The organism is Flavicella sediminum (genome assembly GCF_006381105.1).
Taxonomy (GTDB): Bacteria; Bacteroidota; Bacteroidia; order Flavobacteriales; family Flavobacteriaceae; genus Flavicella; species Flavicella sediminum.
Genome location: NZ_VDET01000018.1, coordinates 1 through 57671 on the forward strand (window position 1 = coordinate 1; position 57671 = coordinate 57671).

59 protein-coding genes and 1 riboswitch (1 of these 60 running past the window's edge) are annotated in these 57671 nt (G+C 33.1%); of the genes, 39 read left to right on the forward strand and 20 right to left on the reverse strand.

Annotated features, from left to right (window positions below):
• Positions 1-143: 143 nt before the first annotated feature.
• The 4 genes from FGM02_RS14715 to FGM02_RS14725 all read right to left on the reverse strand — a co-directional run bounded on the left by FGM02_RS14715 (position 144) and on the right by FGM02_RS14725 (position 2529).
• A complete protein-coding gene (locus FGM02_RS14715) occupies positions 144-329 on the reverse strand; it encodes a hypothetical protein (RefSeq protein ID WP_139959260.1) in 186 nt (61 codons plus the stop codon).
• Positions 330-413: 84 nt separating this feature from the next.
• Positions 414-584, reverse strand: coding sequence for a hypothetical protein (locus FGM02_RS18220; RefSeq protein WP_208021524.1), 171 nt, complete (start codon positions 582-584; stop codon positions 414-416).
• A 25-nt stretch (positions 585-609) separates the two neighbouring features.
• On the reverse strand, positions 610-1626 hold the full coding sequence (gene hemH / locus FGM02_RS14720) for a ferrochelatase (RefSeq protein ID WP_139959261.1): 1017 nt from the start codon (positions 1624-1626) through the stop codon (positions 610-612).
• On the reverse strand, positions 1627-2529 hold the full coding sequence (locus FGM02_RS14725; protein WP_139959262.1) for a helix-turn-helix domain-containing protein: 903 nt from the start codon (positions 2527-2529) through the stop codon (positions 1627-1629).
• Between the two features lie 315 nt (positions 2530-2844).
• Between FGM02_RS14725 and hemA the strand changes: the two genes are divergently transcribed.
• The 9 genes from hemA to hemF all read left to right on the forward strand — a co-directional run bounded on the left by hemA (position 2845) and on the right by hemF (position 10868).
• Positions 2845-4095, forward strand: coding sequence for a glutamyl-tRNA reductase (gene hemA, locus FGM02_RS14730; RefSeq protein ID WP_139959263.1), 1251 nt, complete (start codon positions 2845-2847; stop codon positions 4093-4095).
• Between the two features lie 13 nt (positions 4096-4108).
• On the forward strand, positions 4109-5029 hold the full coding sequence (gene hemC, locus FGM02_RS14735; protein ID WP_139959264.1) for a hydroxymethylbilane synthase: 921 nt from the start codon (positions 4109-4111) through the stop codon (positions 5027-5029).
• Positions 5030-5032: 3 nt separating this feature from the next.
• Positions 5033-5713 carry a uroporphyrinogen-III synthase gene (locus FGM02_RS14740; protein ID WP_139959265.1) on the forward strand — a complete coding sequence of 227 codons (681 nt, stop codon included), beginning with the start codon at positions 5033-5035 and terminating at the stop codon, positions 5711-5713.
• The gene (gene hemB, locus FGM02_RS14745) at positions 5706-6671 is read left to right on the forward strand and encodes a porphobilinogen synthase (protein WP_139959266.1); all 966 of its coding nucleotides are present in this window, start codon (positions 5706-5708) and stop codon (positions 6669-6671) included. Before FGM02_RS14740 ends, hemB begins: the two co-directional genes overlap by 8 nt.
• A 110-nt stretch (positions 6672-6781) precedes the next feature.
• Positions 6782-7072, forward strand: coding sequence for a GIY-YIG nuclease family protein (locus FGM02_RS14750; RefSeq protein ID WP_139959267.1), 291 nt, complete (start codon positions 6782-6784; stop codon positions 7070-7072).
• 39 nt (positions 7073-7111) lie between these two features.
• A complete protein-coding gene (hemL, locus tag FGM02_RS14755; protein WP_139959268.1) occupies positions 7112-8404 on the forward strand; it encodes a glutamate-1-semialdehyde 2,1-aminomutase in 1293 nt (430 codons plus the stop codon).
• A gap of 41 nt (positions 8405-8445) precedes the next feature.
• Positions 8446-8802: a four helix bundle protein gene (locus FGM02_RS14760; RefSeq protein WP_139959269.1), complete on the forward strand. Its 357-nt coding sequence runs from the start codon at positions 8446-8448 to the stop codon at positions 8800-8802.
• Between the two features lie 38 nt (positions 8803-8840).
• Complete coding sequence (hemE, locus tag FGM02_RS14765; RefSeq protein WP_139959270.1) at positions 8841-9866, forward strand: uroporphyrinogen decarboxylase; 1026 nt, start codon at positions 8841-8843, stop codon at positions 9864-9866.
• A gap of 99 nt (positions 9867-9965) precedes the next feature.
• Entirely contained in the window at positions 9966-10868 is a 903-nt protein-coding gene (gene hemF / locus FGM02_RS14770; RefSeq protein ID WP_139959271.1) for an oxygen-dependent coproporphyrinogen oxidase, read from the forward strand.
• 51 nt (positions 10869-10919) lie between these two features.
• On the opposite strand, the gene FGM02_RS14775 is transcribed toward hemF, so the two are convergent.
• The gene (locus FGM02_RS14775) at positions 10920-11321 is read right to left on the reverse strand and encodes a lipocalin family protein (protein WP_139959272.1); all 402 of its coding nucleotides are present in this window, start codon (positions 11319-11321) and stop codon (positions 10920-10922) included.
• Between the two features lie 292 nt (positions 11322-11613).
• On the opposite strand from FGM02_RS14775, the gene FGM02_RS14780 reads away from it, so the two are divergent.
• The gene (locus FGM02_RS14780) at positions 11614-12333 is read left to right on the forward strand and encodes a DNA-binding protein (RefSeq protein ID WP_139959273.1); all 720 of its coding nucleotides are present in this window, start codon (positions 11614-11616) and stop codon (positions 12331-12333) included.
• 58 nt (positions 12334-12391) lie between these two features.
• Here the strand turns inward: FGM02_RS14780 and FGM02_RS14785 are convergent, their stop codons facing one another.
• The 4 genes from FGM02_RS14785 to FGM02_RS14800 are packed head-to-tail and all read right to left on the reverse strand — an operon-like array spanning position 12392 to position 16438.
• Entirely contained in the window at positions 12392-13810 is a 1419-nt protein-coding gene (locus tag FGM02_RS14785; RefSeq protein WP_139959274.1) for an SDR family oxidoreductase, read from the reverse strand.
• Positions 13811-13844: 34 nt separating this feature from the next.
• On the reverse strand, positions 13845-14462 hold the full coding sequence (locus tag FGM02_RS14790) for a flavin reductase family protein (RefSeq protein ID WP_139959275.1): 618 nt from the start codon (positions 14460-14462) through the stop codon (positions 13845-13847).
• Positions 14459-15772, reverse strand: a complete 1314-nt coding sequence (locus FGM02_RS14795) for an ABC1 kinase family protein (protein WP_139959276.1) — start codon at positions 15770-15772, stop codon at positions 14459-14461. The genes FGM02_RS14790 and FGM02_RS14795 overlap by 4 nt, the downstream gene beginning before the upstream one ends.
• A 6-nt stretch (positions 15773-15778) precedes the next feature.
• On the reverse strand, positions 15779-16438 hold the full coding sequence (locus tag FGM02_RS14800; protein ID WP_139959277.1) for a TetR family transcriptional regulator C-terminal domain-containing protein: 660 nt from the start codon (positions 16436-16438) through the stop codon (positions 15779-15781).
• Between the two features lie 119 nt (positions 16439-16557).
• On the opposite strand from FGM02_RS14800, the gene FGM02_RS14805 reads away from it, so the two are divergent.
• From FGM02_RS14805 to FGM02_RS14840, 8 genes are all read left to right on the forward strand, one after another.
• Complete coding sequence (locus tag FGM02_RS14805; RefSeq protein WP_139959278.1) at positions 16558-17241, forward strand: SDR family oxidoreductase; 684 nt, start codon at positions 16558-16560, stop codon at positions 17239-17241.
• Positions 17242-17243: 2 nt separating this feature from the next.
• On the forward strand, positions 17244-17414 hold the full coding sequence (locus tag FGM02_RS14810; RefSeq protein WP_139959279.1) for a Lacal_2735 family protein: 171 nt from the start codon (positions 17244-17246) through the stop codon (positions 17412-17414).
• 6 nt (positions 17415-17420) lie between these two features.
• Positions 17421-17819 (forward strand): DUF2452 domain-containing protein, encoded by a 399-nt coding sequence (locus tag FGM02_RS14815; protein ID WP_139959280.1) that lies wholly within the window; start codon positions 17421-17423, stop codon positions 17817-17819.
• A 1-nt stretch (position 17820) separates the two neighbouring features.
• A complete protein-coding gene (locus FGM02_RS14820) occupies positions 17821-18282 on the forward strand; it encodes a TspO/MBR family protein (RefSeq protein ID WP_139959281.1) in 462 nt (153 codons plus the stop codon).
• A 123-nt stretch (positions 18283-18405) separates the two neighbouring features.
• On the forward strand, positions 18406-19713 hold the full coding sequence (locus FGM02_RS14825) for a dihydrolipoamide acetyltransferase family protein (protein WP_139959282.1): 1308 nt from the start codon (positions 18406-18408) through the stop codon (positions 19711-19713).
• 95 nt (positions 19714-19808) lie between these two features.
• Entirely contained in the window at positions 19809-20423 is a 615-nt protein-coding gene (gene msrA, locus FGM02_RS14830; RefSeq protein WP_139959283.1) for a peptide-methionine (S)-S-oxide reductase MsrA, read from the forward strand.
• A 22-nt stretch (positions 20424-20445) separates the two neighbouring features.
• Complete coding sequence (locus FGM02_RS14835) at positions 20446-21285, forward strand: AraC family transcriptional regulator (RefSeq protein ID WP_139959284.1); 840 nt, start codon at positions 20446-20448, stop codon at positions 21283-21285.
• Positions 21286-21416: 131 nt separating this feature from the next.
• Positions 21417-21791, forward strand: coding sequence for a cupredoxin domain-containing protein (locus FGM02_RS14840; protein ID WP_139959285.1), 375 nt, complete (start codon positions 21417-21419; stop codon positions 21789-21791).
• A 233-nt stretch (positions 21792-22024) separates the two neighbouring features.
• Here the strand turns inward: FGM02_RS14840 and pyrF are convergent, their stop codons facing one another.
• Complete coding sequence (pyrF, locus tag FGM02_RS14845; protein WP_139959286.1) at positions 22025-22846, reverse strand: orotidine-5'-phosphate decarboxylase; 822 nt, start codon at positions 22844-22846, stop codon at positions 22025-22027.
• Positions 22847-23053: 207 nt separating this feature from the next.
• Here pyrF and FGM02_RS14850 point away from each other — a divergent pair, with 207 nt between their 5' ends.
• The 14 genes from FGM02_RS14850 (at position 23054) to FGM02_RS14915 (ending at position 35410) form a co-directional block, all read left to right on the forward strand.
• Entirely contained in the window at positions 23054-24130 is a 1077-nt protein-coding gene (locus FGM02_RS14850; protein ID WP_139959417.1) for an ABC transporter permease, read from the forward strand.
• 157 nt (positions 24131-24287) lie between these two features.
• Positions 24288-24794: a TlpA family protein disulfide reductase gene (locus FGM02_RS14855; protein WP_243739418.1), complete on the forward strand. Its 507-nt coding sequence runs from the start codon at positions 24288-24290 to the stop codon at positions 24792-24794.
• A gap of 10 nt (positions 24795-24804) precedes the next feature.
• The gene (tpiA, locus tag FGM02_RS14860; protein WP_139959287.1) at positions 24805-25566 is read left to right on the forward strand and encodes a triose-phosphate isomerase; all 762 of its coding nucleotides are present in this window, start codon (positions 24805-24807) and stop codon (positions 25564-25566) included.
• A gap of 129 nt (positions 25567-25695) precedes the next feature.
• On the forward strand, positions 25696-26535 hold the full coding sequence (prmA, locus tag FGM02_RS14865) for a 50S ribosomal protein L11 methyltransferase (protein WP_139959288.1): 840 nt from the start codon (positions 25696-25698) through the stop codon (positions 26533-26535).
• A gap of 39 nt (positions 26536-26574) precedes the next feature.
• Positions 26575-26850 carry an ATP-dependent Clp protease adaptor ClpS gene (locus FGM02_RS14870; protein ID WP_139959289.1) on the forward strand — a complete coding sequence of 92 codons (276 nt, stop codon included), beginning with the start codon at positions 26575-26577 and terminating at the stop codon, positions 26848-26850.
• Positions 26851-26874: 24 nt separating this feature from the next.
• On the forward strand, positions 26875-27399 hold the full coding sequence (locus tag FGM02_RS14875; protein WP_139959290.1) for a DUF6913 domain-containing protein: 525 nt from the start codon (positions 26875-26877) through the stop codon (positions 27397-27399).
• Positions 27399-28283 (forward strand): 4-hydroxy-tetrahydrodipicolinate synthase, encoded by an 885-nt coding sequence (dapA, locus tag FGM02_RS14880; RefSeq protein ID WP_139959291.1) that lies wholly within the window; start codon positions 27399-27401, stop codon positions 28281-28283. Before FGM02_RS14875 ends, dapA begins: the two co-directional genes overlap by 1 nt.
• Before the next feature lie 135 nt (positions 28284-28418).
• Positions 28419-29210, forward strand: coding sequence for an outer membrane protein assembly factor BamD (locus FGM02_RS14885; RefSeq protein WP_243739419.1), 792 nt, complete (start codon positions 28419-28421; stop codon positions 29208-29210).
• Between the two features lie 13 nt (positions 29211-29223).
• The gene (locus tag FGM02_RS14890; protein ID WP_139959293.1) at positions 29224-29544 is read left to right on the forward strand and encodes a DNA-directed RNA polymerase subunit omega; all 321 of its coding nucleotides are present in this window, start codon (positions 29224-29226) and stop codon (positions 29542-29544) included.
• A gap of 12 nt (positions 29545-29556) precedes the next feature.
• Entirely contained in the window at positions 29557-30768 is a 1212-nt protein-coding gene (gene coaBC / locus FGM02_RS14895) for a bifunctional phosphopantothenoylcysteine decarboxylase/phosphopantothenate--cysteine ligase CoaBC (RefSeq protein ID WP_139959294.1), read from the forward strand.
• The gene (gene porD / locus FGM02_RS14900) at positions 30761-31651 is read left to right on the forward strand and encodes a type IX secretion system protein PorD (protein WP_139959295.1); all 891 of its coding nucleotides are present in this window, start codon (positions 30761-30763) and stop codon (positions 31649-31651) included. Before coaBC ends, porD begins: the two co-directional genes overlap by 8 nt.
• 54 nt (positions 31652-31705) lie before the next feature.
• Positions 31706-33361, forward strand: a complete 1656-nt coding sequence (recN, locus tag FGM02_RS14905) for a DNA repair protein RecN (RefSeq protein ID WP_139959296.1) — start codon at positions 31706-31708, stop codon at positions 33359-33361.
• A 145-nt stretch (positions 33362-33506) separates the two neighbouring features.
• Positions 33507-34322, forward strand: coding sequence for an enoyl-ACP reductase FabI (locus FGM02_RS14910; RefSeq protein ID WP_139959297.1), 816 nt, complete (start codon positions 33507-33509; stop codon positions 34320-34322).
• Between the two features lie 122 nt (positions 34323-34444).
• A complete protein-coding gene (locus tag FGM02_RS14915; protein WP_208021525.1) occupies positions 34445-35410 on the forward strand; it encodes a glycosyltransferase in 966 nt (321 codons plus the stop codon).
• A 40-nt stretch (positions 35411-35450) separates the two neighbouring features.
• On the opposite strand, the gene FGM02_RS14920 is transcribed toward FGM02_RS14915, so the two are convergent.
• From FGM02_RS14920 to metK, 5 genes are all read right to left on the reverse strand, one after another.
• A complete protein-coding gene (locus FGM02_RS14920; RefSeq protein ID WP_139959298.1) occupies positions 35451-36065 on the reverse strand; it encodes a fumarylacetoacetate hydrolase family protein in 615 nt (204 codons plus the stop codon).
• Positions 36066-36133: 68 nt separating this feature from the next.
• Complete coding sequence (locus FGM02_RS14925) at positions 36134-36457, reverse strand: hypothetical protein (RefSeq protein ID WP_139959299.1); 324 nt, start codon at positions 36455-36457, stop codon at positions 36134-36136.
• Positions 36458-36594: 137 nt separating this feature from the next.
• Positions 36595-36912 carry an FtsB family cell division protein gene (locus tag FGM02_RS14930; RefSeq protein WP_139959300.1) on the reverse strand — a complete coding sequence of 106 codons (318 nt, stop codon included), beginning with the start codon at positions 36910-36912 and terminating at the stop codon, positions 36595-36597.
• The gene (udk, locus tag FGM02_RS14935) at positions 36909-37514 is read right to left on the reverse strand and encodes a uridine kinase (RefSeq protein ID WP_139959301.1); all 606 of its coding nucleotides are present in this window, start codon (positions 37512-37514) and stop codon (positions 36909-36911) included. The genes FGM02_RS14930 and udk overlap by 4 nt, the downstream gene beginning before the upstream one ends.
• Before the next feature lie 91 nt (positions 37515-37605).
• Complete coding sequence (gene metK, locus FGM02_RS14940; protein ID WP_139959302.1) at positions 37606-38862, reverse strand: methionine adenosyltransferase; 1257 nt, start codon at positions 38860-38862, stop codon at positions 37606-37608.
• Between the two features lie 376 nt (positions 38863-39238).
• On the opposite strand from metK, the gene FGM02_RS14945 reads away from it, so the two are divergent.
• The 7 genes from FGM02_RS14945 (at position 39239) to FGM02_RS14975 (ending at position 50163) form a co-directional block, all read left to right on the forward strand.
• Complete coding sequence (locus tag FGM02_RS14945) at positions 39239-40513, forward strand: O-acetylhomoserine aminocarboxypropyltransferase/cysteine synthase family protein (RefSeq protein ID WP_139959303.1); 1275 nt, start codon at positions 39239-39241, stop codon at positions 40511-40513.
• Positions 40514-40655: 142 nt separating this feature from the next.
• Positions 40656-40769: riboswitch (SAM riboswitch) on the forward strand.
• 102 nt (positions 40770-40871) lie between these two features.
• Positions 40872-41846: an alpha/beta fold hydrolase gene (locus tag FGM02_RS14950; protein ID WP_139959304.1), complete on the forward strand. Its 975-nt coding sequence runs from the start codon at positions 40872-40874 to the stop codon at positions 41844-41846.
• A gap of 38 nt (positions 41847-41884) precedes the next feature.
• Positions 41885-44305 carry a bifunctional aspartate kinase/homoserine dehydrogenase I gene (gene thrA / locus FGM02_RS14955; protein WP_139959305.1) on the forward strand — a complete coding sequence of 807 codons (2421 nt, stop codon included), beginning with the start codon at positions 41885-41887 and terminating at the stop codon, positions 44303-44305.
• Positions 44306-44378: 73 nt separating this feature from the next.
• A complete protein-coding gene (locus tag FGM02_RS14960) occupies positions 44379-45551 on the forward strand; it encodes a trans-sulfuration enzyme family protein (RefSeq protein WP_139959306.1) in 1173 nt (390 codons plus the stop codon).
• An 89-nt stretch (positions 45552-45640) separates the two neighbouring features.
• Entirely contained in the window at positions 45641-47071 is a 1431-nt protein-coding gene (gene nhaC, locus FGM02_RS14965; protein ID WP_139959307.1) for a Na+/H+ antiporter NhaC, read from the forward strand.
• 26 nt (positions 47072-47097) lie between these two features.
• Positions 47098-48645, forward strand: coding sequence for a hypothetical protein (locus FGM02_RS14970; RefSeq protein WP_139959308.1), 1548 nt, complete (start codon positions 47098-47100; stop codon positions 48643-48645).
• 138 nt (positions 48646-48783) lie between these two features.
• Positions 48784-50163, forward strand: a complete 1380-nt coding sequence (locus tag FGM02_RS14975; protein ID WP_139959309.1) for a trypsin-like peptidase domain-containing protein — start codon at positions 48784-48786, stop codon at positions 50161-50163.
• A 152-nt stretch (positions 50164-50315) separates the two neighbouring features.
• Here the strand turns inward: FGM02_RS14975 and ttcA are convergent, their stop codons facing one another.
• From ttcA to FGM02_RS15000, 5 genes are all read right to left on the reverse strand, one after another.
• Positions 50316-51110, reverse strand: coding sequence for a tRNA 2-thiocytidine(32) synthetase TtcA (ttcA, locus tag FGM02_RS14980; RefSeq protein ID WP_139959310.1), 795 nt, complete (start codon positions 51108-51110; stop codon positions 50316-50318).
• A gap of 534 nt (positions 51111-51644) precedes the next feature.
• Positions 51645-55298, reverse strand: a complete 3654-nt coding sequence (locus FGM02_RS14985; protein WP_139959311.1) for an AAA family ATPase — start codon at positions 55296-55298, stop codon at positions 51645-51647.
• 12 nt (positions 55299-55310) lie between these two features.
• On the reverse strand, positions 55311-56513 hold the full coding sequence (sbcD, locus tag FGM02_RS14990) for an exonuclease subunit SbcD (protein ID WP_139959312.1): 1203 nt from the start codon (positions 56511-56513) through the stop codon (positions 55311-55313).
• 255 nt (positions 56514-56768) lie between these two features.
• The gene (locus FGM02_RS14995; protein WP_139959313.1) at positions 56769-57443 is read right to left on the reverse strand and encodes a hypothetical protein; all 675 of its coding nucleotides are present in this window, start codon (positions 57441-57443) and stop codon (positions 56769-56771) included.
• 217 nt (positions 57444-57660) lie between these two features.
• Positions 57661-57671 carry the 3' portion of an agmatinase family protein gene (locus FGM02_RS15000; protein WP_139959314.1) on the reverse strand. It continues 994 nt past the right edge of the window, so 11 of the gene's 1005 nt are visible here — the last part of the coding sequence; its start codon lies off the right edge, out of view — the gene reads right to left on this strand; its stop codon occupies positions 57661-57663.

The window sequence follows — 57671 nt, forward strand, 5'->3', positions numbered from 1 at the left end:
ACCAAAATTTATGCCTGAAATTAAAAAAACCCAGAATTGGCACCGAAACCAAAGTTATTTGCTCAAATTTCAGATGTTTCTGAAAAAGAAAACGCCTCATCTATAGAGATGAAGCGTTTTTATATTGTTTGTGCTACTATGTATTAGCTCTCTTGTTTGTTGTTTAATTCAGTGTTGTTAACCAACATAATTTGAGGTTCTTTTTGATCGTGGATGTTTAAAATTTTTAACGATTTTGACAAGCCGCAATTACTAGATCTCATAGAGCCGCAAGATATTGTACTTGCAGAAACAGCTACCATAATAATAAGCACTAATTTGAAATTCATTTTCTAACTTTTTTGATGTTACAAAAATAGTTAGAGTTAAAACCTTTAAGGTTAACTCAATGTTAACAAAAAGTTTCTTAATGATTATGATTCAGAAATAGCTGTTTTGTCTTTAAAAATTGACGTCGTGTTCGCTATTTCCTGTTGCACATTTTCTTTTTTGTTTGCTAGGCCACAGTCGCTACTTCTTCTTAAGGAGCCACATGAGAAACATGCAAATGAGATGACTAAAATAAGTATGTAGTTGAATTTCATAAATGAGGAGTTTCTTTTAAATTTGTTAGTTTTTCCAGTCTTCAATCCAGTTGCACATGACATCTACCCAGTCTTCGTTTTCGTTTAAACAAGGAATATGTTTGTAGGTTTTACCTCCTCCTTCTTTAAATTGCTCTTCGCCTTCCATGGCAATTTCTTCAAGGGTTTCTAGGCAGTCAGAAACAAAGGCAGGTGTAATTACGGCCATATGTTTTTTACCTTCTTCCTGAGGCAGTCTTTCGAATTCAAAATCGGTATAAGGTTTTAGCCAAGGGTCTCTTCCTAGTCTTGATTGAAAAGAGTTGCTATAGCTACCTTCTTTTAGGTTTAGTAATTTTGCAATTTCTTTGGTGGTTTCAAAACACTGATGTCTGTAACAAGTTGCATGTGCTTTAGAAGCAGTTTCACAACAAGATCCGTCTAATTTACAATGCGATTTTGTGGTGTCAGATTTTAAAATGTGACGTTCTGGAATTCCATGGTAAGAAAATAAAATATGATCGTAGTCAAATCCTTTCAAATGGTTTTGAATGTTTGTCGACATTACCTTGATGTAATCTGGTTGATTGTAAAAAGCAGGTAAAACTTCCGTTTTCATGGTAGGAAAGAATTTTTGTTCTACTTCTTTGGCTTTTTCCACCACTGTTTCAAACGAAGACATAGCATAGTGTGGGTATAGAGGTACTAAAAGTACTTCCGTTACTCCTTTTGCATGTAGTTTTTCGTAGCCTTCTTTGATGTTTCCCGATCCGTAGCGCATACCTAACTCAACAGGAATAGTTGCTTTGGCTTGAACTTTTTTATGAAATTTCTCAGAAATAACAATCAATGGAGATCCGTCTTCCCACCAAATTTTTTGATAGGCTTTTGCAGATTCTTTAGGTCTTGTGTTTAAAATAATTCCTTTGACAAGAATATTTCTCATGATGATGTTGGTGTCAATAACACGTTCATCCATTAAAAATTCTTTTAAATATTTTTTTACGTCTTTTGGTGATGGGCTATCAGGCGAGCCCAAATTCACTAGTAATACACCTTTCATTTAGTTATGGTCTTGTTTTGTAAATTGTTTTGGAGTAATTCCGAATTTCTTTTTAAATGCAGCAATAAAATGACTAGAATTGCTGTAGCCTATTTGCAATGCAACTTCAGATACATTCAATTTATTTTCTTCTAATAATTTTTTTGAATGCTCTAATTTATAATTCAATAAAAATGTGAATACAGGTGCTCCGTAGAATTCCTTGAATCCCATTTTTAGTTTTTTTATGTTTAAACCAACTGTTTTAGAAAGTTCTTCTAAACTTGGAGGGTTTGCCATGTTTTCAATAATAATATCCTTGGCTTTTTTTATCTGAGCAACAGTTTCTTCATTGGCCATAAACGGACAATGGTCTGATTCTGTTTCTTCAGAGGTATTGAAATACAAGCTCAGCAACTCGTAAATCTTCCCTTTTATATATAAGGACTGCAATGCTCCGTGTAGTTTTTTTGCTACAATTTGATTGAGAACAATTTTTAAGGAAGGAGCAATTACTTTTTCTTCAATAACAGGTCTGCCGCCTTTTATATTTTCAAAATTGAAAAAATAATCACCTTCACTAGCAAATAAAGAATGAAAAAAAGAAACAGGAATTAATAAGCCTAACATTTTGCTAGCAGCGGGTAGCTCAAAAAGAACATTCATCGTATCGTCTTTGAAATAAATCAGACCAGAATCTTCAGGAGACAAATAAATAGCACAATGCTCCATGTTAAAAGCAACTTTTATTTTGTCTTGCAAACTGAAATACAACTGAATATAATTACCGTTTAAAGTGTATTTAGTATATTCTGTTTCGTCGGAATTATTTTCTAAGTACAATAAGGAAAATTTTTCCTTTTCGTTGAAAAACTCAATGGAACTTTTATCGATGTTTTTGTATTTCAGCGTATCAAATTTCATTCGTGATATTTTATCATCAACACAAAAGTACAATAAAAATACCGATTATTAGTAGGGGTTTTAGGCAAGCTATATTTATGATTTATATCATGTTTTAATTGAATAAGAGATTTTAATATCTGTATCTTCGCTGTTTTTCAAGGGGTTAAGTTTGTTTGTAATGAGTCTAAATAGCTTGTGTTTTCCCAATGACGATATTTATAGTCCTTTTAACGTTGTTTTTATTGAAATGAAGGTGGTACTTTTGGCGTTGTTTACAAAATAAAAGATTTATTTTCTTTTATTTGAAATAAGAAAGAATCGAAATTTATTTGGATGAGTTTAGAAATTAAGAATAGAAAATTATACAATGTTGGCTTAAGTTATAAAAAAGCAGATGCTACAACTAGAGGAGCTTTCAGTATAACTAAAGAAAATCAAAAACTCTTGCTTAAAGATGCCAAAAATTTCGGTATTGATGGTGTGTTTGTACTTTCTACATGTAACAGAACGGAAATCATGGGCTTTGCTTACCATCCTTTTGAATTGATTTCCTTGTTGTGTAAATATTCTAGTGGAGAAATAGAAGACTTTGTCAGTGTGTCTAATGTTTATAAAGATAAAGACGCGATTCGCCATTTATTTAAAACAGCAACAGGATTAGATAGTCAAATTTTGGGCGATTATGAAATTGTTGGTCAGTTAAAAGAATCTTTTAAATTGGCACAAAAGCATAAAACCTTAAATGCCTATTTAGAGCGATTGATAAATTTGGTGCTACAAGCAAGTAAAAAGGTCAAAAACTCTACAAAATTAAGTTCAGGAACGACTTCAGTTTCATATGCAGCGGTGCAGTATGTAGTTGATAAAGTAGAAGATTATAGCAATAAAAATATTTTGGTGTACGGTTTAGGAGATATAGGGAAAAATACCTGTAAAAACTTAATTGAATATGCACAAAACAAAAATGTTACTTTAATAAATAGAACAGAAAGTAAAGCCAAGGAGTTTGTAAAAGAGCATCCTTTGGTAAAAGTAAGTTCATTAGATAAGTTGACAGAAGAAATTAGCAAAGCTGATATTTTAATTGTTTCTACGGGAGCAAATGTGCCTACGGTGACTTTAGATCATATTACGACAAAAAAGGAATTACTAATTTTGGATTTGTCTATGCCTGAAAATGTAGACCGAGCGGTTTTAGCTTTGGAAAGTGTATCCTTAGTAAATATTGATGAATTGTCTAAAATTACAGACAAAACTATTGAAGAACGACAAAAAGAAGTGCCAAAGGCAGAAGCCATTATTATGTCGCACAAAGCAGAATTTATTGAATGGTTAGATCATCGAAAATTCACACCGGCGGTCAATGCTTTGAAAGAATCTTTAATGACGATTCAAAATGATGAAATTGATTTTCAAAGTAAAAAGATAAAAGACTTTAATGCCGAGCAAGCAGAAGTGATTACTTCACGAATGATTCAAAAAATAACAACACAATTTGTAAAACATTTAAAAGCGGAAGATACTTCTGTAGATCAGAGTATTGAAGTGATTTCTAAAATGTTTGACATTGAAATTAACGAATAAAGGAACCTATTAAATGAGTAAAATTATTAGAATTGGAACTAGAAATAGTGAATTGGCGCTATGGCAAGCACATTTAGTTCAAAAATCACTGATTGATTTAGGTTACCAAACAGAAATTATTGAACTTTCCTCTATAGGTGATGAGGTATTAGATATTCCATTGCACCAAATAGGAAGTATGGGGGTGTTTACAAAAACCTTGGATGTGGCTATGTTACGTGGTCAAATAGACATTGCCGTACATTCATTAAAGGATGTGCCTACACAATTGCCCGAAACCATCGTACAGGCTGCTGTGTTAAAAAGAGCCGATGTACATGATGTTGTTGTGTACAAAGGAACAAAAGAAGAATTGGTTGCGGACGGAGCTACAATTGCTACAGGTAGTTTAAGAAGAAGGGCTCAATGGTTGCAAAAATATCCAACGCATCATTTAACAGATTTACGAGGGAATGTAAATACACGTTTGCAAAAGTTACAAGATAATAAATGGAACGGCGCAATTTTCGCAAAAGCAGGATTGGAACGTATCAGTTTGTTGCCAGAGAATCACTTAGTATTGGATTGGATGATTCCAGCACCTGCACAAGGAGCCATTATGATTACGGCTTTAGAAACTGACAAAGAAGTTTTAGATGCTTGTGCCAACTTACACCATGAAGAAACTGCTTTGTGTGTAAGAATTGAAAGAGATTTTATGAGAACCTTAGAAGGCGGTTGTACGGCTCCTATTGGTGGTTATGCTGAAATTAATGGCGATAGCGTTTCTTTTAAAGGATTGCTAAGTGCTATTGACGGTAAAGAACAAAAAGGAGTATTTAAGATCGCCAATTTAAATGAGGCTAAACGCTTAGGTGTTGATAGTGCGAAAGAAATTTTAGCCAACGGAGGGAAAGCTTTAATGGACGAAATAAAAAAAGTAGTTAAAAAATAGTCCATGAAAATTTTAGTAACTAAAAAACTAAATACCGAACAACGAAATCTATTAACCGATTTCGAGCTGGAAGAGGTTTCTATGATTGATATTTCTTTTGGAGAAAACTTTAAAGTTGAAGAAAAGGTTGAAATCGCTGTTTTTACGAGTGCCAATAGTGTTCGTTCTGTCTTTTCAGTACATAAAAATAATATTGCTCATTTTGATACTATTTATTGTGTAGGGCAAAAAACAAAATACTTATTAGAAGAGATTGGTTTGCAGGTTGCCTTAGTAGCAAATAATGCCATGGAATTGGCAGATGCACTAGCAGATCGGTTTTCTAAAGATGAAAATTCGTTGAAAGAAATTAGTTGGTTTTGTGGAAATCTTAGAAATAATGATTTGCCCGAAATAATGGCAGAGAATGGTGTTTTGGTAACCGAATATTTGGTATACGAAACAAAATATGTTCCTGTAAAACTAGAGACTATTTTTGATGCCATTTTATTTTTTAGTCCTTCTGGAGTTAGGAGTTATTTAAAAGAAAACAAATCAAATTCAAAACCTGTTATTTGCATTGGTGCTACTACAGCCATTGAGGCAATTCAGAATTTTGACAATGTATATATAGCGGATGACACAAGTGTTGAGTCCGTTTTAGAAAAAGTAAAAGAAGTACTAAATTCTGAAGAAAATGAATAGAACTAGACGTTTAAGAAAAACAGAAGGAATTAGAAGATTGGTTCAGGAAAACAAACTGACCATTGATGATTTGATATATCCTTTGTTTATTGAAGAAGGTGAAAATATTGAAAAAGAAATTGTTTCAATGCCGGGTATCAAACGTTTTTCTTTGGATAGAATTCATAAAGAATTAGATGAGGTGGTGGCCTTAAATCTACCTGCTGTTTTGTTATTCGGAATTCCTGCTGAAAAGGATGATGAAGGAACAGAGACATGGAATGATAATGGAATTATGCAACAAGCCATTCGTTATATCAAAAAGAATTATCCAAGTTTGTATGTCATTACAGACGTGTGTTTTTGTGAATATACAAGTCATGGACATTGTGGGATTATTCATGAAAATGATGTGGACAATGATGCTACTTTAGTGAATTTGGCAAAGCAAGTTATTTCTCATGCAAAAGCTGGGGTTGATATGGTAGCGCCATCAGGAATGATGGATGGAACGATTGCTGCTATTAGAGAAGCCTTAGATAATACAGGTTTTGCAAATTTGCCTATTATGGGGTATTCTGTAAAATATGCCTCGGCATTTTACGGACCGTTTAGAGATGCAGCAGATTCTGCCCCCACTTTTGGTGATCGAAGAACCTACCAAATGGATCCTGCTAATAGAGACGAAGGTTTGCGTGAAGCAACTTTTGATGATGAAGAAGGAGCCGATATTTTAATGGTGAAGCCAGCATTGTCTTATTTAGATATTATTCGCGATTTAAAGGATAAGTATGACAGACCAATTGCTTGTTACAATGTAAGTGGAGAATATGCCATGGTAAAGGCAGCAGCAGAAAAAGGTTGGATTGATGGAGAACGCGTGATGATGGAATCTTTATTGTCTATGAAAAGAGCAGGAGCAGATATTATCATTACCTATTTTGCTAAGGAAGTAGCTAAAGTGTTATTGAAACGTTGAATAGTTTAACTGTTTAAGATGTATTCAAATCAATTATATAAATTCAATTACACAATTTAGCAATAAAGAATAGTCAACGTCATTCCTGCGAAGGCAGGAATCTCAATAGTATGAAACAGTTTTATGTTTACATTTTAGCTAGTAAAAAAGAAGGTGTTTTATATATTGGTGTAACGAATGACTTAGAAAGAAGAGTTTTAGAGCATAAAACTAAAATAAATAAAGGATTTACTTCAAAATACAATATTGATAAATTAATGTATTTCGAGATTTTTAGTTCTATTGAAGCTGCTATTTTAAGAGAAAAGCAAATGAAAAAATGGAAACGAGAATGGAAGGTAAATCGGATTGTAGAAAATAATCCCAGTTGGGAAGATTTATCAAAAGAGTGGTTTAACTAAAAGATTCCTGCCTACGCAGGAATGACAACAATAGAGAATATGAAATTCAAACAGTCAGAAAAATTATACAAAAGAGGATTGACTAATTTAGTAGGTGCTGTAAATTCACCTGTGAGAGCGTTTGCTTCTGTAGGAGGTAATCCGTTGTTTATTGATAAAGCAAAGGGAAGTCAGATCAAAGATGTAGACGGAAATAAATATGTGGATTTGGTGCTTTCTTATGGACCAATGATTTTGGGACATAGAAACAAGAGAGTTGAAAAAGCAATTTCTAAAGCCTTAAAAAAAGGCTATTCTTTTGGCGCTTCCTCTGTTGGAGAAATCAAGTTGGCGAAGATTGTTTGTGATGCTTTTCCAGGAATGGATAAAGTTCGTTTTGTAAGTTCAGGAACTGAAGCTGTAATTAGTGCTATTCGCTTGGCAAGAGCCCATACTGGTTTTAGTAAAATAATAAAATTTTCTGGATGTTACCACGGACATATGGATGCTATGTTGGTAGCGGCAGGTTCTGGTTTGGCGACTTTAAGTATTCCAGGAAGTGCAGGTGTACCTGATGAAGCTGTTAAAAATACGTTGATTGCTGAGTATAATAATATCGAATCTGTAAAAAAACATTTAGAAGAAAATAGCGATGTAGCTGCTGTAATTTTAGAACCGGTTTCTGGAAATATGGGGGTTGTAAAACCTAGCGATGCTTTTATAAAAGAACTAAGAAAAATTACCAAAGAAAAAGGAGTTCTGCTTATTTGTGATGAGGTAATGACTGGTTTCCGATCTAAATTTGGAGGCGCTCAAGAGGTGTTAGGAATTGAAGCAGATATTACTTGTTTAGGAAAAGTAATTGGAGGAGGTTTTCCTGTTGGCGCTTATGGTGCTAGAAATGAAATCATGCAAAATGTATCTCCATTAGGAGCAATGTATCAAGCCGGAACTTTGTCAGGGAATCCTATTGCTATGGCAGCAGGTATAGCGACGTTAACGGAATTGAAGCGTCAAAATCCATATGATCAATTCAATGCTATTGCTGAAAAGATGGAAAACATCCTATTAAATGCAGCAAAGAAGCACAATGTGGATTTGGTAGTGAATCGTTTTGGTTCTATGATCAATCCATTTTTTACAAAAGAAAGTGTTTCTAATTTTGAAGAAGCACAAAAATCAGATACAGAAAAATTTGCAAAATTCTTTTGGGCAATGATTGAAAATGGAATTTTCTTACCACCGTCTCAATTTGAAGCTTGGTTTTTATCTTCAGCTTTATCAGATAAAGATTTGGAAAGATTTGAAAATGCTGTGGATAAGGCGATGGGAAAAGTAGCTCTTAGCCTTTAGTTGTTGGCTTTTGAAACCTAAACTATTGAACAATTCAATGGATGAGAAATTTTAGAAAATTAGATATTTGGAGGTCGGGAATTGAGCTAGTAAAAGCAATTTATGTTCTTGCTGAAAAATTACCAATCCAGGAAAAATATGGACTGAGAAGTCAAATTACTAGAGCGGCTGTTTCGATTCCTTCAAATATAGCCGAAGGTTCAAGTCGAAATAGTGAAATTGAATTTAAAAGATTTTTAGAAATAGCATTAGGTTCTCTTTTTGAATTAGAAACGCAAATCGTAATTATTGAAGAACTAAAGCTGATTGATAAAGTGGAGGTAATGAAAATATTGGAAATGCTAGATAAAGAAGGTAGAATGATTAACGGATTAATAACGAAAATAAAAAATAGCTAAGAGCCAAAAGCAAATAGCTAACTACCAAATACTAAAAAATGATAAAAAACGATTTATACTTAAGAGCCTTAAAAGGAGAAGTTGTAGAAAGACCTCCAGTTTGGATGATGCGTCAAGCAGGTAGGTATCTGCCAGAATTTCAAGAAATTAAAAAGAAGTATGATTTCTTTACTCGTTGTCAAACTCCTGAATTAGCGGCAGAAATTACGGTGCAGCCTATTCGTAGATATGGAATGGATGCAGCGATTTTATTTTCTGATATTTTAGTAATTCCACAAGCTATGAATATTGAAGTGGAAATGAAAAATGGAATAGGGCCTTGGTTGCCAAATCCAATTCGCTCAATGGCGGATGTTGAGAAAGTAATAGTTCCAGAAATTGACGAGACGTTAGGTTATGTGATGGATGCGATTAAGCTGACTAAAGAAATGTTGAATGATGACATTCCTTTAATTGGTTTTGCGGGTTCTCCATGGACGATCTTATGTTATTGTATACAAGGGCAGGGGTCTAAAAACTTTGACAAAGCAAAAGAATTTTGTTTTACGCAACCTTTAGCAGCACATATACTATTACAAAAAATTACAGATACGACCATTGCTTACTTAAAGAAAAAAGTAGAAGCAGGAGTAAATGCCGTTCAGGTATTTGACTCTTGGGGTGGGATGTTATCTCCAGTAGATTATCAAGAATTTTCTTGGCAATACATCAATCAAATTATTGAAGCATTGAAAGATGATGCTCCAGTAATTGCTTTTGGGAAAGGATGTTGGTTTGCTTTAGAAGATATGTCTAAATCAAATGCAGCCGCTTTAGGTGTAGATTGGACAATAACTCCAGAATGGGCACGTAAGTTAACAGGAGGAAATGTGACCTTACAAGGTAATTTTGACCCAACACGTTTATTTTCGCCACCGGCAGAAATTAAGAAACAAGTAAAAACAATGATTGATGCTTTTGGAAAAGACAAGTACATTGTAAACTTAGGGCACGGAATTTTACCAAATATAGGATTGGATAATGCGAAAGCATTTATTGATGCGGTAAAGGAATACAGTGTATAATGTAGTTCGTATTTGGTACGCTTCGCTTTTAGTGGTTAAATTCTAGCTGTTATTTCCAACTACCAACTACCAACTACCAACTACCAACTACCAAAAAGAATGAAAAAACAATTTTACGAATACATACAAAAGCTTCAAGACACCATTACTGCTAAATTAGAAGAAGTAGATGGCAAAGCCAAATTTGTTGAAGATTTATGGGATCGTCCAGAGGGTGGCGGAGGAAGAACACGTGTTATTGAAAATGGAAACGTTTTTGAAAAAGGTGGGGTAAATATTTCTGCTGTTGAAGGAGAATTACCTCAAGTGCTAAGAGATAATTTTGGAGTAAAAGAAGGAAATTTTTTTGCTTGTGGATTGTCTTTGGTATTGCATCCTAAAAACCCTATGGTGCCAACGGTACATGCAAATTGGCGTTATTTTGAAATGTATGATGAAAAAGGAAATATTGTTACCCAATGGTTTGGTGGTGGACAAGATTTAACTCCTTATTATTTATTTGATGACGATGCTATTCATTTTCATACAGTTTGTAAAAACGCATGCGATAAGCATAACAAAGAATTTCATCCAATGTATAAAAAACGTTGCGATGACTATTTTTGGAATGCGCATAGAAATGAAGCACGTGGTATTGGTGGTTTGTTCTTTGATTATTTAAAAGAAACAGAAGAAATCAGTCTGCAAGACAGGTATGATTTTGTTACAGAAATAGGAAATAGCTTTTTAGAAAGTTATGTGCCCATCGTAGAGAAAAGAAAAGAATTAGAATACAGTAAGTCACAACGTGACTGGCAAGAGATTCGAAGAGGTCGTTATGTGGAGTTTAATTTGGTACACGACAAAGGAACTTTATTTGGTTTGAAAACCAATGGCCGTATTGAATCTATATTAATGAGCTTACCGCCACATGTGCAATGGCATTATTGTCATGAACCTGAACAAGGAAGTGAAGAGGCCTATTTGGTTTCAGTACTTCAGAAACCAAAACAATGGATATAAAAAAGAGGATGCTAAATTTAGCATCCTCTTTTTTTATAATAGTTTTTGAAACTATTGTCTTGTGTAGACCTCAGTTTCAGGTTGGTCATCATCAATAAATGTAACCGTTAATTTGTTTTGATTTACAGAAACTGTTACAACAGTAACGTCATCACCATCGCCTCCTTCTCCAGGGAAAGTTACAGTCATTTTGTTGCCATTTAAAGTATATGTTCCAATTTGAGTGTTTGTTTCCGTTTCACCATCGTAGATATTGGTGCTAATAATGGATATAGTATTACTAGTAATTGTAAGAACGTTAGTAGTAGTGCTTTCAGCATCGGTAGATGTGTGAGACCAAGTTCCAATAAGGGAACTGTTACCGCTTTCGTTATCAAGATCATCGTTGTTGCTAGCGCAAGAAGTAAAAAATAATGAAGAGATTACGGTTAAAATCAGTAGTGCATTTTTCATAAAATAAAGGGTTTTAAGGTGAAAAATTAAATTTAGGTGTTTTGAGAAGAAAAGTATATACTCATTTATGAGTATATTTGATGAACCAGCTAAACTAGACTTGAATATATTGGTAGCTTAGATCTAGAAATGATTTGTGAAATGTTTTCATTCTAATGACTATATTTACTACCGATTAAAAAGGTGAATTCAAAACATAATTTTATTTATTATTTGATAATTTTCACAAACCTATTGAACATTGATTACTAGTTTTACTTCAAAATAAATCTTCACAATAAAAAGCACTAAAATGAAAAAACACATTGGTTTTCTGCTAATGATTTGTTTTATGGTAGCCTGTAATTCAAGTCAAAAGAAAAAAAAGGTAAAGAGTTCTTACAAGCATGAAATTGTAGCTCAAGAAGTGATTCAAGTTAGTGGCTATACGTATGTTCATTCTGAAGAAAATGGAAAAGAAATTTGGGTAGCAGTACCTTCATTTGACGGCAAAGTGGGAGAGATTTATTATTTTAATGACGGCCTTGAAATGTTTGATTTCAAAAGTAAGGAATTAAATAAAACTTTCAAATCTATTTATTTCTTGCAAAAAGTCTATACTAATCCGATAGTTAAAGCTGTTGTAAAAAAAACAAAGAACGCTTATACTCTAGTTTCAAAAAATAAAAAGAGCATATCTTTTGAAGACAAGAAAATAATAAAAATGGAAGCATCTAAGGGTGTTACTTCTATAGCGAGTTTATTTGAAGGATTGTCAAGGTTTGATGGCAAAAAAGTTAGTGTTAAAGGAAAAGTAACGAAATTCAGTGCGATGATTATGAATAAAAATTGGATTCACTTACAAGATGGATCTGATTTTGAAGGAGAGTATGATTTAACAATTACTACATTACAAGATTTCAAGGTCGGCGACATCGTATTGTTAGAAGGAGTCGTGGCTGTTGAAAAAGACTTCGGCTATGGATATAAATACAAGCTTATTTTAGAGGACGCTAAAGCGCTCGAAATGTAATTGGAATATTTTTCTTGTAGAATTTTGATTAGCATTAATTGGTATATTTCTTTAAAGACTAACTAATAAGTTTTCTGATCAATCCTTTAAAAATAAAACTATGAAAAGGCAAAACACTATACCAATACAATCTTCCCCATAAACCTTTGGGTCTGAAAACGGCACGTTGAAATAATTTATTTTTAACGATTTTAAATTCTAGCCAAGCTTCACCGGGTAGTTTCATTTCAGCATAAAGTAAAAGCCTTCCTTCATTTTTATTTGCGTAAATAACACGCCAAAAGTCTAAGGCATCTCCAGTTTGTAATTTTGTAGGATGTGTTCTTCCTCGTCTCAACCCAATGCCTCCAAATAATTTGTCAAGATAACCTCGAATTCTCCATAAATAATTCATACTGTACCAACCATTGCTTCCGCCCAATGCCCAAATTTTAGCAAGAGTACTTTCTCTATTGGAAATGTTTCTTGATTTTACATCTTTAAAACATCCATATTGTGGAATATTGATGTGTTTGGAAAGTTTTTGATTCAAAACACCACTAACCATAGAATCTTTCCAGCTTGAAATCAGGACATTTTGTTCAATGGTGTCAAAAGCTTTTTCCACGGCCGTTTTGTAAGAAATAGGATAAATTTCTAACAATTGTCCTACAGAATTCTCTTTTCCAATAATTTCAATTTTCATACTGTCTACTAATGAAGCCGCCAACCTAAAGGAGGTAGAAGTAACAAAATACAACCAATAGGAAGAAAGTTTTGGTGTCATTATAGGCACGGTGATAATAGTCCGTTTCAACCCACGGACTTCACTAAAAATAAGCAACATTTTTTTATAGGTCAATATTTCTGGTCCATAAATATCAAAGGAAACATTGTACAGTTCTTTTTTGAAAAGAGACTTGTTTAAAAACTGAACCACATCAGAAATACCGATGGGTTGGGTTTTGGTATTTAACCATTTTGGCGTAATCATGATCGGAAGCTTTTCTACCAAATCTCTAATAATTTCAAAGGATGCACTTCCACTTCCTACAATAATTCCAGCTTTTATGGTGGTCAGTGCATACTTTTTTGAAACCAGAATTTCTGCGACTTGTTTTCTTGAATTTAAATGTTTGGAAAGTTCTATGTCATTGGTAATTCCGCTTAAATAAATTACTTGTTGAATATTTGTTGCTTCTATTAGGGTTTTGAAATTTTCTGCACAAGTTTTTTCAAGACTGTCAAAGTCGGTGTTGTTTGACGACATAGAATGAATTAAATAATATGCCGCATCTATATTCTTTGGGAATTTTTCAATTTCAAAAGGCTTTAAAAAGTCAATTTCTAAAAAACTAATTTGAGGATTTTCTATATAGTTTTCAGGAATTCTTAACAAATCTCTTACACAACAAATAAGTTCATGTTGTTGTGATAACAATAATGGAATCAATCTTTTTGCAATATAACCCGTGGTTCCTGTAATTAAAATTTTCATAGGTTAATTAGAGTTTAAAGAAATGTTAGTTGTTTTAAATTTTTGGTCTTTGATAGGCAAATCTGCTTGTTTTGGTAGGAACTGTATAACCGTCTAAACCATTTATACAAGCAATTTTTCCTTTGGTTAAGTTAATGAAATAATCTTCCTCAAGGAGTTTTTTGTTTACATATAATTTTTCTACTTCTGCTAGTATCAATAGGGTTCCATTTCTTTTTATAGGATGTTCTTCCAAAAAACGCATGGCTAGTTGTATGGGTGCGTTTTTTACAAATGGTGCTTGGCAATTATCTTTATATTCTTCTTCAAAAATTGTTTTGTCAAATTCTGAAATTGCTTTGTCGTATTTTGCTGAAGTATGATGTGCATCCGCAAGAGTAGCTTCAAAAACAGGGTTTATCGTAAATACGCCTGTCGCTTTAATATTGTCGTAGGTATTTCTAGCTACTGTGGTAGGCCGTAACACAAATCCGTAAATGGCAGGGCTAGAACCATAATGTGTTACAGAACTAAATATGGCCAAATTGGCAATCCCTTCTTTTGATTTTGTTCCAATCAGGTTAGCCGATTTGTAACCTGTTGCTGAATTGATTAAATTTATTTTATGTAAATGCGGTAAATTTTCAATTTTATTTTTGTCGAAACTGATCATAATTGGGGGCTGTAGTTGTTTATTTTTACATTTTTTGCTTTTAGGTCGAACATTAAATTATACAAACCAAAAAAGGTTCTGTTAATGTAAATAAAATGCTTAGATCCTCTATTTCCGTTCATTTCTTTTAATTCTGCACTTTTGGCATATTTAGCTCCTAAGTCGGCAATTTTACCGAAGAAATCTGCATCTGAAAAATCAAAAGTTTCTTGTTGAAAGGGTTGTGTAAATAAGGTCAGCATTTCATAGAATAATTTTTTAAAGAAAACGATTTCCGCTGCACTATCATCAGGTCTTAAAATTTCCAATTCGTATAGTTTTTTCTCAAAATAAGCTGGATTCTCAATATTTTCTTTTTTAGCCAACTCAAAATACGGAATGTAAAACTCAACGGGAATGGTTTTCATGCAGCCAAAATCTATCACGATCAATTCTCCTTCTGTGTTCACTAAAAAGTTTCCAGGATGTGGGTCGGCATGTACCTTTTTTAAAGAATGAATTTGAAACATGTAAAAATCCCATAAAGCTTGACCTAGTTGATTCGATTTTTCTTGCTGAATTGGTTTTGCGGTGTATTCAGACAAATGAATACCGTGCATCCAACTCATGGTTAAAATTCTTTCCGAAGAAAATTCTTGATAGTAGCTAGGAAATTTCAAATTTGGAATGTGCGCACAGGCATTTGCAATTTCTTCGCTTTGTTGAAATTCTAAAATATAATCAGTTTCTTCTGTTAGTTTTTCTTCTACTTCTTTAAAATACCTGTCAGAATCTTTTCCTTGAATATTAAACATTCGCATGGCAATGGGTTTTACCAATGCCAAATCTGAAGAAATACTTTCGGCAATTCCGGGGTATTGTATTTTTACAGCTAGGGTTTCTCCATTTTTTTCTGCCTTATGAACTTGACCTATACTAGCCGCATTGACAGAATTTAAATTGAACTTGTCAAAAATTTCGGAAGGATGTTTTCCAAAATGGTTTTTGAAAGATTTTACAATTAAAGGAGCCGAAAGTGGAGGGACAGAAAATTGTGCCAATGAAAATTTTTCAACATAAGCTCTGGGCAAAATATTTTTTTCCATGCTCAGCATTTGTGCAACCTTTAAAGCACTTCCTTTCATAGTTTTCAAACCATCATAAATATCTTTAGCGTTTGATTCATCTAAGTTTTCTTGTGCTGTTGCTTCAGAATGCAGCAATTTATCACCATAATATTTTACATAATTCACCCCGACTTTAGCTCCTGTTTGTAGGAGTTTAGAAGCACGTTGAATTTTAGAGGTAGGAATTGTATTGATTGTTTTCATAATTGTTTACATTTTAAAATCCATTTTTTCTTTTAAAAGAAATTTCCCTAAGTCGATAAAACTTTTTACGGGTTGGGTATTGATGGCATCAAAAGTGGCATGTACACTTTTTTCAATGAAAATATCTGTTTTTTCAAAAGCTTTAGAATTATCTTCCATCCAAAATTTCAGAATCAATAATAACTGTATCCAAAAAAGTTCTTCGGTACCTTTGTCTTGAAACCTGCCAATTCTTTCTTCTTTAAAATCTATTTTTTCAATGGCTAGGCTTTTGATAAATTCATTAAAAAAGAATTTCAAGCCGGTTAATTTTTTTAACGATTTCAATTTGTTCTTGTCGTTATTCAAGGCAAAAACTACATACGATCTGTTGGCGGTTAGCACCTCTACAAACGTATAATAAAAACTGAGTAGCTTATTTCTAGCATCAAAATCTTTAAAGTCGATTGATTTTTCTAATAATTCTAAGGAATTCTTAAAGAACAAAGTGAATATTTCTTTCTCTATCTGCTCAAAAGAACTATAAAATCTATAAAATGTGCTTTCCTCTATGTGTTGGTCTTTTGCAAATTTGTAAACAGATTCTGGATGGTGTCCTTTTGTCAAAACAAAATCCATATACTTCGTAATCAGTTCATTTTCTGTAATTTCTTTTTTTGTCTCCATGATTTCTATTTTCTACAAAAGTACAAAATGTTTAACTTAAAATTAGTTTAGTTAAACAAAAATTGTAAATTTACATTTTGAAACTTAAAAAGAACATGTATAATTTAAAGCAAATGGAAATGAAAACAATTGTTATTATTGGTGGAAGTAGCGGTATTGGTAGGGCTTTAGTTGAATTGGAGTTGAAAAAAAACAAAGTAATTTGTATACAACGGAACCCTATAGATTTAGAGCATAACAATTTAGTTCAGTATCAACGAGATGTTATGGAAGATGAATTGCCAAATTTTGAACAGGTAGATGCTTTGGTGTATTGTCCGGGAAGCATTAACTTAAAGCCAATTAATCGTTTGACAACAGAAGATTTTTTACAAGATTATCAGATTAATGTTATTGGAGCTGTAAAAGTTGTACAAAAATATTTGCCTGCTTTAAAAAGTTCAGTAAGCCCTAGTGTCTTATTTTTTAGTAGTGTTGCTGTACAGATGGGAATGCCTTTTCATGCAAGTATTGCGGCAGCAAAGGGGGCTATTGAAGGTTTGGTAAAATCATTGGCTGCAGAGTTGGCACCCTTAATTTGTGTAAATGCTATTGCGCCTACATTGACAAATACCGCTTTAGCTGCTAAATTGTTAAGGAATGATCGATTGAAAGAAATGAGTGCGGAGCGACATCCTTTGAAAAAATATTTAGAACCGGAAGAAGTTGCTGAAATGGCAAGCTTTGTCATTTCTGAAAAATGCCGCTCAATGTCGGGACAAATTTTTCAAATGGATTGTGGAATAGGAACTTTAAAAATATAAATATGTTTGGAATTTTTAAGAAGAAAACAAAATTAGAATTGCTTCAAAAAGAATATGAAAAATTAACACAAGAGACTTTTGTGCTTTCTAAAACGAGTAGGGCAGAAGGTGATAAAAAATTTGCTGAAGCTGAATTGGTATTAAAGAAAATTAAGGAGGAACAAGAAAAATAGTAAAGTATGTCTAGTAAAAAGCCTGATAATATTGTTTTTAATGAAGAAACTCAAAGCTATGATGCTTCATTAAAATCATACGGAACAAATGTAGGTGCCCCAGCCATAGAAATGGTTGATACGGTAGCTTGGAAAAATAGATTTATCCATGAAATAAACGCACAGTTTAAGTCTAAATACCAAGAATTAAAAACAGCATTAAAACAGCTTTCAGAAGAATTTGAATACAATAATTTGGTGTATGCTTCAAAATTTAATTTTGAGCCCATCGTTGGAAAAACCTATCATTTGTATAAAAATGCTAATAACGAATCTTTTTTGTCTATTATAGCTCCTCAAGAATGTAATTTTGAGTTTTTAGGAAGTTTCTATTTGAACAGTGATAAAATGTGGAAAAAACAATAAAATGAAAACAGCTTTATATAGTATTTTGTTTTTAGTCTTAAATTTTGGAGCCTTGGCCTTAGGGGCATGGCTTATGAATTCTGGACCAACATCAGCTTGGTATCAAAATTTAAACAAAGCTCCATGGACTCCACCGGGTTGGGTTTTTGGTGTGGCATGGTCTCTTATTATGCTGTGTTTTTCGGTATTTATGACACGTTTGGTTTTGCTAAAATCGAGTTTAAAAATTGCTTTGCTTTTTGGATTGCAATGGGGGTTAAATGTTTCATGGAATTTTTTATTTTTTAATCAGCATGAAGTGGTTTACGGACTCGTTGTTTTATTCGGATTGGCATCAATAATCACTTATTTTATGGTGAGTTGTACTACTACAATGAAAAACTACCGCTTTTTTATAGTCCCTTATTTTTTGTGGTTGCTTGTGGCAATTTCTTTAAATAGCTATGTTTTGTTTTATAATTAATAGTTAAAGCATTGGTTTTTAGTTGGTTTTACTTGATGTTGATGCATTGTAAATCCGGCTATTTTTATGCTTTATTTTTCTTAAATTTGCACTCGAATAATAGGCTAAATCCAAAGTAAAAAAATGGCAAGATTTGAACTGAAACTTCCTAAAATGGGAGAAAGTGTAGCAGAAGCAACAATTACTTCTTGGTTAAAAGAAGTAGGGGATACAATTGAGATGGACGATTCGGTAGTAGAAATAGCTACGGATAAAGTCGATTCAGATGTGCCTTGTGAAGTAGCTGGTACTTTGGTTGAAATTCTTTTTGAAAAGGATGAAGTTGTTAAGGTTGGTGAAACCTTAGCAATTATAGAAGTAGACGGAGAATTAGAGGAAGTTATAACGCCAGAACAAATAAACGTTTCCGAAGAAATATCAGAAGCGGTTCACGAGGTTGAAAAACAAATTGAAAAAGCTGTTTCCGTAACAAAAACAGCTGTTGTAGGTATCGTAAGCGAAAATCGTTTTTACTCTCCGTTGGTTAAAAATATGGCTTCGAAAGAAGGTGTTAAGCAAAGTGAATTGGATGCTATCCCTGGTACGGGATTGGACGGAAGAGTGACCAAAGCAGATATGTTACTTTACTTGAAAAAACGAGTAACGAAAGTTGTTCCTGATATAGCCAATTCTTCAAATTCACAAGCCAAACCAAATGTAGTTCCGTTGACTTTAAATGGAGAAGATGAGTTGATTGAGTTAAGTAGAATGGGAAAAATGATTTCCGATCATATGATTCATTCGGTACACAAATCGGCACATGTACAATCATTTATAGAAGTTGATGTGACCAATTTAGTTGCCTGGAGAACAAAAGCAAAAGATGAGTTTCAAAAAAGAGAAGGTGAAAAATTAACTTATACACCTGTGTTTATGATGGCCGTTGCGGCAGCAATCAAAAAATATCCTTTGGTAAATTTATCGTTTGATGGAGATAAAAAAGTAGTCATTCGAAAAAATATTAATTTAGGAATGGCAGCTGCACTAGGCGATGGGAATTTAATTGTTCCAGTTATTCATAAAGCTGATGAATTGAACCTGGTGGGTATGGCTAAAATTGTCAATGATTTGGCAGGACGAGCAAAAATAAACAAGTTAAAACCCGATGAAATTCAAGGAGGAACCTATACGGTTACCAATGTGGGTGGATTTGGAAGTTTGTTTGGTACACCGATTATCAATCAACCAGAAGCGGCAATTTTAGCGCTTGGAGCTATCCGCAAAGTACCTGCCGTTTTAGAAACGCCAGACGGAGATGTGATTGCAATTCGTCAAAGAATGTTCTTATCACATTCTTATGATCATCGTGTAATTAATGGTGCTCTTGGAGGTTTATTTATTAAATTTATTAAAGATTATTTGGAAGCTTGGGAGGTAGATGCTCCTTATTAAGAATAAATAGACCCTAATTAATTTTTGAGCTTATTTTTGTTAGGCTTTTATAATTCTATCGACTTAGCATTTGTCTTATATTTAAATAAATTACAATGAAAAATAAGTTTCTGTTTTTAATCATGGTCTTTTTATTTTTTATGAATAGTATGCAGTCGCAAAATTTCGACAAGCAACTAAAATCAGGAGAACTAAAAGTAGCCTATTTTGCAAGTGGTTGCTTTTGGTGTGTTGAGGCTATTTATGAAAGTATCAAAGGAGTAGAAGAAGTAGTTTCAGGTTATGCGGGTGGACATACCATAAATCCAACCTATGAATCTACAGGGACTGGGAAAACAGGACATGCAGAAACGGTTGCTGTTTATTACAATCCAAAAATAGTCACATATATTAATTTGGTTCGTGCCTATTATGGTTCTCAAGATCCCACTAGTTTTGGACAAAAGCCCGACTTTGGTTCTGCTTACCGGTCGTTAATTTTTTATCAAAATAACCACGAAAGAGAAGTCGCTCAAAAATATTTTGATGGCCTGAATACGCAATATGACGGAAAGGTAGCTACAGAAATAGTTCCTTTTAAGAAATTTTATAGAGCAGAAGAATACCACCAAAATTTTGAAAAACTACATCCAGATCATCGTTACATTCAAGGGGTTTCTATTCCAAGATTGAATCGTTTTAAAAAGGCTTTTCCTGAATTATTGAAGTAGTATTCATCTTATAGATATTCATTTGGCGCTCCAAGATATTTCTACCTATACTTACAAAAATATATTTTCTTTACGTGCTGTTCAATTTGAAAAAGCTTGTGTTGTTTCCAAACCTGAAAAAGTAGTAGATTATGCTATTTTCTGGGTAAAAGAAGGAAAAGGAACCTATCATATAGATTTTAAAAAGTATGATTTTGAGGGGAATGTGTTGTTCTTTTTATCGCCAGGACAAGTTTTTTCTGTAGAAACAGAAAGTATAAAAGTTGCCTATCAACTAAGTTTTGTCAAAGATTTTTATTGCATTGAAACACACGATAAAGAAGTTTCTTGTAATGGAGTGCTGTTTAATAATATGCACGAAGCTCCTTTGGTTCAACCAAACTTAAAAGAAACAGCAAAGCTTGAATTTATTATTGCTAATTTAATCGAAGAATTTACCTCTTCAGATACGGCTCAATACGATATGTTGCATGCTTACTTAAAGCAGTTTATAGTCAGTTCTGTCCGGATAAAAAAGGAATTTCATCCATTAAAAAATGATGAAGAATCTAAACTTTTTAAAGATTTTAGTTTGTTGGTAGATAGTAATTTTACAAAACTGCATGCCGTTTCAGATTATGCAACTAAGTTGGGGGTTTCACCAAAATCACTGACTAAAAATTTTCAAAAATACAAGCTCGGTACTCCTAGCGATTTTATTAAGAATAGAATTGTGTTAGAAGCAAAACGCCAGTTGAAATATACAGATACTTCTGTTAAAGAAATTGCTTATAATTTAGGATTTTCGGATCCTGCCTATTTTACAAGATTCTTTACTAAAATTGAAAACACTTCACCAAAACAATTTAAGAAGAGTCTGTAGGAATTTTAATTTTGCTATTCGTTTTACATAAAAAATGTCATGTCCAATACATAGGAACCTTTGTCCATTTTTTGAAGTGCAAAACCGTCGCATCTTTGTATCAGAATAGTAATCATATAAAAACGATACACATGAAAACAGTTAAAAATTTAATTTTAGGAATCTTTTTAGTAGCAACTTCTTTCGCAGCAAATGCACAAAAAAATGTTGTAAAAACAGTAGCTTTAGAACAAACAAAAGGAGAATTTACACAACAATCTATTACGCTTAGTCCTGGCGATTATGTTTTTGAAATTGCAAATAACGGAATTGATCACGAGGTTGGTTTTGTTTTGGCACCTAAAGGAAAAACAGATCAAGCTCATCATATTAAAAATGCCTATGTGACGTCTACAGTAAAAAAAGATTCGAAATCAAAATCGAAAGTTGTGAGCTTAGAAAAAGGAGAATACACGTATTTCTGTCCTTTAAATCCAACACCACAATATACACTTATTGTAAAATAAGAAATTTCTAAAATTTTAAAAACCCACTTGATAGAAAAATCTTTCAAGTGGGTTTTTTTATGAGGTTTTGCGAATAGATGATAAAATAATTAATCTTTAAGGAGAGTGTGAAATAATTAATTAAGAAAAAGGTTGGCGTGTCTACTCGAGCGGAGTCGAGAGGTTTGTATTTATTGAAAATTATCAATAAAAATGAGGTCTCGACTCCGCTCGACCTGACATCTAAGGAAAAATTAATATTTATTTAGAATAACTTCCATTTCTTGTTGTAATTCATAGGCTTTTTGTGTGGCGACTGTAGCAAAATCTTTCGCTGCACTTGCGTAAATAATTCCTCTTGATGAATTGATTAAAAGTCCAATATCTTCATTCATACCAAACTGGCAAACGTTTTGTAAATTCCCACCTTGTGCACCCACTCCTGGAACTAATAAAAAGTGATTCGGAACAATTTCACGAATACCTTTAAAATATTCTGCTTTGGTTGCACCCACTACATACATCAACTGTTCGTTGTTTTTCCAAGTCAAGGATTGCTTTAAAACATTTTGGTATAATTTTTCTTCAGAGATCAAATCTTGCGCTTGAAAATCCAATCCACCTTTGTTAGAAGTCAAGGCCAACATAATTGTAAATTTATCTTCAAAGGCTAAAAAAGGTTCAACAGAATCGCTTCCCATATAAGGAGCAACTGTTACAGAGTCAAAATTTAAATTTTCGAAAAAAGCTTTGGCATACATGGTAGACGTATTTCCAATATCTCCACGTTTTGCATCTGCAATGGTAAAAATTTCAGGGTGCTTTGCATTTAAGTATTGAATTGTTTTTTCTAAAGATTTCCATCCTTCCAATCCGTAACACTCATAAAAAGCAGTGTTGGGTTTGTAGGCAACAGCTAAGTGATGTGTTGCATCAATAATTTGTTTGTTAAATTCGAAAATTGGATCCTCGGTGTCTAACAAATGTTTTGGAATTTTATTGATGTCTACATCCAAACCAATACATAAAAATGATTTTTTTAATTTGATTTGCGCTATAAGTTCTTGTCTTGTCATGCTGTTTCCTTAAAATAATAAAGTTGCGCAAAAATAATCTTTTAGAAGCTCTCACAAAAATTAATCTTTGAATTTATAGTAGGTACTACTTTTGAAAGTTTATTCTCCGCTCAAAAAAGAAGGGGAACAACAAATAAAGCTATGGGTATTGTTTATATTTGCCCAAGTCGTTTTGTTTTAGCGACAGCCATCGATACTAAAAAATACATGCTTCAAAATATTTTCAATAAAATACTATACGGAATACTCACTTTGTTTGGCGTGGTAACAGTAGTGTTTTTATTGTTTAATGTGTTGCCAGGTGACCCAGCAAGTATGATGCTAGATGAACGTCAAGACGAATCACAATTGCAGGTTATTCGGCAAAAATATGGTTTTGATAAACCGATGCATATTCAGTATTTGTATTATATAAACGACTTATCACCACTTTCTTTTCATAGTCAGAAAACAGCACATTACACCAAATTAGACTCAGGTAAATATGCCGTAGGCGCAAAGCTATCTATAGGAACTGTGGATGTTGTTTTGAAAGCTCCATATCTGAGACAGTCTTTTCAAAAAAACGGAAAATCGGTGAGTAGCATTATTTCAGAAACCTTACCAAATACCGCAATTTTGGCAGTGTCTGCTATAGGTATAGCCTTAATTTTAGGTGTTTTATTTGGCATATTGACAGCACTTTACAAGGATACCTTTTTCGATAGATTTGTTGCCATTGTCAGTACTATTGGAATGAGCGTGCCTTCTTTTTTATCGGCTATTGTTTTTGCTTGGTTGTTTGGATTTGTGTTGACAGAATACACAAATTTAAATATGACAGGTAGTTTGTACGAAGTAGATGATTTTGGTGAAGGGGTTTATTTGGAATGGAAAAACTTGGTATTACCTGCCATTGTATTAGGAATAAGACCTTTAGCAGTAGTCATACAATTAATGCGAAATTCACTGTTGGAAGTTTTGGATATGGATTATATAAGAACTGCCAAAGCAAAAGGGTTGAGTAATTTTCAAGTAATCCGAAAACATGCTTTAAAAAATTCTTTAAATCCAGTAGTTACCGCAATTTCAGGTTGGTTCGCTTCCATGTTGGCAGGAGCCGTTTTTGTAGAGTATATTTTTAACTGGAATGGCTTAGGAAAAGAAATAGTGGATGCGTTAAATACTTTAGATCAGCCGGTAATTATGGGAGCTGTTTTAATCATCGCAAGTCTTTTTATTGTCATTAATATTTTGGTAGATATGATTTATTCTTGGTTAGATCCTAAGGTTCGCCTCAGTTAATACTATAATTAGTGAATTAAAGACTTCATTTTAACCCATTTGTTATTCGAAAACGTTTGCGCAAATCGTCTATAGGCAAAGTTTTTTTTCTTGTGAAATAGCTGTAAGTTTGTCAAATTAATCATGTCTAAATAATTTCATATAAATTAGAAAGATTATGAAATTAAATATAATGAGAAACCTTGTCGTTTTAACCCTTTTTGTCCTAACCTCTTGCCTGTCGGCTCAAGATAAAACTACTTTTTCAGAAGAAGGTTTGGCAGATAAAATGGTTGCCTTGGATGGAAGTACACAAACTTTTGGAGAGCTGATACAACAATTCAAAGGAAAAACGGTTTTAATAGATATTTGGGCATCTTGGTGTGGGGACTGTTTACAGAGCATGCCAAAATTAAAAGAAATTCAAAAAGAGAATCCCGAAATGGTGTATTTGTTTTTGTCGGTTGATAAAAGTAAAAATGCTTGGAAACAAGGAATAAAAAAACACGGTATTGTCGGAGAACATTATTTTATTCCGTCAGGGTGGAACGGGCCTTTTAATAGCTCTATAGATTTAGATTGGATTCCTCGGTTTATTATGGTGGACTCCACAGGTAAAATTAAGTTGTGGAAAGCAAAATCATCTTCAAGTAGTAAATTAAAAAAAGCAATAAAAACTAATTAAATTATATATAATGAGAAGTAAAATAGTAGCAGGTAACTGGAAAATGAACAACGATTTGGCAGCTTCAAAAGCTTTGGCAAATGGTTTGGTAGAAGGATTAAGCGGAAAAACGTTAAATAATACAAGAGTCATTGTAGCTCCAACATTTGTAAACTTAACTGCTGTAAGTGCTGCTGTTGAAGGATCGGTTGTTGAAGTAGCTGCTCAAAATATGCACCAAGCTGCTAGTGGAGCTTATACAGGTGAGATTTCTGCAGAAATGTTGACGTCAATTGGTTTAAAATCTGTGATTTTAGGACATTCAGAAAGAAGAGAATATTTTGGTGAAAGCGATGCTTTATTAGCTGAAAAAGTAAATGCTGCTTTGGCAAATGGATTGGAAGTAATTTTCTGTTTTGGAGAAGTTTTAGAAGATCGTAAATCTGGAAATCACTTTTCAGTAGTTGAGTCACAAATCTCAAATGCAATCTTTCATTTAGAAGCTGCTGCTTGGAAAAATATAGTATTGGCTTATGAGCCAGTATGGGCAATTGGAACAGGTGAAACTGCTTCAGCTGATCAAGCACAAGAAATGCATGCATTTATTAGAAAAATAGTTGCAGATAAATATGACGCTACTGTAGCTGAAGAGGTTTCTATCCTTTATGGAGGTTCTTGTAAGCCAGGAAATGCAAAAGAAATTTTTTCTAAAGAAGATGTTGATGGTGGTTTAATTGGTGGTGCTGCATTGCAAGCTGCTGATTTTATTGCAATTATTGAAGCGATTCAATAAGAAAGAATAAACTATATTTTAAAAAGCACTGTTGTAAATTTACAACAGTGCTTTTTTTTTGCAATTACACAATTTTACAGTTCAACAATAAAACGCTTGTACTATCTTTGCAGCTCAAAAATATTTTTTATGGATGCTATTTATTTAGGCTATAGTTTTAAAGTTTCTCCAAAAGAACCTGCAACAGAAATTCTAATTGCAGAGCTAGGCTATGCCGGTTTTGAAAGTTTTGTTGAAAATGAAGAAGGTGTTACGGCATATATTCAAAAAGAAGAATGGAGAGCGGATATTCTAAACGATATTTATGTGTTGACATCTGATGAGTTTGCTATTAGTTATACCTTTGAAGAAATTGAACAGGTAAACTGGAATAGTGAATGGGAAAAAAACTTTAATCCTATTCAGGTAGATGAATTGGTCTCAATCAGAGCACCTTTTCATGAAAATCCAAATTTAAAATACGACATTGTAATAGAACCAAAAATGAGTTTTGGAACGGGGCATCATGAAACAACCCATATGATGGTGCAACATTTGTTGGAATTGGATTTAAAAAATAAAAAAACTTTAGATATGGGGTGTGGAACTGGAATTTTAGCAATTTTTGCTGAAATGAAAGGTGCACAACCTATTGATGCTATTGATATTGATAATTGGTGTTATGTAAACACCGTAGAAAATATTGAAAGAAATAACAGCAAACACATAACACCTTATGAAGGAGAAGTGAGTTTGTTAGAAGGTAAAAACTACGATGTAATTATTGCCAATATCAATCGAAATATTTTATTGCAAGATATTACTGCTTACGGAGCTTGTTTAAATCCGGGTGGTGTGTTGTTATTAAGTGGGTTTTATGCGGCTGATATTCCTTTGTTAGATGAAAAAGCAAAGGCATTGGATATGCAATTGGAAAAAACATTGCAACGAAACGACTGGGTATCATTAAAGTACGTTAAAAATTCTTAAATTGCAGGTCAGTAATAATAGTCATCTAATTAATTTACAATGAGTACTAAAGAAAAAATTCAGGAAGACGTTGATGTATTGGAAATGGAAACTCCACAGCATGAAATTATTTTACATAACGATGATGTAAATACTTTTGATTTTGTAATAGATTCTTTGATAGATGTTTGTGATCATACTTTAGAGCAAGCTGAGCAGTGTACCATCTTAGTGCATTATAAAGGAAAATGTGCTGTAAAAAGCGGTGAATATGAGGAGTTAAAACCCAAATGTTCAAAATTACAACAGTTAGGGCTTTCTGCCGAATTAGTATAATAGCAAATAATCTTTTTCGTTTTTATGTCCTTTTTTCAATTTAAGAGAAACAGTATTCTCAAATTTTTCAAGAATGAAATAGCGCGACAAGATTTGTTGGTGCGCAAGCATACTTCAAAAAAAATAAAAACGATTGGTATATTGGTGGATGAGGCACAGTTTTTTCAAAACAGGGTCATTCATGATGTGCAAAAAAACTTCGGAGTTTCAAGTGAGAATATCGAGCTTTTGATATATCGAAAATTTCAAAAAAAACAAGAATATTCGGAAAATGAATTTACTGAAAAAGATTTCGGTTGGTCTGGAAGTTTAAAATTAAACAGACTGAATGAATTTGTTAAAAATGAATACGATTTGTTGATAAACTATGGAATTGAAGAAAACTTGTATTTGAAAGTAATAACTTTGCGTTCCCAATCTAAGTTTAAAATAGGTTTTTCCTCTGAAGACAACAGATTGTATGATTTATCTGTTTCTGACAAAGATAGAAATATGAATGTATTGAACATAGAAGCGGTAAAGTATTTAAAGATATTAAAGAAATTATAATGCAAGCATTTTTTGGAACTGGTACAGCCTTAGTAACACCATTTAATACAGACAATACGGTTGATTATTTTGCTTTAGAGCAATTGGTTAATTTTCAAATAGATAATGGCGTAGAGTATATTGTAGTTTTAGGAACTACAGCAGAAACTGCTACATTAACGGCAGAAGAAGTTGCGCTTGTAAAACAAAAAGTAATAGAAGTTAACAATGGTAGATTGCCTTTAGTTCTGGGTGTTGGTGGAAATAATACAGCAAATATTGTGAACCAACTTCAAACTTTAGACCTGTCTAATTTTGATGCAATCTTATCGGTATCTCCATACTATAACAGACCTTCACAAGAAGGGATTTTTCAACATTTTGTTGAAGTAGCAAAGGCGAGTCCTGTGCCTGTAATCATTTACAATGTTCCTAGTAGAACTGGAGCAAATATGTTGCCCGAAACAGTGGTTCGTTTGGCAAATGCTTCAAAAAATATTATTGGTGTAAAAGAAGCTGCTGGAGATATGATCCAAGCCATGAAAATAATTCAATCAGTACCCAAAAACTTTTTAGTGCTTTCTGGAGATGATGAAATTGCTTTGCCAATGGTATTGGCCGGTGGTGCCGGAGTTATTTCTGTAATTGGTCAGGCGTATCCAAAAGAATTTTCTGAACTTATTCGTTTAGGTTTGCAAGGGAAAAATAAAGAAGCTTTTGAATTGCAATACAAATTACTGGAGGTCATTGGACTTATTTTTGCAGAAGGAAATCCTGTAGGAATCAAAGCTTTATTGTCGGCATTGGAAGTGTATAAAAATGAAAGCAATGTTCGTTTGCCTTTGGTAACTGCTACCCAAGAATTGCAAAATAAAATGAAGAATTTTATTGCGAATTTCTCTTAAATAAGAATTAACAAATATTTAGTAGCAAACCCACATCGTACAAATAATAAGGGGTTATTTTTGACTTTGATTTTTCTATTGAAAAAATCACTTTCTTAATCCATAAATAATGCCTAATTTTGCAAAATGCTTAAAATGAGAAACCTTACAATATTACTGTTTGTTGCCACAATACTAATGTCTTGTAGTAACTACAATAAAGTTTTAAATAAAGGGACAACTACTGAGAAATATAAGATGGCTACGGATTTGTATGAAGCAAAGAAGTTTAGCAAAGCCTTGCGTCTTTTTGAGATGATTACACCTGCTTATAAAGGAAAGCCTCAAATGGAGCGTATTCAATTTATGGTAGCACAATCGTATTTTAATACCAAAGATTTTTTTAACGCAGCGTATTATTTTGAACGATTTTCAACCAATTATCCAAAAAGTTCTAAAAAAGAAGAAGCAGAATTTACAGCCGCAAAAAGTTATTATTTAGCTTCTCCTAAATATAGTTTAGACCAAGCAGATACAAAAAAGGCCTTGGCGTCTTTTCAAAAATACATAAATGCCTATCCAGATTCTAAACGTTTGTCAGAAGCAAACGAAATGGTGAAAGGTTTGCAATACAAATTAGAAAAGAAATCTTTTGAAATAGCGAAACAATATTATGAAATCGGCTATTATAATTCAGCAATCGTTTCTTTTGATAATATGACATCAGAGTTTTTAGGAACTAGTTTTAGAGAAGAAGCCTTGTTTTACAAATTAAAAGCTTCTTACGAATTAGGGATGCGAAGTACGGAAAGAAAAAAACTCCCACGTATTGAAGCAGCAATTAAAGCCTACGATAAATTAAAAAGAAACTATCCAAATTCTGAATTTTTAAAAGAGTCAGATAAATTATTGGAGACGCTTCAGCAAGAAAAAAAAGTAAATAGTTAATAAATAAGTCAAGATGGATTATAAAAACACAAATGCACCAGACACTACGGTAACTTATGATAAGTCTAAAGTAGAAGCTGCAACAGGAAATATCTATGAAGCAATTTCTATCATCGCTAAAAGAGCGGATCAAATCAATGGCGATTTGAAAAAAGAATTGATAGAAAAATTAGAGGAATTTGCGACTTATAGTGATAACCTTGATGAGGTTTTTGAAAATAAAGAACAAATTGAAGTTTCTAAATTCTACGAAAAATTACCTAAAGCACATGCTTTAGCAGTAGAAGAGTGGTTGAATGGTAAAGTTTACCATAGAAATTCTGACGAACAATAAGAAATAGCGCAAATGAGTGTTTTACAAGGAAAGAAAATTCTTTTAGGTGTAACCGCAGGAATTGCTGCCTACAAAACAGCTCATTTAGTTAGATTATTCATAAAAGCAGGTGCCGAGATCCAAGTGGTCATGACACCTGCTTCTAAGGATTTTGTAACGCCACTTACACTTTCTACACTTTCTAAAAATCCCGTTCATTCAACTTTTTACAGCAAAGAAGATGAAAACGAAGTTTGGAATAATCATGTAGATTTAGGACTTTGGGCAGACCTTATGCTCATTGCTCCAGCAACTGCAAATACCCTTTCTAAAATGTCTAATGGTACCGTTGATAATTTATTATTAGCGACCTACCTGTCTGCAAAATGTCCTGTATATTTTGCACCGGCTATGGATTTAGACATGTACAAACATCCATCAACAGAAGTCAGTATTTCTACACTTGAGAGTTTTGGAAATATTTTAATTCCTGCAGCTAGCGGAGAATTGGCTAGTGGTTTGGTAGGTGAAGGTAGAATGGCTGAACCAGAGGATATCTTTTCCTTTATAGAAAAGGATGTGCTAGGGAAGCTTCCCTTAAAAGGAAAAAAAGTATTGATTACGGCAGGTCCAACTTATGAAGCTATTGATCCTGTGCGATTTATAGGAAATCATTCTTCAGGAAAAATGGGCTTTGAATTGGCAAAGAATGCTGCTAATCTAGGTGCTGAAGTTATTTTAATTTCAGGTCCTTCTGCACAACAAATTTCGCATTCTTTGGTGCAAAGAATCAATGTGAAAAGTGCTGCTGAAATGTATACAGAAGTACATAAGTTTTATAGTGATGCTCATATTGCCATTGCCTCAGCTGCTGTAGCAGATTATACACCTACAGAAGTTGCCGATCAGAAAATAAAGAAAAAAGGCAGTGCTATGGAAATTGTCTTAAAACCAACAAAAGATATTCTTGCCTCTATGGGAGCATTGAAAAAGCAGCAGTTTTTAGTTGGTTTTGCATTGGAAACCAATAATGAAGTGGAAAATGCAAAAGGAAAATTAGTACGTAAAAATTTAGATCTAATTGTTTTAAATTCTTTACAAGACAAAGGAGCGGGATTTGCTGGTGATACCAACAAAATTTCTATTATAGATACAAAAAATAATATCTCAGAATTTCCGTTAAAATCGAAAGATCGGGTTGCAATTGATATCTTTACAGAAATTTTATCCAGACTAGATGCCTAAAATAGTTTTATTATTTCTTTGTAGTTTCTTTTCGCTGACCGCAATAAACAGTCAGGAGTTGAATTGTACTGTTGAAATCAACGCAAATCAAATTGCACAAACAAACAAACAAGTTTTTGAAACTTTAAAAACTTCCTTAACGGATTTTATCAACAAAACGCAATGGACGAATAAAGTGTACAAGCTAAATGAGCGTGTAGACTGTGCCATGACTTTTGTGATTACTGAACAATCAGGCAATAATTATTCTGGTACATTACAAGTAAATGCAGTGCGACCAGTCTTTGGAACTTCTTATCAAAGTCCCATTTTTAATTATATGGACAAAACAGTAAGTTTTGAATATACGGAATTTGAACCCCTAGTTTTTAACGCAACGGTGTTCGAGTCTAATTTAATTTCTTTGGTGGCATTTTATGTCTATACTATTTTAGGAGTAGATGCAGATACATTTGCTTTAAAAGGCGGCGACGAATTTTTAAAACAAGCTATTGATGTGGCCAATTTGGCGCAACAAGGTGGTATGGAAGGTTGGGAGCTAAAAAGAAATCAAATCAATAGATATTCTTTGATTGATCAATTAATGTCAAACGCACATCAAGAATATAGAGAAGCCATGTATCAATACCATGTCAAAGGCTTTGATATTCTTGCTACAAAACAAGTAGAAGGAAAAGAAAAAATTGCTGCGGCAGTTTTGCGCTTGGAAGAATTATTTTCTAAAAATAGAAACTCCATGTTGATTCGAACTTTCTTTGATGCGAAAGCAGATGAGCTTGTAGAAGTATTTAAAGATGGTAAAACTGTAGATACTTCTAAATTGAAAAATGCACTGAGGAGAATATCTTCTATGAATGCCTCTAAATGGCAAAAAATTAAGTAATTTCGAACTTCTATTGAGTTGTATTCTTAAGTCTCATTTTCTAAATAAATACCCTTGTTAACAGCCCTTTCCATTTCAAATTACGCTTTAATAAAAGCTTTGCAAACAGATTTTTCTGACGGACTTTCTATTATTACTGGTGAAACTGGTGCCGGAAAATCGATTCTTTTAGGTGCCTTAGGTTTGGTTATGGGAAACCGTGCCGACTTGAATAGCTTAAAAGACAGCGATAAAAAATGTATTATTGAAGCTACGTTTTCTATAAAAGAATATGGGTTAAAAGATTTTTTTGAACAAGAAGATATTGATTACGAAGAAGAAACAATTTTGCGTAGAGAAATTTTGCCAAGTGGAAAATCCCGCGCCTTTGTCAATGATACACCTGTTACCTTATCCGTATTAAATGTGTTGAAGTCGCAATTAATTGACGTGCATTCACAACATAAAACAGCGCAGCTTTCTGAAAATAAATACCAGTTTCAAATAGTAGATGCCTTGGCTAACAATGAAACGGATTTACTTTTGTTTAAAGCAACCTTGAAAACGTATAAAAGTTTGCAAAAAGAATTGGAAGTTTTATTGCAAAGTCAAGAAGCGGCCAAACAAGAATATGCTTACAACTCGCATTTATTTGCAGAGCTTGAGGAAGCCAATTTTAAGGAAGGCGAACAACAAGAGTTGGAAGAAAATTTAGATAAATTAAATAATATTGAAGTCATAAAGTTAGCCTTAGCAGAAAGTGTTGCTTTGGCAACCAATGAACAAGTAGGTATTCAAGATTCATTGAATACCCTATCACATACACTTCAAAAAATTTCTAGTTTTTCATCTGAATATGAAAATTATTTGACACGCGTGGAAAGCTTGAAAATTGAATTGGACGATGTCGTTTTCGAATTGGAAAAAGCCAATGAAAATGTCGATTTTGATCCAAATGAAATTGAAGAATTTAATGATAGATTGCAGCTATTGTACAGCTTGCAGAAAAAACATATGGTCAGTTCCATAGAGGAATTACTCGCTGTCAAAGATCGATTAGATGAAAAAATTGGACAGGTAGAAAATTCGACTGAAATTTTAGAAGAAAAGAAAAAGGACATTCTTAAAATTGAAGAAAAATTATCGAAAATAGCTTCAAAATTACATGCTAGTAGAAAAAAAGCCATTCCTGTATTGACAAAGCAATTAGAAGAAGTATTGTCTAAATTAGGGATGTCCAATGCAAGTTTTAAAATTCAATTAGAGCAAACCAAAGAATATTTTAGCAATGGTTTTGATCAGTTGAACTTTTTATTTGCAGCCAATAAAGGAACCAATTATGACGAACTTAAAAAGGTGGCATCAGGAGGTGAACTTTCTAGAATTATGTTAGGTGTAAAATTAATTCTTTCAAAATATTCTAAATTACCAACCATTATATTTGATGAAATTGATACGGGAGTTTCTGGAGATGTTTCTAACAAAATTGCCGATGTAATGGCGGAAATGGGGAATTTTATGCAAGTAATTACCATAACACATTTACCTCAAATAGCCGCTAAAGGAAACAACCATTACAAGGTTTATAAAAAAGATGTAGCAGGTGTAACCAATACCTTTTTAAAACAATTATCAGCAGAAGAACGTATAAAAGAAGTAGCAGAAATACTAGGTGGTAAGGACTTAACAGCATCTGCTTTGGAGCATGCAAAAGAACTTTTAAAAGCTTAAAAAATACAATAGGAATTGGGTGAAAATAGAAGTTTCAAGGACTTTAAAGTTATAAACTTTCACACATTAAACTATAATAGTATATTTGCCAACAATAAATTAGGTTGTAGTTTCATCAATCTATAAACATTCAATAAAAAAAAATATGTACAATTTATTAAAAGGAAAAAGAGGGATTATCTTCGGAGCATTAGATTCAAACTCTATTGCATGGAAAGTAGCAGAAAAAGCTCATGAAGAAGGAGCAACATTTGTTTTGACCAATGCACCTATTGCAATGAGGATGGGAACCATTAATGAATTAGCAGAAAAAACGGGATCACAAGTAATTCCTGCTGATGCTACTTCTATGGACGATTTGTCTAATTTAATAGATCAATCTGTTGAAATTTTAGGAGGAAAAATAGATTTCGTATTGCACTCTATTGGAATGTCATTAAACGTAAGAAAGGGGAAACACTATACAGACTCAAACTACGACTTTACACATAAAGGATTTGATATTTCGGCACTTTCTTTCCACAGAGTAATGAATTTGTTATACAATAAAAAAGCAATGAATGAATGGGGATCTATCGTTGCATTGACGTATATGGCTGCACAAAGAGTTTTTCCAGATTACAATGATATGGCTGATAACAAAGCGTATTTAGAGTCGATTGCTCGTAGTTTTGGTTACTTCTTTGGAAGAGATATGAAAGTACGTGTTAATACAATTTCTCAGTCTCCTACACCAACTACTGCTGGTAGTGGGGTAAAAGGATTTGACGGTTTTATCAACTATGCAGAAGAAATGTCTCCATTAGGAAATGCAACTGCTGCTGATTGTGCGGATTATACAATTTCTATGTTCTCTGATTTAACGAGAAAAGTTACTTTACAAAACTTATTACATGATGGAGGTTTCTCTAATATGGGTGTAAGTACAAAAGTGATGTCTAAGTTTATTGACGAAGAATAAATAGTATTCAAAAATATAAAAAATGCAAACCTTCTGGTTTGCATTTTTTTTTGCGCTTTCCTTAGTTTTACATGAAATAGAGCTCAATTAACTTTAGTATATTTGAAGCATATTTTCTATGCATGAATTTGTTGTATTCTTTTATTATTCCTGTTTATAATCGTCCTTTTGAAGTGGAGGAGCTTTTGGAGAGTCTCGTCAAACAAAAGGGGGCTATTCCTTTTGAAGTTGTCCTTGTGGAAGATGGTTCTACAGAGACATCAGCGAAGGTGGTCAAAAAATATACAAACGATTTAGCAATTAAGTATTTTGTTACAGAAAATCAAGGAGCAGGGAAGAGTCGTAATTATGGAATGGAAAAAGCCTCCGCTAATTATTTTATCATTTTAGATTCGGATTGTATTCTTCCAGAAAACTATTTACAAGAAGTTGACAAAGCTTTGAAATTAAAGTTTACCGATGCTTTTGGAGGTCCCGATGCTGCACATAAAAATTTTACGGATATTCAAAAAGCTATCAATTATTCCATGACATCTTTTTTTACTACAGGAGGAATTAGAGGTAAAAAGAAAGGAGTAGGGAAATTTCAACCAAGAAGTTTTAACTTCGGAATTTCAAAAAAGGCTTTTGAAAACACAGCCGGTTTTTCTGATTTAAAAATAGGAGAGGATATTGATTTAACGTTTCGACTTTGGGAAGCTGGTTTTGAAACACAGTTATTGGAAAAAGCTTTTGTATATCATAAACGGAGAGCTACATTTCAGCAGTTTTATGAGCAAACAAAATCATTTGGTTCTGCAAGGCCCTTGCTAAATAAAAGATACCCTGGTAGTGCTAAAATCACCTATTGGTTTCCTAGCGTTTTTTATGTCAGTTTTCTGTTCGCACTTTCTTTATATATGGCTACAGAAGTTTTCTTTTTTATAGAATTATTCTATCTGTATTTCTTCCTTGTTTTTGTGCATTCAAGTATTTTAAACAAAAGTATAAAGGTTGGTGTTTTAAGTGTTTTAAGCACGGCTATTCAGTTTTATGGTTATGGAACTGGTTTTTTAAGAAGTTATTTTTCGACAAAAATAAAGCCCTAAATTTTCATTTAAGGCTTTTGTATACATAAGAAGGCTTGGTTTATACCATTTTAAAATCTAAAAGTAATTTTCCTTCTATAGAACATTGAAGTCTGTCTCCTTTTAAGATAGCACCTGCGCCTGTAGCTGGTGTTCCTGTAAAGATTAAATCACCAGGTTCTAAAGTCATATATGTGGATACATAAGAAATAATTTCACTAAAATTATAAATCATATGTGATGTATTTCCTACTTGTTTTTGTGCTCCGTTAATTTTTAAATCAAAGTTGATATCACTTGGGTCACTAAAATTAGAAAAATCTTGAAAACCAGAAATTGGTGCCGCACCGTCAAAACCTTTGGCCAATTCCCAAGGACCGCTGTTTTCACGACATTTAGCCATTACATCTTTTGCTGTATAATCAATTCCAACGGCAATTTCTGAAACGTGATTTAGCGCGTCTTTTTCTGAAATATTTTTACCGGTTTTACCAATTTTTAAGACCAATTCAATTTCATAAGCCAGGTTGTTTGTGAAGGATGGATATACAACATCTTTGTTGTCTGTCACTAAACTTGATTCAGGTTTCGAAAAAATAACGGTAATTCCTTTTTTTACAGCGCTAATTTCTTCAATTGCATTTACGTAGTTTTTACCAATGGCAAGTATTTTCATTGTTTAATTCTGTTAAGTAAGTTATAAATAAAAGTGATGTCGGATGCTTGTATGGATACTTTTACGGCCTAGTCCAAGCTCATAAGTTTGTATAATTTTTTATTGAGTATTTTGTTTTCAGCAGTAAATTTTCGAACAAAATAAATGACAATCAATATGTAGATAATTGCAGAAGTTATTATTGCTATACCCAGTGCTTTAAGAGCATAGGTTGTGTCTCCCCAAAAGTTATTATTGGCGTGAGAGGAGTAATTTATGAATGCGATAAAAACTAAAATAAAACCAGAAATCGTATAAGGGATCGCCTTTTTTGTTTTCTTTATTTTAGATTTATTCGTATCAACAATTGCTTGATATTTATCAATTAATTCTGTTTTCGAGCTCTTCGCCATGCTGACAATTTTGTTAAAAGACTAAATTGACAATTTTAGGGAATGTCGTCAATAACTTGGCTAAGATAATAAAAATAATTTTAGCTACTTTCGTCTAGCTCTCTTTTAACATTAATGAAAATTCTAATGATGTGGGTTTATTTTAAAGTATCAAATTCAATAATGAATAGGTCTTCATTTTCTTTTTTCATACGATAAACTTCTCTTGCAAATTTTTCCAACTTTAAAGGATCTTCTAGGGTCTCAATCATTTGCTTGTTTTGCTCTATTTCTTTTTTATAGAATTCAATAGAGTTTTGTAAATCATTAATTTCACGATCAAAATCTCTATGATTTAAATAAGAATTTTCATCAAAAAACAACATCCATACGGCAAAGGTTAAAAAAATTAGGACATACCTATTGGTTATAAATTTAAATACGGGGTGATTTATAATTTTTTTTAAAACTGTCATAATTGTTTCTCTATACTCAATTTCAATTCTTCAAAAGCATTTTTCGTAGCATCACCATTAAAAATTATCTGGTCTGAAATGTCTTTAGTAGGTGCTACAAACAAGTCGTGCATGGGTTGCAAGGTGTTTTTATAGCGTTTTGTAACTTCTTCTTCTGTACGTCCTCTTTCTTTGATATCTCTTTTTAATCTTCGTTGAAATCGATGCTCGTTCGGGGCATCAATGTATATTTTATAATCCATCAAATTTACCAATCTTTTATCGTTTAGAATTAAAATCCCCTCAATAATTAGAATTTTTTTTGGAACAATTTTTTGAAATTGATCAGTTCTATTATGTGCTATAAATGAATAGCTTGGTTGTTCAATAGTTATACCAGTTTTTAAAAGTCCGATATGTTTGACAAGTAAATCAAAATCTAAAGAGTTTGGATGGTCAAAATTGAGTTCCATTCGCTCTTGCATTGAAAGATGGTCAGTTTTATGGTAATAGGAATCTTGAGAAATAACTTCCAAAATATCTTTTGCATATATTTCTTTTAGCTTGTTAACCAAGCTGGTTTTTCCACTGGCAGTTCCGCCAGCAATTCCTATAACTAACATATGTGATGTGTATTTGTTTTGGCATCAAAAATAACTAAAAAGCGTCCTAATACATACATATTAGGACGCTCATTAAAATTTAAGTTATTTTTTATAAAGCAAAAGCTTCTTTTACTTTGGCAACATAATCTAGTTTTTCCCAAGTAAAGGTTTCTACTTCTTTTTCTACAACTTCACCGCTTGGAGACGTGTAACGAACCGTTTTAATTTCTGGAGTTCTACCCATATGTCCATAGGCAGCAGTTTCCAAATAAATAGGATTTCTTAATTTTAATCTGTCTTCAATAGCAATTGGACGCATATCAAAAAGTGCAGTGATTTTCTTAGCAATTTCACCATCTGATAAATTAACTTTTGAAGTTCCGTAAGTTTCTACAAAAATTCCCATAGGCTCAACAACGCCAATTGCATAAGAAACCTGAACTAATATTTCATCAGCAACACCTGCAGCGACTAAGTTTTTAGCGATATGTCTTGTTGCATAGGCAGCAGATCGATCTACTTTACTAGGATCTTTTCCACTAAAAGCACCACCACCATGAGCACCTTTACCTCCGTAAGTATCCACAATAATTTTACGACCTGTTAATCCTGTGTCTCCATGAGGTCCACCAATTACGAATTTTCCTGTTGGGTTGATATGGTATTTGATATCATCTCCAAATAAAGCTTGGATTTCTGGAGTCAATTTAGCCAAAACTCTTGGAATCAAAATTGAAATAATATCCGATTTTATTTTTGCCAACATCTTTTCATCATCAGCATCAAAATCATCATGTTGAGTAGAAATTACAATGGCTTCAATTCTTTCTGGTTTGTTGTCATCAGAATATTGAATCGTAACCTGACTTTTTGCATCTGGGCGTAAGTATGGAATTTCTTTTTCTTCTCTTCTTAATGCAGCCAATTCAATTAACAAACGATGTGATAATTCTAAAGCCAATGGCATGTAGTTATCAGTTTCGTTGGTTGCATAACCAAACATCATTCCTTGGTCGCCAGCTCCTTGTTCTTCTTTGGTAGCTCTATCTACACCACGGCTAATGTCATCAGATTGTTCGTGGATTGCAGACAATACACCACAAGAATTCCCATCAAATTGATAAGCTCCTTTGGTATAACCAATTTTATTAATTGTTTCTCTGGCAATTTTTTGAACATCTAAATAGGTCGTAGATTTAACCTCTCCAGCTAAAAATACTTGTCCTGTAGTTACCATAGTTTCACAAGCAACTTTTGATTCTGGGTCAAATGCCATGAAATTATCTATTAATGCATCAGATATTTGATCTGCTACTTTATCTGGGTGTCCTTCCGAAACGGATTCGGATGTAAATAAATAAGCCATAATTCTTTTTTAATTTTATGCGTTTGTCGGAAACAAATTAAAAAATTACCACGAAGACTAAAGAAGGTAGATTGAAAATCCTGCTTTAGCTCTTTTTTAACGAGGTGGCAATCAGTCAAATCTTTCCTCTTTGTTATCAGAGCACAAAACTATAAAAAAGAAATGAATATTTGCATATTTGAAAAATGTTTCTACATTTGTTTAGCAAAAAAAAATAAAAATGAAATTTTACATGCAAATGTGTTCAAATATTATGTGCAGAATTATTCTGTAGAGGTATGCTTTTGTAAAATATTCAACGAATATAGGCGAGCCTCTGTAAATTTAGTATAGAGGTTTTTTTATGCTTTAAATCAACAAAATAAATATAGAAATCATGAGTGATCAAAAATTAGCAACGCAAGCTTTACATGCGGGACATGAAGTGTCAAATACACAAGGAACAAGAGCTGTACCTATTTACCAAACATCGTCTTATGTATTTAATGATACCGACCATGCTGCCAATTTATTTGGTTTAAAAGAATTAGGATTTATTTATACGCGTTTGAACAATCCAACAAATCAAATTTTACAGGAGCGTTTAGCGGCAATTGAAGGAGGAATTGGAGCTGTTGTATTTTCATCCGGAACAGGAGCTATTGCTACAAGTTTAATGACATTGTTAAAAGCAGGAGATCATATTGTGGCTTCTAGTAGTTTGTACGGTGGAACTTATACTTTGTTAAATGTAACCTTGCCAAGATTGGGAATTACTACAACTTTTGTAGATGCTTCAAACCCTGAAGAATTTAAAGCGGCTGTGCAAGATAATACCCGTGCCTTTTTTGTAGAATCTTTGGGAAATCCAAAATTAGATGTATTAGATTTAGAAGCGATTGCTGCGCATTCTAAAGAAGCAGGTGTTCCTTTTATTGTAGATAATACCGTGGCAACTCCAGCTTTATTAAATCCAATCAAACATGGAGCAAACTTGGTAATCCATTCGTTAACAAAATATATTGGTGGTAACGGAACTTCTTTAGGTGGTGCTATTATTGATGCCGGTACTTTTGATTGGACTAATGGAAAATTCCCTGAATTTACGGAACCAAGTGCAGGTTACCATGGTTTGGTTTATAGCGAAGCTTTAGGGGCTGCTGCCTTTACTTTTAAATTAATTTTAGAAGGGTTGCGTGATTTTGGAGCGGCATTGAGTCCGTTTAATGCATTTCAAATTATTCAAGGTTTAGAAACACTTCCTGTTAGAATTAAGCAACACAGTGCAAATGCATTAGAGTTGGCAAAATGGTTAGAAGGAAAAGAGGAAGTTGCTTGGGTAAATTATCCAGGATTGGAAAGTAGTAAGTACCACGAATTGTCTAAAAAGTATTTAGCCAAAGGACAAAGTGGTTTGGTTACTTTTGGAATAAAAGGTGGTTTTGATGCGGCTAAGAAATTTACAGATGCGACTAAATTATTTTCTTTATTAGCAAATATTGGTGACACAAAATCATTAATTATACATCCAGCAAGTACTACACATCAGCAATTAACTGTTGAGCAGCAAGCTGGAGCAGGTGTAAGTCAAGATTTAATTCGTCTTTCTGTTGGTTTAGAAGATATTGAAGATTTAAAAGCAGATATAGAAAATGCTTTCAAAGCATTGTAAAATCTAAATTTTATGAATAAAAAGGCCAGTGTAGTTTTTTAGAAAACACTGGCTTTTCTATTTTTTATTTTTACCAAGATTTAATGTTGGTCGTATCTAAATAATTCCTACTTTTGTAGCCAAGTTCATACATTTATTGTAACCGTTATCAAGAAAGGCAGAGGGATTAGACCCATTGAAGCCTTAGCAACCCTTTAACTTTTAAAGAAGGTGCTAAATTCTACCTTAGCTATTTTATAGTTAGGATAGATAACCAAAGACTTTGAAAAAGTCATCACTCTTAATTTTTTTATAACAGTTATTTAATGCCATCTTGTTTAAAGGTGATGAATTATTGTATAAATAAATAAAGTATCCATTGAATAGTAGTTTAAAATATCATTCTATAGAAAATTTCACCACGGAAACGGGGGTGGTTTATGACGAAATAGAACTCTCTTATGAGTTGTTTGGTCAGGAACTACATACAGCTCCTATTGTATTGGTGAATCATGCGCTTACAGGAAATTCAGATGTTGCAAGTCCGCATACCGGTTGGTGGAAAGGAATTGTTTCTCCAGGAAATCTTATTGATACAAATACATACACCATCCTTGCCTTTAATATTCCAGGAAATGGTTACGACCAAAAGCCCGGAAATTTAATTGAAAGTTATAAAGATTTTACACTTCGCGATGTGGCCAAATTATTTGGATTGGCATTGTTAGATTTAAAAGTTGAAAAATTGCATACCGTTATTGGTGGTTCTTTGGGAGGTGGTGTTTCTTGGGAATTAGCCGTTTTATTTCCCGACTTAGCAACAAATTTAATTGCTATAGGTTCCGATTGGAAAGCTTCGGATTGGATTTTAGCCCACAACAAAGTTCAAGAGCAAATTTTATTGAATTCTAAAAAACCGGTACATGATGCTCGTATGATGGCCATGTTGTTTTACAGAACAGCAGGTTCCTTCAAAGAAAAATTCAATAGAACTGTCAATGAAAATTTGGGAATTCCAAATGTTGAAAGTTGGTTGTTGCACCATGGTTTTCAGTTAGAAAATAGATTTCACTTACAGTCCTATAAACTGGTCAATCATTTATTGTCTACCTTAGATATTACTAGAGAACGAGGTGCTTTTAAGGAGGTTGCTAAATTGATCAAAGCCAATATTATTCAAATAGGAATAGATTCAGATTTTTTCTTTGTAGCCGAAGAAAATATGGAAACCCATGAAGCATTGAACGAAATAGGCATCAAAAACACCTATAGAGAGTTAAAATCAATTCACGGTCACGATGGGTTTTTAGTGGAAGACGCGCAATTGAAAGAATTGTTAAAAGATATATTTTAATTAATAGTTATTGATACAAATAACAAAAATTTAAAGGTTTGAAAGTAGTTAAATTCGGAGGTAAATCTTTGGCAAACGGAAAAGGTTTGCAACATGTTTTAGAAATTATCATTTCTAAAATAAAAAAGAAAGAGCAAAATATTTATGTTTTGTCGGCTAGAGGAAGCGCGACCAATGATTTGGAACGAATTCTGGAAAAAGCAAAAAGGAATACTTCTTATAAAAAAGCTTTTCAAGAATTTAAAGATTACCAACTAGAGCCCAATGCAACTATTGATTTTTCAGAAGAGTTTGATCTTTTGGGAAAAATATTTGAAGGGGTAAATTTGTTAGGTGATTACAGTCCCAAAATTAAAGATTTAGTTTTGGCTCATGGCGAGTTGTTGGCTGGGAAATTAGTGGTAAGTCAGCTAACGTCTAAAGGAATTCAAGCACGTTTTGTAGACTCAAGAAATTTATTAAAAACAGATACAACCTTTGGCGAGGCCGAATTGTTAGAAGAATTGACAAAGTACAATGTGGTTGAGTATTTTAAAAATACCGACCCAAATGAAGTTCAAATCGTAACCGGTTTTATTGCTTCAAGTATTGAAAATGAAACCACTACTTTGGGTAGAAATGGAAGTAATTATTCTGCGGCTTTATTGGCAAATTATTTAGATGCGGAGACCTTAGAAAACTATACACATGTAGATGGAATTTATACGGCTAATCCCGATTTAGTTTCAAATGCTCGTAAAATTGAAAATTTATCTTTTAAAGAAGCCAATGAACTGGCCAATTTTGGAGCGTATATTTTAAATGCAAAAGCCATGATTCCTCTTATAGAAAAAGGAATTCCGTTGCGTATATTAAATACATTTGACACCACTAATGAAGGAACTTTAATTACAAAAGATCACAAATCTAAAGACGGAATCAAAGCTATTTCTGTATTGGAAAACATGGCCTTGATCAATTTAGAAGGAAAAGGTCTTTTAGGAAAAGTGGGGGTAGATGCACGTGTGTTTACGGCCTTGCAAAAAGAAAATATTAGTGTTAGTATTATCTCTCAAGGCTCTTCAGAAAGAGGAATAAGCTTTGTGGTAAATGCCAACCAGTCTAGAAAAGCGAGAGAAGCTTTGGCTAACGAATTTAATTTAGATTTTATCAGTAAGGATGTCACTAAAATTGAAGTCCGACAAAATGTATCTGTCGTTTCTACCTTAGGAAAAACCTTGGCTTCCTTCAATAGTTCTTATAGTGCTTTGATTAGAAATAGTATTGAACCTATTTTAATGAACAATACCGTTGCCGGAAGAAATGTTTGTTTGGTGATTGATAATAAAGATTTACACAAAGCTGTAAATGTTATACACGGTGAAATTTTTGGAGTTTCTAAAAAAATAAACATCGCTGTATTTGGTGTTGGTTTGGTAGGAGGTACACTTGTGGATCAAATACTAGAAAGCAAGTCGAAAATTTTAGCACGTAAAGGTGTTGAGTTAAATATTTTTGCTGTTGCAAATTCAAAGAAAGTTGTTTTAAATGCACAGGGTATTCAAAATAACTGGAAAAAAACTTTAGCAGAAGAAGGACAAGAAATTGGAGTGGCTGAAGTTGTCGCTTTTGCAGATACGCATCACTTAGAAAATTTAATTGCAGTTGATAATACGGCAAGTGCTCAATTTGTAGACCATTATATTTCTTTGGTAGAAAGTGGTTTTAATTTGGTTTCATCAAATAAAATAGGAAATACAATTTCTTTCGAGTTTTATGAAGAATTAAGACGTGTTTTAAAGAAGAATAAGAAAAGTTATTTATACGAAACCAATGTTGGAGCCGGATTGCCCTTAATTGATACCATTCGAGTATTGCACTATTCAGGTGAAAATATTACTCGAATCAAAGGGGTGTTTTCTGGAACTTTAAGTTATTTGTTCAACAATTATTCTGCAAACGACGAACAGTTTAGTCAGGTGTTAAAAGGAGCTGTTGATCAGGGATTTACAGAGCCAGATCCAAGAGAGGATTTAAATGGAAATGATGTCGGTAGAAAATTGTTAATTTTAGCAAGAGAATTGGAGTTGAAAAACGAATTTTCTGATGTGCAAATTCACAACCTAATTCCTGAAACATTAAGAGACGGAGACACCGCTACTTTTTTAAATAATTTAGAGCAATTTGATCCTATTTATAAAGAAATAAAAGAGCAACAAGAACCTGGAAATGTATTGCGATATATTGGCGATTTACACGGAGATTTGTCACAAGACAAAGGAATCTTAGAAGTCAAATTAATTTCAGTTTCTCCGGAGTCTGCTTTAGGGCAAGTAAAAGGTGCTGATTCGATATTTGAGATTTATACAGAATCGTATGGAGAGCGCCCAATAGTGATACAAGGAGCAGGTGCAGGTGCGCATGTAACGGCAAGAGGGGTTTTCGGAGATATATTAAGACTTTCTGAAAGCGGACTTTAAAAAAAATAAATTATAAATGTTGCGTTGTAGTTACTATAATTAATATACAATTCAACCTTTGAACGATTACACAATGGAAAATAGACATTTTGAAACGGAAGCAGTCAGAACACAATCTGAAAGAACGCAACACAAAGAACATTCAACACCCTTATATTTAACTTCAGGGTTTGTATTTGATGATGCTGAAGAAATGCGTGCCTCTTTTGCCGAAGAAAAACAACGTGATTTATACAGTAGATATAGCAATCCGAATACTTCGGAATTTATAGAGAAAATTTGTAAAATGGAAGGAGCAGAAGATGGTTTTGCTTTTGCTTCTGGTATGGCAGCTATCTATTCTACGTTTGCGGCTTTGTTAAGTTCAGGAGATCATATTGTATCTGCTAGATCTGTTTTTGGCGCTACACATGGTTTATTTACCAAGTATTTTCCAAAATGGGGAATTGAAACTTCTTATTTTGCTGTAGATGCTTTGGATACCGTTGAAAGTTTAATTCAACCAAATACAAAATTTATTTATGCAGAAACTCCTACAAATCCTGGAGTCGATGTATTGGATTTGGAAAAACTAAGTGCCATTGCAAAAAGGCACAATGTTTTGTTGATCATCGACAATTGTTTTGCGACTCCTTACTTACAACAGCCTATTAAATTTGGTGCCGATTTGGTCATCCATTCTGCAACAAAATTAATTGACGGACAAGGAAGAGTTTTAGGAGGTATTACCGTAGGATCAAAAGAACTGATTCGTGAAGTGTATCTGTTTTCTAGATTAACAGGACCTTCGTTGTCGCCCTTTAACGCTTGGGTACTTTCTAAAAGTTTAGAAACTTTGGCGATTCGTTGTGAAAAACAATCGGACAATGCGTTAAAATTAGCAGAATTTTTAGAAGAACATCCAAAAGTAAAATGGGTGAAGTATCCGTTTTTAAAATCGCATCCTCAATACGAAGTAGCCATCAAACAAATGAAACTTGGCGGAACCATTGTGGCCTTTGAAGTAGCAGGTGGTGTAGAAGGAGGTAAAACATTTTTTGATCATATCAAAATGTGTTCTTTGTCGGCTAATTTAGGAGACACAAGAACCATTGTAACACATCCAGCATCTACTACGCATGCCAAGTTAGAAAAAGCAGATAAAGAAGCTGTAGGTATTTTAGATGGTACGGTAAGGTGCTCTTTAGGATTGGAACATATAGATGATATTATTTTTGATATCAATCAGGCATTAGAAACAATTTAAATTTAAAAAAGACCGAACATTTTGTTGGGTCTTTTTTTATACCCACAGTTAAATGATTATTTTTAGGCTTTAATAAAGATAACTAAAGGATGATAGAAACGGTTGAGGAGAACAAGGAATTAACTATTTGGGAGGCACTCATTGCCGTATTCGTTTTGATTGGTTTATTGGCTTTGAATATTTTTTGGTTTGAAGGCGTACTTTTAGGAGATTATTCCAATCAATTTATTTTATTATTTGCAGCGTCTGTTGCACTTGTCATAGGTTTAAAAAATCAAGTCTCAATAACAAAAGTTTTAAACGAAATAGGGAACAATATTAAAAGTGTTGGGGTACCTATTGTTATTTTAATGTTGGTTGGCGCTTTGGCAGGAACTTGGCTTATAGGTGGGGTCATTCCGGCTATGGTTTATTATGGATTGCAAATTTTAAATCCGAGTATTTTTCTTCCGGCTTCCGTAATTATTGCAGCAATTATATCCATTGCTACTGGAAGTTCATGGACAACCTCTGCTACGGTAGGAATTGCATTGATTGGTATTGGTAAAGCTTTGGGAATTGATGCAGGAATGATTGCAGGTGCTGTAATTTCTGGTGCTTATTTTGGTGATAAAATGTCGCCTTTGAGTGATACAACAAATTTAGCTCCAGCCATGGCAGGAACGGATTTGTTTACGCATATTAGATACATGACACTTACCACGGTGCCCACTTTAATTGTCACCTTAATTGCTTTCGGAATTATAAGTCTGAATATTGATACGAGTGGTGTTGCAGATATCAGTGATTTTTTGGCTTCTATAAAGGCTACTTTTACAATTACACCTTGGTTATTTGTCGTACCCATTGTTGTTGTAACCATGGTTTTACTAAAATTCAAACCTTTATTGGCCTTACTAACAGGCGTGGTTTTAGCAGCCATTTTTTCGGTAGTTTTTCAAAGTGAAGTTTTAGCGATTATTTCTGACAACACTTCAGCAAGTATTTTACAAGCTGTTTTTTTTGACGTAACTATTGAAACAGATAATGAAGCTTTGAATGAATTATTTAGTTCTGGTGGAATGCTAGGTATGCTATGGACCATTTTATTAATTCTATCCGCTATGGTCTTTGGTGGCGTCATGGATGCCATTGGTGCCCTATCTAAAATAACAAATGCTTTGCTAAAATTGGCGACTTCCGTTTTCGGTTTGTTTGTAAGTACTGTATTTAGCTGTATTGGTTTAAATATTGTTGCTTCAGATCAGTATTTAGCAATTGTTATCCCAGGGAAAATGTTTAAAAAAGCATATGAAGATAAAGGGTTGGCTCCTGAAAATTTAAGTAGAACTTTGGAAGATTCAGGAACTGTAACTTCTGTATTAATTCCTTGGAATACCTGTGGAGCCTATCAATCTGGCGTACTAGGTGTGTCTGTTGCCGATTACTTTGTGTATGCCTTTTTTAATTATTTAAGTCCTATTACAACTTTGCTATTTGCAGCGTTCAGAATCAAAATAAAACAATTAGCCAAAGACTAATTTTTCTTTTAAATAGATCTAAAAAAATGAAAATTGCTTTAAGATTAAGTTTCCTTATTTATTTGTTAAGTATAACAAATAGCATTGCACAACAAGAATTTTCCATAGAGAAAAAAACATCAAGAATTCGATTAAGCGGCGAAACCATGCATATGGATGGTGAAGACAATATCGGTATGATTGGAATAGGTTATGATCTTTTTGGGTTGGTGAAAAAACATCCAAATGTTTATTTAGGGGTGAACTCATTTTCTGCTATGACAGGTGAGCGAGCAGGGATATTTTCTTTTGGAGTTTCGGCTGGACTTAAAAAGAGGTTTTTCAGAACTTCTTTATTTTACGATGTAGGAGTTTATGTTGGTGGCGGTGGTGGCGGTGGCGCACCTGATGGAGGAGGTTTGATTGTAAGACCGCATTTTGAATTCGAACAAAGAGTGTCAAAAGGACTTTCTTTAAGAGCTGGTATTGCCAAAATAGATTTTCCAACAGGAACCATTTCAAGTACACATTTTAGTTTTGGATTGACTTTAGATGAAAGTTTTTATTTGGCTTCCGAAAAAGTAAATACCAACTTTGAACGTTTTTCTAAGTTTAAAAATAGTACCAACCGACTTTCATTTGTGAATACAATGTACACAAGTTATCAAGGAGAAGTGGTAGAAAAAGGTAATGTGACCTTTGTACCAGGATCAAAAATTGAATTGATCGGTATTCAATTTGATAAATACATTACCCCAAATTTTTATGGTAGTTTAGAGTTTAATGGTGCATATGGTGGCGGTGTTGATGGATTTATGTCTTATTTTATTGGTGGAGGTATGACACTTCCTATTTGGAAAGATAAATTGTTTTATGACTTTAGAGCGCTCGTTGGACCAAGTGGTGGAGGTGCTGTGGCTACAGGAGGAGGTGCTTCATTTCAAATAGAAACAGGACTAGGAATTCAAATTTTTAAAGATTATCAGTTGAAAGTATTAGCAGGAAAAACCTTTGCACCTGGTGGGACTTTTGAAGCTTTTCATTACGATTTTGTGTTTGGAAAAACTATAGAGCTTTTTGGTGGGATTTCAGATAAATCGCCACAAAAATTCAATATAAAAACAGAGGACTATCAGTTACAAGATTTTTCATTCTCGGTTTTTAACAGAACTTATTTTCCACCAGCTCTAAAGGATAAAAATGGTATTTCGTATGACCATTCTTTTAACTTAATTGGATTTGAAGTCGCCAAAAGATTGAATAAATATGTAAGTTTGGTTGGGGCCACAATTTGGGCCTATCAAGGTAGTTATGGTGCATATGGTGAAGGTTGGGTTGGTGTTATTGGGCACCAAGCTTTAAAAAATAATTGGGAACTCAATGCAAAAGTAATGGCCGGTGCTGGAGGAGGTGGCGGAATTGAACTAGGTAGTGGTTTGTTGTTTCAATACACCGCTGGTATTGAGAAAAAAATATCAGAAGGAATTTCTTTATTTTCAAATATTGGACGGTTTAAACCTTTAAAAGGAAATTTTGATCCTCTAATTTTAGATATCGGCGTTAAATTTCAATTGGGACAGCTGGTACTTAAATAAAACGACTGCTTCACTTTTTCTGAACTCGGACCTTTTGTTAAAGGCTAGTTAAAATAAGTTAATGCGTAGTTAAACTAAAAAAAGCAACGCTTTCATTTTATATATTTGGACTGTAATTAATAATTCAAGTATAAGAAAATGAAAAAAACAGCAAATTTAGTTTTTGTAGCCTTTTTAGGTGGAGCCATTTCATTAGGAGGTTATAAATTGTTTGTAGAGAAAAATAGTACTACAAATGAAACCGTAAGTCATCAAGTGGAAGATACATTAGTTCCAATTCAAACTAATTTTAGTTATGTAAATTCTATTGCTGCGGAAAAAACAGATTTTGTAACTGCAGCTGATAAAAGTTTGAATGCCGTAGTTCATGTAAAAAACACGTCAGTTCAAAATGTAAGAGATCCTTTTGCTGAACTTTTTTATGGTCGTTCTCAAGGACGAAAATACGAACAAGTTGGAACAGGAAGTGGTGTTTTAATTTCTTCTGATGGTTATGTAATTACAAACAATCATGTAATTGATAACGCTACCGATATCGAAATTACCTTAAATAATAAAAAAGTATACAAAGCGACTTTAATTGGGGCAGATCCATCTAATGATATTGCCCTAGTAAAAATTGAAGGCGCTGAATTTGATTATATTCCTTTTGCTAATTCAGACAATGTAAAAGTTGGAGAATGGGTATTGGCAGTTGGAAATCCTTATAATTTAACTTCCACAGTAACTGCGGGTATTATTAGTGCTAAAGGAAGAGACTTGGAAGGAAATTCTAATATAGAATCATTTATACAAACAGATGCCGCCGTAAATCCGGGAAATAGTGGAGGTGCCTTGGTAAATACTAGAGGTGAATTGGTAGGAATCAATACGGCGATTAGCTCTAAAACAGGAGCCTTTGTAGGTTACTCTTTCGCAGTACCTTCTAATATTGCTAAAAAAGTAGTTGAAGATTTAATGGAGTATGGAAATGTCCAAAAAGCATTGATCGGAATTCAATACGACCCGAGTAAAGATGATTTAGAAGGAGTACGTATTACAGCGGTTACAGAAAATGGAGGCGCTAAAAAAGCAGGATTGCAAGAAGAAGATGTAATCGTGAAAATAAATGATGTAAAAATTACTAAGTTTTCTGATTTAAAAGGCCAATTGAATGCAAAACGTCCTGGAGATAAAATCAATGTAACCGTTTTAAGAGGTGATAAAAAGTTAACAAAAGTTGTAGAGTTGACAGAAAACAGAACCGCAAAAATTAATGCTTTCGGTTTTTCTTTAGAGAAATTATCACCAAAAGAAGCAAAGAAATTGAACAATCATGGAGTTAAAATTTCTAAAATTCAAAATGAAGAATTGTTATCACTAGGTGTTGAAGAGGGAGCTGTATTGGTAGAAATAAACGGCAAAGAAATTAAGACTATTGAAGAAGCAGAACAAATGCTGAACAATAGAAATAGAGGATATTTAAAATTAGGAATTTTAAACCTTGAAGGAGAAAAAGAAAATTACATATTTAGATAGTTTGGTTAGTTTAGTTAATAGTGAAAATAGCTCGGGTGGTTCCGAGCTATTTTTTTTGCATTATTTTCTTAAAAGTATAAACTTTCTCTACAAGGGATGCTTAGCTAGCAACTATTGGTACAAACTAGCTGTTTTTTACAAGTAAGTAAAAATTAGACCAAAGAATCGCTAGAAATAGTGTCCTTAAGCCCTACAAAGTCATAGATGTTTCTATCCAATAAATGTGATGGATATACATTTTGCAAAGCATTCATCATGATAGAAGTTCTGTCAGGAAATTCTACTTCCCAATCGGCTATCATTTGTTTTACTTTTTTTCTTTGTAAATTTTCTTGAGAACCACATAGATTGCAAGGGATAATTGGAAATTGCATGTGGTCAGAATACACCTCAATATCACTTTCCTTACACAAAGCTAAAGGTCGCAATACAACCAACTCTTCCGCATCATTAATGAATTTTGGAGGCATGGCTTCTAATTTTCCTGCAAAAAAGAAATTCAAGAAAAAGGTTTCAATTATGTCGTTTCTATGATGTCCCAATGCTAGTTTATTACAGCCTAAAACTTTAGCAGCTTCGTATAAAGTTCCTCTTCTTAATCTAGAACAAAGGCTACAGGTTGTTTTGCCTTCAGGAGTTTTGTCCATCACCACTTTATAGGTGTTTTTTTCGATGATTTTATACGGAACTTTTAAGTTTCCTAAATAAGTAGGTAAGATTTCTTCAGGGAATCCAGGTTGTTTTTGATCTAAATTCACCGCAATAATTTCAAAAGAAATTGGAGCAACTTTTTGGAAATGCAACATCATTTCTAAAAGGGTGTAACTATCCTTTCCTCCAGATAGGCAAACCATGATTTTATCGCCATCTTCTATCATTGTAAATTGCTGAATAGCTTCACCTACCGCACGATGCAATTTTTTTGTAACCTGTTTAATATTCTCCATGGAGGCAAAAATAATACTTAGTTACTTAGAATAAAAACTTAAATGACGTAATGAATATGTGTTAGCCAATAAAAAGGTTTAGGTTTCATAAAACGTAGCGAAGAAATAGAGTTCCTTAACTTTTAATTTCCTTTTTCTGAATTAATTTTAATAAAAGTATGGCAATAGCAATAGGGGCTACTATGTAGCGAGAAATATTTTTAATATCCAACAGACTGATTCCTTTTGAGTTGGGGTGAATAAGATATTTGTCTATAACACACAGTAAAATAACGGCTAGTATTAGGAGTAAGACAAGGGTTAAGAATTTTTTTAACTTCAGAAGGAACTTAAGCATTGTAATTGTTTTTATGAATTCGGAAAAATAAGGCAATTTGAGGAAAATCAAATGTTTTAATCATAGAAAAAAAGTCAGTTTTTGTTTCATTGCAATATTTTTATTTAAACATCCAACATCCAACATCCAACATCCAACATCCAACATCCAACATCCAACATCCAACACCCAACAGAAACACTTTTTGCTAAACTGAATTAAGTAATAGCAACCGTACTAACGCCGTTACTTTTTTTAGTGATCTTAATTTGTGTTGGAATGCGTTCTTTTAAATTTTCTACATGAGAGATGATGCCAATCATTTTACCTTGCGACTGCAATGTTTCTAAGGTGGAAATTACGGTTTCTAAGGTGTTGCTATCCAGAGTCCCAAAACCTTCATCTATAAATAAAGAGTCTATTTTTACATTTTTACTAGCTAAATCAGACAAGCCCAAAGCCAAGGCCAAACTGATAATGAATTTTTCTCCACCACTAGAGGTATCTACCAAGCGGGCCTGGTCTGTTTGGTAATGATCTATCAAATTAAAATTCAATTCCTCCTTCGGTTTATACGCTTCTTCCATTTTTAAAGAATACCGTTTGTTTAATTGGTATAAATGTACATTGGCCAAATCCAATAAATGTTTTAAAGTCAAACGCTGTACATAAACGTTAAATGCATCTTTAGAATTTCCAATGAGCTTAAATAATTCTTTCCAAACCAAACAAATTTCTGTTTGTGCAGCAATTTTTTGATAGGTTTCCTTATTTCTATTTTTGATTTCTTCGTCTTTTGTAAAGGCTTGTACAATTTTCCCTTTTTCGGTTAAAAAATGCCTGTGTTTATGACTAAGTTCTTGGAGTAATGTTTTGTTTTCTACTTCAGTTGTTTCAAAGTTTTTGACTTTGTTAAGGTTTTCTGTTGCTTTTAAATTGGCTTCTTTGTGTGTTTTTAAACGGACTTGTTTTTCTTTTATTAGCTCCTTGTTTTTCGTGAAATTCTTTAAATCCTCTTCTGTCAGCAAAGCTTTTTCAATGGCTTCTTTATTTTCAAAATCACTGCTTTTTAACTGCGTAACAAATTTTGTTTCTAAACTAGTTAGGTGTTCTTTTAAATCAACTTGTTCTTTTGTGTTTTTAACTTTTAAGGTGTTGTTTTGAGTTTGTAAATCTAAATCTTGTTGGAGTGCTAGCTTACTTTGTTCAAGTTGTTTAGTGAAACTCGTTTTTGCTTTTTGTAAACTTTCTCGCTTGGTCTCTACAGAGATAGCCAAAGGTAAAATTGCATTTCGATCAATTTTTAGCTCAGTAATTTTAGCAGAAGTAGCTTTCAAATATTCTAGAGTAGTGTTTTGCGCTTTCAATTCTGCGCTTAGCTTTTCTTTGTTGTTCTCTAGTTTGGTTTTTGTTACTTTTAAATGGGAAAGTAATTGGTCTAAATTCTTCTGTGTTTTTGTGAAAATAGCGATGAGAGTTTTTAGTTCTGATATAAATTGAGAACTTTCTTCTGTAGAAGGTAATGGGTAGTTAAACTTTGCCAATTTATTCGTCAAACTAGTTTCTAAGGCTGTGCAACTTGTTTCTAAATTACGAATCGTTTTTTGTTTATCGCTAATTTCTGTGGCAGTATTTTTATTTTTTTCAAGAAGACTAGTGATACCGATTTCTATTTTACGAATAGCATTATTTTGAAAGGTAAAATCGTTCGATAGTTTGTCCTTCTCTTTTTGTAATTGCTGCGACGTATGTAATTGTGTTTCTAATTTTGTAAGCTGTTCTTGTGTTTTTTTTAATTCACTGGCAATGGATGCTGTATTATATATGTCACAAGTAGCATGTAACTGATTGGCTTTAGATGCAAGCTCTTTTACTTCTTCATGAATGTTTTCTATTTGCTGAGTAAAACTTTTAATAGAGGTGTTGAGCGCCACTTCTTTTTTATCCCATTCTGTTTTTGACAAAATAAGCGCATTCAGTTTTTCTTTTCGCTGTTGAAATTCTTGTTCAGATTTTGAAACACCAGCACTTTTTAGATCTTCGGCAAACGGATGTTCTTTAGAACCACACAAACCACAAGGAATTCCTTTTGTTAAGTTTTTACGATCTGCTTCATATTTAGCAATACTTTTTTCTAGCTCTAAAATTTTTTCAGCATCGGTCACCGTTTTTTCTTGCTGTTCAATTTTATCTTTTAAGTCCTTAATTTGTTTTTTACTTGTTTCTAGTTCTTCCGTATCCCGTTTTTGCTTTGCTAATAAATCGCTTTCCTCTTTTTTTATTTTAAGGACTTGTTCAGAATAGTTTTGTAATTGCTTCCACTTTGCTTCCGTTTCGGATAATTTTGTTTGGGAAGCCAATAAATCTTCGACTTTATTTTTGGCTAACTGCAAGTTAATAGCTACAAGTTCTTTTTCTGTTTTTTTTAATTTCTCAACTTCAACATTCAGTAATTCATTGCCATCTTTTAGACGTTTTTTTGTTTTGTCAATTTCTTTATTTTTAAGATCAACAAAGGTAGTAGCTTCTTTTAGTGCGACTTTTTTTTCTTTAAGTGAAGCCATTTCAATAGCCCAATCGGAAATTTCTAGCTCTACATTTTTTAAGAATTTATGTTCTGTTAAATAAGCTTCATCCACTTTAATTTTGGAAGTGAATTCTTCTATTTCTTTATTTAAGTGTTGTTTTTCGGTATTAAAATTCTCAATATTTTTGTTAATGGAAAGACTTTCAGACTCTGTTTTTTTGAGCGTATCAAGCTCACTTTTAAGGGTATTGTCTAAGTTGTTAATCTTATCAAATTTCGGTAGCCAAGTATCAAATTCCTGGTCGACCTTATTTAAAGCTTCCGAATCTTTTTGAGTTTGTAAACTTAGTTTTTCAATTTTCGGTGTTAGTTCTTGAAGTTGTTTTTCTAAGCGTTCTATTTCTTTCGATTTTTCAAGAAATTCTTTTTCTGTTCTGTTTAAGTTTTGAAGCAAGTCTTTAAAAGGTGCGGCTTTTTCATTTAAATCTAAGCCTTGAAGTTCTTCTTTGTGTTTTTCAATAAATACTGCTAATTCTTGTGTTTCCGTTTCAAGTTTTTCAGCGTCATTAATAATATCTTGAAATTTCTGGTACCAACTTTCAACAAGCCGTGCAGCTATAATTTCTTTTTCTGTAACTTTAATTTGAAGGTCTAATTCTTTGTCTTTCTGATGCAATGCAATTTTGGCTTCTTCGCTTAAAATATCATCGGAATTAATTTTGGATTGAATATCTCTTAGTTTAGTGTCCTCGTTTGATTTTCGATCTAAAATTCCCTGGCCTATTTTTTTGTAAATTTCTTCACCGGTAATTTGCTCTAATAGTTTTCCTTTTTCCGGACCTTTGGCGGATAAGAAAGAAGCAAATTCTCCTTGTGCCAACATCACAGATCTTAAAAACTGATGGTAGTCTAATTGAGTTACGTTTACTACTTCTGAAATAAGGGCCCTTTTTTGTGTGGCTAAAATGGCGCCAGTAGTTAAGTTTTTTAAACTGACTTCTTCTTTGGCATTTTTATATTTTTTTCCGGAGGCATCGGCTACTCTAATTCCCCAAAAAACTTCATAAACAACGGCATCATTTTCAAAAGTAACTCTACTAAAAGCATCATGAGCACTATGACTCACAACATCTAGCAAGGTGCCTTTTGTTCCGTTAAAACGCGGTACGTTGTGGTACAATGCAATGGTTATGGCATCTAAAATGGTTGTTTTTCCAGCGCCTGTAGAGCCTGTAATGGCGTACAACCCCACATCTTTAAAGACTTCATTTTCAAAATCGATGACAATAGGTGTATCTGATTTTAAGGAATTTATATTTTGTAATTCTACTTTTAAAATTTTCATTACTGTCGGGACTTATTGATTTTTAACGGCTTGTAATATTTCATTGAAGGCATCCCAAATTGCGGGATTTTCTTCTAAATCATAACCCATTTCTGCACATTTTAGTTTGAAGACTTCTGTTGGTAAAAGCTCTTTTATAGATTTTGTGTTTTCTAATAATTCTTCTATACCAATATTTTTTCTTTGATTTTTTAAAGAAGTTTTTAAAATTTCAAAGCCATATTTTTCAGCCTCATTTTTTAATTCCTCCGTGTTTATCGTATTATCTTCATCCAACACAATTTCTACCCAAGGAGTTAATTGAAACGAATTAGAAATGATTTCAGGAAAGGCATGGATGCAATCTGCCATTTTCCCTGTTACTTTATAAAAGTTTCTAAATCGAGGAATGACAATTTCTTTGATGTCGTTTATTGTATTGTCTTCAACGCTTAAAACAAGTATTTTTTTAGCGTAGTTAATTTCGCTAAAACTCAAAATAGTTGGAGAACCAGAGTAGCGAACCTTTTCATTTCCGCCAATTATTTGGGGTCTATGTAAATGTCCTAATGCAACATAATCAAAATAAGCAGGGAAATCTTCAGCACCAATATGCCCCAAAGTACCCACATAAATATTTTGTTCACTGTCGGAAACCGAACCACCAATAGCAAATAGATGTCCCAAAGCAATTACGGGAGCATTGCTCGTATTAATTGCTTGGCAGTGGTCTGCGGCAGTTTGGTAGTGATTGATCAGGGCTGTTTTGTATTTGTCGGTTAGTTCTTCAAAGCTTTCGCCTGCAACCGCACGTCTAATATCGCCATCTCGTAAATAAGGTACTGCTGCAATAATTACTTTTTCAGTGTGTACATCAATCTCAAAAATTTCGTTGGAAATTGCTTCAGTAGCTTTTCCTACGACTTTTATAGATAAGGCACTTAAAATATCTTTTGGAGCATTTAAAGTTCCTGGTGAATCATGATTTCCGCCAGTAATAATAATGGAGGAACAAGAAGTACTTTTTAAGCTCACTAAAAAATTATAATACAATTCCAAACTTTGGTTTGAAGGAGAACCTGTGTCAAAAACATCACCTGAAATTAGGAGTATATCAATTTTTTCAACGTTGATATAATTTTCAATCCAAGCTAAAAAAAGCATTTGCTCTTCTAGTTGAGATTGTTCATGTAGTCGATGTCCTAAATGCCAATCGGCGGTGTGCAATATTTTCATGAATGTACTAAGCTGGCTATACGTCGTGCAGTTTATTGCCTTACTGTTTGTTTTTTGTGAAAATTAATTTCAAATTTGAAAGAAGTTTACCAAACAGTTGGGAAATAATAGTATGAGAATGTTATAGCGATTTAAATTCTGTTTCAAATTTAAAAGTACTCTTATTTTGAATAGTAAGAAAATTTTGGAAAAGAATTATTGCTAAGAAAAACATGTATTTAAAGGTATAGAAACTCAGTTTTTTTGAGTGTCCTTTTAATAAAAACGAAAAGAGTCAAACAACACATAGTTTTCTTTTTCAGGTAGCTGTTCTCCCATAAAAGAAAGGTTTTCCAAACTATTGTGTACGCTAAATTTGTGTTTTATTTTAATATCGGTTTGTAAGCTTTTAACAAGAATAGTATTGATATACCATTTTACAAAATATTTTTTATTGACGGCTGTTAACTCCATTTTAAAAGTATGCCATTGTTCAGTAGCAACGGTAAATGTTCCAGATGAATTTGGGTGGTTTTGGGATGTACAATGAACAGTTGCTTCATTCGGTTTCGCATTTGCTTCTTTTCGATCTTCAATATTTCCTGAACCAATTTCAAAATCTAGTTCATAGGGTCTTTTTCCTGAATGGTAGATAAAAGCACCAATACTACATTGGTCGTGCAGGTTAAATTTTGGGACATAAATTTTCCATTCATAAGTGCCTATGCCAAAATCTTTTCGTTTGGTTTTTACTTTTACTCTATCCGTGCTATTTGCGCGAGTGGTAATTTTTAAAGTTTCCTTTTCTAATTGATAGGATTTAGGGTGTCCAAAGGAATTGTCTTTCCAATAGGTATTAAAATTTTCTTGATTGTTGAAGGTTTCGACAAAAGGAAGGTTTTTTACTGTAGCTTTTTTTAGAAATAAAGGATGGGTGCAACTAGTCATCATTACGATTGTTAGTATCAGAAATTTTAAGGAAAAGTTACCCATTAAAAATTGCAAATTGGATTTAGCTTTAAATATAGCTTTTTTTAAGAACTATTGGGGTTCGGAATTGTATATAGGCAATCAAGTGTTTATTAGAGGTCAATAGCCTTTTAGATTTAAGGGGAACAGAACAAATTGAATGAACAATATGCGTTTTCCACTTTCTACTATTCATTTCTTACTTTCCAA

What these genes read in the sequence shown, in the direction of transcription:
- FGM02_RS14985 (WP_139959311.1), bottom strand. Translation starts at nt 55,298, where the DNA reads ATGAAAATTTTAAAAGTAGAATTACAAAATATAAATTCCTTAAAATCA.
- hemB (WP_139959266.1), top strand. Translation starts at nt 5,706, where the DNA reads ATGAATAGAACTAGACGTTTAAGAAAAACAGAAGGAATTAGAAGATTG.
- FGM02_RS18220 (WP_208021524.1), bottom strand. Translation starts at nt 584, where the DNA reads ATGAAATTCAACTACATACTTATTTTAGTCATCTCATTTGCATGTTTC.
- FGM02_RS14740 (WP_139959265.1), top strand. Translation starts at nt 5,033, where the DNA reads ATGAAAATTTTAGTAACTAAAAAACTAAATACCGAACAACGAAATCTA.
- hemA (WP_139959263.1), top strand. Translation starts at nt 2,845, where the DNA reads ATGAGTTTAGAAATTAAGAATAGAAAATTATACAATGTTGGCTTAAGT.
- FGM02_RS14930 (WP_139959300.1), bottom strand. Translation starts at nt 36,912, where the DNA reads ATGACAGTTTTAAAAAAAATTATAAATCACCCCGTATTTAAATTTATA.
- metK (WP_139959302.1), bottom strand. Translation starts at nt 38,862, where the DNA reads ATGGCTTATTTATTTACATCCGAATCCGTTTCGGAAGGACACCCAGAT.
- porD (WP_139959295.1), top strand. Translation starts at nt 30,761, where the DNA reads ATGCCTAAAATAGTTTTATTATTTCTTTGTAGTTTCTTTTCGCTGACC.
- FGM02_RS14885 (WP_243739419.1), top strand. Translation starts at nt 28,419, where the DNA reads ATGAGAAACCTTACAATATTACTGTTTGTTGCCACAATACTAATGTCT.
- FGM02_RS14995 (WP_139959313.1), bottom strand. Translation starts at nt 57,443, where the DNA reads ATGATGACTAGTTGCACCCATCCTTTATTTCTAAAAAAAGCTACAGTA.
- dapA (WP_139959291.1), top strand. Translation starts at nt 27,399, where the DNA reads ATGCAAGCATTTTTTGGAACTGGTACAGCCTTAGTAACACCATTTAAT.
- hemC (WP_139959264.1), top strand. Translation starts at nt 4,109, where the DNA reads ATGAGTAAAATTATTAGAATTGGAACTAGAAATAGTGAATTGGCGCTA.
- FGM02_RS14840 (WP_139959285.1), top strand. Translation starts at nt 21,417, where the DNA reads ATGAAAACAGTTAAAAATTTAATTTTAGGAATCTTTTTAGTAGCAACT.
- FGM02_RS14870 (WP_139959289.1), top strand. Translation starts at nt 26,575, where the DNA reads ATGAGTACTAAAGAAAAAATTCAGGAAGACGTTGATGTATTGGAAATG.
- FGM02_RS14920 (WP_139959298.1), bottom strand. Translation starts at nt 36,065, where the DNA reads ATGAAAATACTTGCCATTGGTAAAAACTACGTAAATGCAATTGAAGAA.
- FGM02_RS14725 (WP_139959262.1), bottom strand. Translation starts at nt 2,529, where the DNA reads ATGAAATTTGATACGCTGAAATACAAAAACATCGATAAAAGTTCCATT.
- FGM02_RS14785 (WP_139959274.1), bottom strand. Translation starts at nt 13,810, where the DNA reads ATGAAAATTTTAATTACAGGAACCACGGGTTATATTGCAAAAAGATTG.
- udk (WP_139959301.1), bottom strand. Translation starts at nt 37,514, where the DNA reads ATGTTAGTTATAGGAATTGCTGGCGGAACTGCCAGTGGAAAAACCAGC.
- coaBC (WP_139959294.1), top strand. Translation starts at nt 29,557, where the DNA reads ATGAGTGTTTTACAAGGAAAGAAAATTCTTTTAGGTGTAACCGCAGGA.
- FGM02_RS14970 (WP_139959308.1), top strand. Translation starts at nt 47,098, where the DNA reads ATGAAAATTGCTTTAAGATTAAGTTTCCTTATTTATTTGTTAAGTATA.
- prmA (WP_139959288.1), top strand. Translation starts at nt 25,696, where the DNA reads ATGGATGCTATTTATTTAGGCTATAGTTTTAAAGTTTCTCCAAAAGAA.
- hemE (WP_139959270.1), top strand. Translation starts at nt 8,841, where the DNA reads ATGATAAAAAACGATTTATACTTAAGAGCCTTAAAAGGAGAAGTTGTA.
- FGM02_RS14810 (WP_139959279.1), top strand. Translation starts at nt 17,244, where the DNA reads ATGTTTGGAATTTTTAAGAAGAAAACAAAATTAGAATTGCTTCAAAAA.
- pyrF (WP_139959286.1), bottom strand. Translation starts at nt 22,846, where the DNA reads ATGACAAGACAAGAACTTATAGCGCAAATCAAATTAAAAAAATCATTT.
- FGM02_RS14780 (WP_139959273.1), top strand. Translation starts at nt 11,614, where the DNA reads ATGAAAAAACACATTGGTTTTCTGCTAATGATTTGTTTTATGGTAGCC.
- FGM02_RS14715 (WP_139959260.1), bottom strand. Translation starts at nt 329, where the DNA reads ATGAATTTCAAATTAGTGCTTATTATTATGGTAGCTGTTTCTGCAAGT.
- FGM02_RS14750 (WP_139959267.1), top strand. Translation starts at nt 6,782, where the DNA reads ATGAAACAGTTTTATGTTTACATTTTAGCTAGTAAAAAAGAAGGTGTT.
- FGM02_RS14890 (WP_139959293.1), top strand. Translation starts at nt 29,224, where the DNA reads ATGGATTATAAAAACACAAATGCACCAGACACTACGGTAACTTATGAT.
- FGM02_RS14915 (WP_208021525.1), top strand. Translation starts at nt 34,445, where the DNA reads ATGAATTTGTTGTATTCTTTTATTATTCCTGTTTATAATCGTCCTTTT.
- sbcD (WP_139959312.1), bottom strand. Translation starts at nt 56,513, where the DNA reads ATGAAAATATTGCACACCGCCGATTGGCATTTAGGACATCGACTACAT.
- FGM02_RS14805 (WP_139959278.1), top strand. Translation starts at nt 16,558, where the DNA reads ATGAAAACAATTGTTATTATTGGTGGAAGTAGCGGTATTGGTAGGGCT.
- msrA (WP_139959283.1), top strand. Translation starts at nt 19,809, where the DNA reads ATGAAAAATAAGTTTCTGTTTTTAATCATGGTCTTTTTATTTTTTATG.
- FGM02_RS14875 (WP_139959290.1), top strand. Translation starts at nt 26,875, where the DNA reads ATGTCCTTTTTTCAATTTAAGAGAAACAGTATTCTCAAATTTTTCAAG.
- FGM02_RS14910 (WP_139959297.1), top strand. Translation starts at nt 33,507, where the DNA reads ATGTACAATTTATTAAAAGGAAAAAGAGGGATTATCTTCGGAGCATTA.
- FGM02_RS14850 (WP_139959417.1), top strand. Translation starts at nt 23,054, where the DNA reads ATGCTTCAAAATATTTTCAATAAAATACTATACGGAATACTCACTTTG.
- ttcA (WP_139959310.1), bottom strand. Translation starts at nt 51,110, where the DNA reads ATGGAGAATATTAAACAGGTTACAAAAAAATTGCATCGTGCGGTAGGT.
- FGM02_RS14800 (WP_139959277.1), bottom strand. Translation starts at nt 16,438, where the DNA reads ATGGAGACAAAAAAAGAAATTACAGAAAATGAACTGATTACGAAGTAT.
- FGM02_RS14820 (WP_139959281.1), top strand. Translation starts at nt 17,821, where the DNA reads ATGAAAACAGCTTTATATAGTATTTTGTTTTTAGTCTTAAATTTTGGA.
- hemF (WP_139959271.1), top strand. Translation starts at nt 9,966, where the DNA reads ATGAAAAAACAATTTTACGAATACATACAAAAGCTTCAAGACACCATT.
- nhaC (WP_139959307.1), top strand. Translation starts at nt 45,641, where the DNA reads ATGATAGAAACGGTTGAGGAGAACAAGGAATTAACTATTTGGGAGGCA.
- FGM02_RS14760 (WP_139959269.1), top strand. Translation starts at nt 8,446, where the DNA reads ATGAGAAATTTTAGAAAATTAGATATTTGGAGGTCGGGAATTGAGCTA.
- FGM02_RS14795 (WP_139959276.1), bottom strand. Translation starts at nt 15,772, where the DNA reads ATGAAAACAATCAATACAATTCCTACCTCTAAAATTCAACGTGCTTCT.
- FGM02_RS14925 (WP_139959299.1), bottom strand. Translation starts at nt 36,457, where the DNA reads ATGGCGAAGAGCTCGAAAACAGAATTAATTGATAAATATCAAGCAATT.
- FGM02_RS14960 (WP_139959306.1), top strand. Translation starts at nt 44,379, where the DNA reads ATGGAAAATAGACATTTTGAAACGGAAGCAGTCAGAACACAATCTGAA.
- FGM02_RS14975 (WP_139959309.1), top strand. Translation starts at nt 48,784, where the DNA reads ATGAAAAAAACAGCAAATTTAGTTTTTGTAGCCTTTTTAGGTGGAGCC.
- FGM02_RS14825 (WP_139959282.1), top strand. Translation starts at nt 18,406, where the DNA reads ATGGCAAGATTTGAACTGAAACTTCCTAAAATGGGAGAAAGTGTAGCA.
- FGM02_RS14790 (WP_139959275.1), bottom strand. Translation starts at nt 14,462, where the DNA reads ATGATCAGTTTCGACAAAAATAAAATTGAAAATTTACCGCATTTACAT.
- hemL (WP_139959268.1), top strand. Translation starts at nt 7,112, where the DNA reads ATGAAATTCAAACAGTCAGAAAAATTATACAAAAGAGGATTGACTAAT.
- tpiA (WP_139959287.1), top strand. Translation starts at nt 24,805, where the DNA reads ATGAGAAGTAAAATAGTAGCAGGTAACTGGAAAATGAACAACGATTTG.
- FGM02_RS14855 (WP_243739418.1), top strand. Translation starts at nt 24,288, where the DNA reads ATGAAATTAAATATAATGAGAAACCTTGTCGTTTTAACCCTTTTTGTC.
- FGM02_RS14815 (WP_139959280.1), top strand. Translation starts at nt 17,421, where the DNA reads ATGTCTAGTAAAAAGCCTGATAATATTGTTTTTAATGAAGAAACTCAA.
- FGM02_RS14945 (WP_139959303.1), top strand. Translation starts at nt 39,239, where the DNA reads ATGAGTGATCAAAAATTAGCAACGCAAGCTTTACATGCGGGACATGAA.
- FGM02_RS14775 (WP_139959272.1), bottom strand. Translation starts at nt 11,321, where the DNA reads ATGAAAAATGCACTACTGATTTTAACCGTAATCTCTTCATTATTTTTT.
- hemH (WP_139959261.1), bottom strand. Translation starts at nt 1,626, where the DNA reads ATGAAAGGTGTATTACTAGTGAATTTGGGCTCGCCTGATAGCCCATCA.